At 72.9% G+C, this 44,537-nt stretch carries 43 protein-coding genes, 1 tRNA gene and 1 other RNA gene; 25 read left to right on the plus strand and 20 right to left on the minus strand.

The window, feature by feature from the left end; all coding sequences use genetic code 11:
• The first annotated feature begins 8 nt into the window (after positions 1-8).
• Positions 9-1,115: an ABC transporter permease gene (locus QUV83_RS16505; protein WP_289566061.1), complete on the plus strand. Its 1,107-nt coding sequence runs from the start codon at positions 9-11 to the stop codon at positions 1,113-1,115.
• A 53-nt stretch (positions 1,116-1,168) separates the two neighbouring features.
• On the opposite strand, the gene QUV83_RS16510 is transcribed toward QUV83_RS16505, so the two are convergent.
• The 6 genes from QUV83_RS16510 to ffs all read right to left on the minus strand — a co-directional run bounded on the left by QUV83_RS16510 (position 1,169) and on the right by ffs (position 7,325).
• Complete coding sequence (locus QUV83_RS16510; protein WP_289566020.1) at positions 1,169-1,762, minus strand: DUF5063 domain-containing protein; 594 nt, start codon at positions 1,760-1,762, stop codon at positions 1,169-1,171.
• A 51-nt stretch (positions 1,763-1,813) separates the two neighbouring features.
• Positions 1,814-2,413, minus strand: coding sequence for a recombination mediator RecR (gene recR / locus QUV83_RS16515; protein ID WP_289566021.1), 600 nt, complete (start codon positions 2,411-2,413; stop codon positions 1,814-1,816).
• A gap of 98 nt (positions 2,414-2,511) precedes the next feature.
• Complete coding sequence (locus QUV83_RS16520) at positions 2,512-4,935, minus strand: DNA polymerase III subunit gamma and tau (protein ID WP_289566022.1); 2,424 nt, start codon at positions 4,933-4,935, stop codon at positions 2,512-2,514.
• Positions 4,936-5,000: 65 nt separating this feature from the next.
• Positions 5,001-6,350 carry an FtsX-like permease family protein gene (locus tag QUV83_RS16525; protein ID WP_289566023.1) on the minus strand — a complete coding sequence of 450 codons (1,350 nt, stop codon included), beginning with the start codon at positions 6,348-6,350 and terminating at the stop codon, positions 5,001-5,003.
• Positions 6,351-6,358: 8 nt separating this feature from the next.
• Positions 6,359-7,105, minus strand: coding sequence for an ABC transporter ATP-binding protein (locus QUV83_RS16530; RefSeq protein WP_289566024.1), 747 nt, complete (start codon positions 7,103-7,105; stop codon positions 6,359-6,361).
• A gap of 123 nt (positions 7,106-7,228) precedes the next feature.
• Positions 7,229-7,325, minus strand: an RNA gene (gene ffs, locus QUV83_RS16535) — signal recognition particle sRNA small type.
• 77 nt (positions 7,326-7,402) lie between these two features.
• On the opposite strand from ffs, the gene QUV83_RS16540 reads away from it, so the two are divergent.
• The 4 genes from QUV83_RS16540 (at position 7,403) to QUV83_RS16555 (ending at position 11,795) form a co-directional block, all read left to right on the plus strand.
• The gene (locus tag QUV83_RS16540; RefSeq protein ID WP_289566025.1) at positions 7,403-8,815 is read left to right on the plus strand and encodes a ferredoxin reductase family protein; all 1,413 of its coding nucleotides are present in this window, start codon (positions 7,403-7,405) and stop codon (positions 8,813-8,815) included.
• Positions 8,816-8,846: 31 nt separating this feature from the next.
• Positions 8,847-9,299, plus strand: a complete 453-nt coding sequence (locus QUV83_RS16545; protein WP_289566026.1) for an FMN-binding protein — start codon at positions 8,847-8,849, stop codon at positions 9,297-9,299.
• A gap of 44 nt (positions 9,300-9,343) precedes the next feature.
• Positions 9,344-10,105 (plus strand): FAD:protein FMN transferase, encoded by a 762-nt coding sequence (locus tag QUV83_RS16550; RefSeq protein WP_289566027.1) that lies wholly within the window; start codon positions 9,344-9,346, stop codon positions 10,103-10,105.
• Positions 10,106-10,442: 337 nt separating this feature from the next.
• Positions 10,443-11,795, plus strand: a complete 1,353-nt coding sequence (locus QUV83_RS16555) for a hypothetical protein (protein WP_289566028.1) — start codon at positions 10,443-10,445, stop codon at positions 11,793-11,795.
• Positions 11,796-11,847: 52 nt separating this feature from the next.
• Here the strand turns inward: QUV83_RS16555 and QUV83_RS16560 are convergent, their stop codons facing one another.
• Entirely contained in the window at positions 11,848-13,359 is a 1,512-nt protein-coding gene (locus QUV83_RS16560) for a CoA-acylating methylmalonate-semialdehyde dehydrogenase (protein WP_436231938.1), read from the minus strand.
• 133 nt (positions 13,360-13,492) lie between these two features.
• Between QUV83_RS16560 and QUV83_RS16565 the strand changes: the two genes are divergently transcribed.
• Together QUV83_RS16565 and QUV83_RS16570 are read left to right on the plus strand one after the other, a co-directional pair.
• Positions 13,493-13,984, plus strand: coding sequence for an NUDIX hydrolase (locus QUV83_RS16565; protein ID WP_289566030.1), 492 nt, complete (start codon positions 13,493-13,495; stop codon positions 13,982-13,984).
• A 56-nt stretch (positions 13,985-14,040) separates the two neighbouring features.
• A tRNA-Ser gene (locus tag QUV83_RS16570) sits at positions 14,041-14,125 on the plus strand.
• Between the two features lie 141 nt (positions 14,126-14,266).
• Here the strand turns inward: QUV83_RS16570 and QUV83_RS16575 are convergent.
• Positions 14,267-15,502, minus strand: coding sequence for an NAD(P)/FAD-dependent oxidoreductase (locus QUV83_RS16575; protein ID WP_289566031.1), 1,236 nt, complete (start codon positions 15,500-15,502; stop codon positions 14,267-14,269).
• A 192-nt stretch (positions 15,503-15,694) separates the two neighbouring features.
• Here QUV83_RS16575 and QUV83_RS16580 point away from each other — a divergent pair, with 192 nt between their 5' ends.
• From QUV83_RS16580 to QUV83_RS16590, 3 genes are all read left to right on the plus strand, one after another.
• Complete coding sequence (locus QUV83_RS16580; RefSeq protein ID WP_234346541.1) at positions 15,695-16,114, plus strand: hypothetical protein; 420 nt, start codon at positions 15,695-15,697, stop codon at positions 16,112-16,114.
• A 136-nt stretch (positions 16,115-16,250) separates the two neighbouring features.
• Positions 16,251-17,060 (plus strand): ABC transporter ATP-binding protein, encoded by an 810-nt coding sequence (locus QUV83_RS16585; RefSeq protein ID WP_289566032.1) that lies wholly within the window; start codon positions 16,251-16,253, stop codon positions 17,058-17,060.
• Positions 17,057-17,785: an ABC transporter permease gene (locus QUV83_RS16590; protein ID WP_289566033.1), complete on the plus strand. Its 729-nt coding sequence runs from the start codon at positions 17,057-17,059 to the stop codon at positions 17,783-17,785. The genes QUV83_RS16585 and QUV83_RS16590 overlap by 4 nt, the downstream gene beginning before the upstream one ends.
• Positions 17,786-17,802: 17 nt before the next feature.
• Here the strand turns inward: QUV83_RS16590 and QUV83_RS16595 are convergent, their stop codons facing one another.
• Positions 17,803-19,077 carry a multidrug effflux MFS transporter gene (locus tag QUV83_RS16595; protein WP_289566034.1) on the minus strand — a complete coding sequence of 425 codons (1,275 nt, stop codon included), beginning with the start codon at positions 19,075-19,077 and terminating at the stop codon, positions 17,803-17,805.
• A gap of 73 nt (positions 19,078-19,150) precedes the next feature.
• On the opposite strand from QUV83_RS16595, the gene QUV83_RS16600 reads away from it, so the two are divergent.
• Entirely contained in the window at positions 19,151-19,663 is a 513-nt protein-coding gene (locus tag QUV83_RS16600; RefSeq protein ID WP_289566035.1) for a MarR family transcriptional regulator, read from the plus strand.
• Here the strand turns inward: QUV83_RS16600 and QUV83_RS16605 are convergent.
• A complete protein-coding gene (locus QUV83_RS16605; protein WP_289566036.1) occupies positions 19,653-20,279 on the minus strand; it encodes a TetR/AcrR family transcriptional regulator in 627 nt (208 codons plus the stop codon). The two genes, QUV83_RS16600 and QUV83_RS16605, sit on opposite strands and share 11 nt — an antisense overlap.
• Positions 20,280-20,374: 95 nt before the next feature.
• Between QUV83_RS16605 and QUV83_RS16610 the strand changes: the two genes are divergently transcribed.
• Both QUV83_RS16610 and QUV83_RS16615 read left to right on the plus strand, forming a co-directional pair.
• The gene (locus tag QUV83_RS16610) at positions 20,375-20,785 is read left to right on the plus strand and encodes a RidA family protein (protein WP_289566037.1); all 411 of its coding nucleotides are present in this window, start codon (positions 20,375-20,377) and stop codon (positions 20,783-20,785) included.
• A 142-nt stretch (positions 20,786-20,927) separates the two neighbouring features.
• Complete coding sequence (locus tag QUV83_RS16615; RefSeq protein WP_289566038.1) at positions 20,928-21,518, plus strand: NADPH-dependent FMN reductase; 591 nt, start codon at positions 20,928-20,930, stop codon at positions 21,516-21,518.
• Here the strand turns inward: QUV83_RS16615 and QUV83_RS16620 are convergent.
• Both QUV83_RS16620 and QUV83_RS16625 read right to left on the minus strand, forming a co-directional pair.
• Positions 21,515-23,803, minus strand: coding sequence for a HelD family protein (locus QUV83_RS16620; RefSeq protein WP_289566039.1), 2,289 nt, complete (start codon positions 23,801-23,803; stop codon positions 21,515-21,517). The genes QUV83_RS16615 and QUV83_RS16620 overlap by 4 nt on opposite strands.
• A gap of 159 nt (positions 23,804-23,962) precedes the next feature.
• Positions 23,963-24,817 (minus strand): alpha/beta hydrolase, encoded by an 855-nt coding sequence (locus tag QUV83_RS16625; RefSeq protein ID WP_289566040.1) that lies wholly within the window; start codon positions 24,815-24,817, stop codon positions 23,963-23,965.
• A gap of 269 nt (positions 24,818-25,086) precedes the next feature.
• Between QUV83_RS16625 and QUV83_RS16630 the strand changes: the two genes are divergently transcribed.
• The 6 genes from QUV83_RS16630 (at position 25,087) to add (ending at position 29,999) form a co-directional block, all read left to right on the plus strand.
• Complete coding sequence (locus QUV83_RS16630) at positions 25,087-25,422, plus strand: carboxymuconolactone decarboxylase family protein (protein WP_289566041.1); 336 nt, start codon at positions 25,087-25,089, stop codon at positions 25,420-25,422.
• Positions 25,419-25,754, plus strand: coding sequence for a DUF6457 domain-containing protein (locus QUV83_RS16635; RefSeq protein WP_289566042.1), 336 nt, complete (start codon positions 25,419-25,421; stop codon positions 25,752-25,754). Before QUV83_RS16630 ends, QUV83_RS16635 begins: the two co-directional genes overlap by 4 nt.
• Entirely contained in the window at positions 25,751-26,383 is a 633-nt protein-coding gene (locus QUV83_RS16640) for an SRPBCC family protein (protein ID WP_289566043.1), read from the plus strand. The genes QUV83_RS16635 and QUV83_RS16640 overlap by 4 nt, the downstream gene beginning before the upstream one ends.
• 71 nt (positions 26,384-26,454) lie before the next feature.
• Positions 26,455-27,204: an SIR2 family NAD-dependent protein deacylase gene (locus QUV83_RS16645; RefSeq protein ID WP_289566044.1), complete on the plus strand. Its 750-nt coding sequence runs from the start codon at positions 26,455-26,457 to the stop codon at positions 27,202-27,204.
• A gap of 85 nt (positions 27,205-27,289) precedes the next feature.
• Positions 27,290-28,855, plus strand: coding sequence for a SulP family inorganic anion transporter (locus tag QUV83_RS16650; RefSeq protein WP_289566045.1), 1,566 nt, complete (start codon positions 27,290-27,292; stop codon positions 28,853-28,855).
• Positions 28,856-28,967: 112 nt separating this feature from the next.
• Positions 28,968-29,999 (plus strand): adenosine deaminase, encoded by a 1,032-nt coding sequence (gene add / locus QUV83_RS16655; protein ID WP_289566046.1) that lies wholly within the window; start codon positions 28,968-28,970, stop codon positions 29,997-29,999.
• 102 nt (positions 30,000-30,101) lie between these two features.
• On the opposite strand, the gene QUV83_RS16660 is transcribed toward add, so the two are convergent.
• Both QUV83_RS16660 and QUV83_RS16665 read right to left on the minus strand, forming a co-directional pair.
• Positions 30,102-30,734 carry a nucleoside/nucleotide kinase family protein gene (locus QUV83_RS16660; protein ID WP_289566047.1) on the minus strand — a complete coding sequence of 211 codons (633 nt, stop codon included), beginning with the start codon at positions 30,732-30,734 and terminating at the stop codon, positions 30,102-30,104.
• Positions 30,731-31,531, minus strand: a complete 801-nt coding sequence (locus tag QUV83_RS16665) for an AfsR/SARP family transcriptional regulator (protein ID WP_289566048.1) — start codon at positions 31,529-31,531, stop codon at positions 30,731-30,733. The genes QUV83_RS16660 and QUV83_RS16665 overlap by 4 nt, the downstream gene beginning before the upstream one ends.
• Between QUV83_RS16665 and QUV83_RS16670 the strand changes: the two genes are divergently transcribed.
• The 3 genes from QUV83_RS16670 to QUV83_RS16680 all read left to right on the plus strand — a co-directional run bounded on the left by QUV83_RS16670 (position 31,520) and on the right by QUV83_RS16680 (position 32,867).
• A complete protein-coding gene (locus QUV83_RS16670; RefSeq protein WP_289566049.1) occupies positions 31,520-31,699 on the plus strand; it encodes a hypothetical protein in 180 nt (59 codons plus the stop codon). The two genes, QUV83_RS16665 and QUV83_RS16670, sit on opposite strands and share 12 nt — an antisense overlap.
• Positions 31,700-31,802: 103 nt before the next feature.
• Entirely contained in the window at positions 31,803-32,138 is a 336-nt protein-coding gene (locus QUV83_RS16675) for a type II toxin-antitoxin system VapB family antitoxin (protein ID WP_289566050.1), read from the plus strand.
• Positions 32,139-32,171: 33 nt separating this feature from the next.
• A complete protein-coding gene (locus tag QUV83_RS16680; protein WP_289566051.1) occupies positions 32,172-32,867 on the plus strand; it encodes a LytR C-terminal domain-containing protein in 696 nt (231 codons plus the stop codon).
• Positions 32,868-32,954: 87 nt separating this feature from the next.
• On the opposite strand, the gene QUV83_RS16685 is transcribed toward QUV83_RS16680, so the two are convergent.
• Entirely contained in the window at positions 32,955-34,337 is a 1,383-nt protein-coding gene (locus QUV83_RS16685; RefSeq protein WP_289566052.1) for a uracil-xanthine permease family protein, read from the minus strand.
• A 192-nt stretch (positions 34,338-34,529) separates the two neighbouring features.
• Here QUV83_RS16685 and QUV83_RS16690 point away from each other — a divergent pair, with 192 nt between their 5' ends.
• Positions 34,530-35,852 (plus strand): glycosyltransferase 87 family protein, encoded by a 1,323-nt coding sequence (locus QUV83_RS16690; protein WP_289566053.1) that lies wholly within the window; start codon positions 34,530-34,532, stop codon positions 35,850-35,852.
• On the opposite strand, the gene QUV83_RS16695 is transcribed toward QUV83_RS16690, so the two are convergent.
• The 4 genes from QUV83_RS16695 to QUV83_RS16710 all read right to left on the minus strand — a co-directional run bounded on the left by QUV83_RS16695 (position 35,789) and on the right by QUV83_RS16710 (position 41,688).
• Complete coding sequence (locus tag QUV83_RS16695) at positions 35,789-37,912, minus strand: glycosyl hydrolase (RefSeq protein WP_289566054.1); 2,124 nt, start codon at positions 37,910-37,912, stop codon at positions 35,789-35,791. The two genes, QUV83_RS16690 and QUV83_RS16695, sit on opposite strands and share 64 nt — an antisense overlap.
• Before the next feature lie 14 nt (positions 37,913-37,926).
• On the minus strand, positions 37,927-38,658 hold the full coding sequence (locus tag QUV83_RS16700) for an HlyD family efflux transporter periplasmic adaptor subunit (RefSeq protein ID WP_289566055.1): 732 nt from the start codon (positions 38,656-38,658) through the stop codon (positions 37,927-37,929).
• On the minus strand, positions 38,655-40,313 hold the full coding sequence (locus QUV83_RS16705) for a glycosyltransferase family 2 protein (RefSeq protein WP_289566056.1): 1,659 nt from the start codon (positions 40,311-40,313) through the stop codon (positions 38,655-38,657). Before QUV83_RS16705 ends, QUV83_RS16700 begins: the two co-directional genes overlap by 4 nt.
• Before the next feature lie 427 nt (positions 40,314-40,740).
• The gene (locus QUV83_RS16710) at positions 40,741-41,688 is read right to left on the minus strand and encodes an LLM class F420-dependent oxidoreductase (RefSeq protein WP_289566057.1); all 948 of its coding nucleotides are present in this window, start codon (positions 41,686-41,688) and stop codon (positions 40,741-40,743) included.
• Between the two features lie 81 nt (positions 41,689-41,769).
• On the opposite strand from QUV83_RS16710, the gene QUV83_RS16715 reads away from it, so the two are divergent.
• Positions 41,770-41,940, plus strand: coding sequence for a hypothetical protein (locus QUV83_RS16715; protein ID WP_289566058.1), 171 nt, complete (start codon positions 41,770-41,772; stop codon positions 41,938-41,940).
• Between the two features lie 35 nt (positions 41,941-41,975).
• Here the strand turns inward: QUV83_RS16715 and QUV83_RS16720 are convergent, their stop codons facing one another.
• Positions 41,976-43,238, minus strand: coding sequence for a Fic family protein (locus tag QUV83_RS16720; protein WP_289566059.1), 1,263 nt, complete (start codon positions 43,236-43,238; stop codon positions 41,976-41,978).
• 221 nt (positions 43,239-43,459) lie between these two features.
• On the opposite strand from QUV83_RS16720, the gene QUV83_RS16725 reads away from it, so the two are divergent.
• A complete protein-coding gene (locus QUV83_RS16725; protein WP_289566060.1) occupies positions 43,460-44,227 on the plus strand; it encodes a GTP pyrophosphokinase in 768 nt (255 codons plus the stop codon).
• The last annotated feature ends 310 nt before the right edge of the window (positions 44,228-44,537 follow it).

Here is a 44,537-nt window from a genome sequence, read left to right on the forward strand (position 1 = left end):
TTCACCCCGTGCCCCCGCCCTCCACCGGCGGCGCCTGGCACGTGACCTGGCACGGTGTGCGCACCGTCGCCGCCCTCGAACTGCGCCAGCGGGTGCGCTCCACCCGGTGGATCGTGGCCCTCGTCGTCTGGTTCGTCGTGGTCGGCGGGCTCACCCTGCTCAACTCCGGGGCGATCAACGCGCTGTCCGGCAGCGCGGGCGCCTCCGCATCCCGCGGGCCGCTGCTGTTCTCCTCCGTGCTGATGCTCGTGCTCGGCCTCGGGCTGCTGGTGACGCCCACGCTGAGCTCCACCTCGATCAACGGCGACCGCAACGCGGGCACCCTGGCCACCCTCCAGGTCACCCTGCTCAGCCCCGCGGAGATCGTGCTCGGCAAGCTGCTCGCCGCGTGGGCCGCCTCGCTGGCCTTCCTCGTCGCAAGCCTGCCCTTCCTGCTGGTCGGCGTGCTGATGGGCGGCACCCCGGTGCTGTCCTTCGTCGTCGCCGTGCTGCTCACCGCGGTGCTGCTCGCCTGCGTGTGCGCGATCGGCGTCGGCTGGTCCGCCGTCGTGGCGCGCACCGCCGGCTCCACCCTCCTGACGTTCCTCACGATCGCCGCGACCACGCTCATCGCGCCGCTCGTCTTCGTGCTGACGTTGGGCACGGGCATGGTGTCCCAGACCGCGGAAGTCCGAACGTGGTCCAACGTCCCCAGCGATGACATGACGTCCGGCGCCCCCGAGTGCGCCTGGGAGACCCGGACCACCACCCAGCTGCACACCGAGCGGACCTGGTGGCTGCTCGCCGCGAACCCGCTGGTCATCGTGGCCGACGGGGCCGGCAGCGGGCGGGACGCCGGGTGGTACACCTCGACCTTCGACCCGCTCAGTGGGATCCGGCTCGGAGTCCGCGAGCTGCGCGCGGGCCCGGCCGCCGAGGAGAACCAGTGCCACAACTACGACGATTGGACGCTCGTCACCGACTCGCCAGTCGCCGAACGCGACCCCCAGAAGTCGCCCGTGTGGCCGTGGGGGCTCGGGGTGAACCTGCTGCTCGGCGCCGCTGGCGTGGTCATGGCGGTGCGTCGCCTGCGCGTCCCGCAGCAGACGCTGGCGCGCGGCACCCGGGTCGCGTGACCGCTGTGCCGTGACCGCTGGGCCGTGACCCCGCGGGGCCGGCCAGCAGGAGGTCAGGGCTGCAGCGCGTCGTACTCCGCCTCGGCGGCCACGTCGTCGTCCACGTCCAGGCGCAGATGGCCCAGCAGCACCTGCAGCACGCGCAGCACGCTCGACGCGCGCTCGCCCCAGCTCGACAGGTAGGAGAACTGCCACCACCACAGCGCCTCGAGCTCATGCCCGGACTCGTAGTGCCGCAGCCCTTGGAGCAGCGCCCCGGCGATGGCCACGAGGTCCCCGGACACCGTGGACGCCGTGACCTCGGCGCCCAGCAGCGGGTCCACGACCTCGGCGTACTCGTCGATGCCCTGCAGGATCTCCGCCAGCGCGGAGCGCAACGGGTCCACATCCGGGTCGGGGCCCACATCCGGCTCGAACCGCTCCGGGGGCACCACGTCCACGATCGCGCCCGCACGGGCGCCCGCGGCCAGCAGGTCAGAGACGGCGAGCAGCAGCAATGGGATCGACGAGTCCGGGCCCGTCCCCGCGCCCACCTCCGTCACCGTGGTGAGGAAGCTGCGGGTCTCCTCCGCGATCGTGTGCGCGACCTCGAGCAGGTCTGCGACCTCCGCGTCTCCCCCGTCACCCGGGAAATCGAGCTCTGCCATCGCCCTCACGCTCCCTACGTCTTCCCGTTGCGGTGTGCTGTGCTCTGCCTGCTACGCGCTGATCCGGCGACGGCCCTCGAACGCCCGGCCCAGCGTCACCTCGTCGGCGTACTCCAGGTCGCCGCCCACCGGGAGGCCCGAGGCCAAGCGGCTGACGGTGAGGCCCATCGGCACGAGCATCCGGGCCAGGTACGTCGCCGTCGCCTCGCCCTCGACGTTCGGGTCCATCGCCAAGATGACCTCGGTGACGACGCCGTCCTGCAGGCGCATCAACAGCTCCTTGATGCGCAGGTCGTCCGGGCCCACCCCCGCGATCGGGTTGATGGCGCCGCCGAGCACGTGGTACCTGCCGCGGAACTCCCGGGTGCGCTCCACCGCGACGACGTCCTTCGGCTCCTCGACGACGCACAGCACGGCCGTCGAGCGGCGCGGGTCGCGGCACACGCGGCACTGCGGCTCCTGCGACACGTTCCCGCAGACCTCGCAGAACTGCACGCGCGCCTTCACCTCGGTGAGCGCGTCGACGAGTCGCCGCACGTCAGAGGGGTCAGCGGCCAACACGTGGAACGCGATGCGCTGGGCACTCTTGGGACCGACGCCGGGCAACCGCCCGAGCTCGTCGATCAGGTCCTGGACCGCGCCTTCATACACCCGGCCAGCCTACGGTGCCAGGCCTGGGAGCCGCGTCGGACGCCCCGGGCGACGCCCACGAACATCCGACGCCGGCTCCGCCTGCTCACACCGAGGCGTCAGGCCATCCCGTTGTCGATCTGCTCGTCGATGACCACGCCGCCGAGCATCTGGGCGACCAGCGGGGCGCCGTTGAGCCCCGACGATGCCAGGTCCGGGTCGTCCGGCGAGGGCGAGTCCTCTTCCATCGGGGCCCTGCGTCCGCCGAGGCTGGCGGCATGCGCCCGCGCGCCGGCCTCCCGGGCGCTGAGCGCCTGTCCCTGCGGCGCGGAACGCTGCGGCGCCGACGACTGCGGGGACGCCCACGGGTCGTCGCTGTGGCCGCCACCCTGCCCGCCGCTCTGGCCGGCGCCGCGGCTGAGGCCGGGCTCGCGGGGAGCGCCAGGCTCCCCGGGGTCGTCGTCATGCGGCTCGGGCGCGCCCGGGTCGTCCTCGTCGATCCCGTGGGACACCGCCGGGCCTGACGGGCTGGCGGCGGACGGGCCACCGGTGACGCCGTGGGCCGGCCGAGGCTCGGCCACCGGGGCGGGGATGGGCGCCGGGGTGTCCCAGGACGCCGCAGCCGCCGCGGCCACCGCCGCGCCACGCTCGCTCGCAGTCTCGGAGGGGGCTCGCCCCGCCTGCTCAGGGGTCGCTGTGGAGGCGGACGACGCGGGCGCCTGCTCGGCGAGCACCGCCTCGACGCGGGCGTCGAAGCCCAACGTCTCACGCACGGCCCGCTGCACCATCTCGGCATGCGCGCCGGAACGGAAGTACGTCGCCAGCCCGGGGGCGATGAACGAGATCTTCAGGGTCGTGGCGTCGAGCTCGGCCACCTGGGCGTTCTGGGAGACGAGCACCCAGGTCGTCTTCTTGAGCCGGCTCAGCGTGTCGAGCACCTCGGGCCAGCGGCGCCGCAGCATCTCGGTGTCCGGGCCGGTGGCCGGCGCCGCGGCAGCCGGCGCAGGAGCCGGAGCTGCCGGAGCGGGCTGGGGCGCGCTCGGACGCGGGTCCGTCACGGCAGCCGGGGAGGCTGCGGGCGGTTCAGCGACAGGCGCGGGCGCCGGCGCCGTCGGGCGCTCGGCAGGCGGGCCATCCGCGCGGATCTGGCCGTCGGCAGGGCGGTGCGCATCGACCGGCTGAGCGGTGACGGGCTGGGCCTCAGCAGCAGCCTCGGTCGGCGCAGCAGTGTCCGCGGCCTGCGCGTCGGCTGCCGGAGCGACGACCGGCGTGGGTGCGGGCGCTGCCGTCGGTGCCGGTGCGGTGACTGGCGGCGCGACCGGTGCGACCGGCGCAGGCGCCGCAGCCACGGGCGCAGCCGGAACGGAGGGAGCCCCCACACCGGCGGATCCCAGCCGTTCGAGCCGGTCGAGACGTGCCGCGACGCCCGTGGTCGTGTCGTCGGCGGCGGGCAGCAGCAGGCGGGCCATCAGCAGCTCGAGGTGCAGGCGCGGCGAGGTCGCGCCCACCATCTCGGTGAGGGCCAGGTTGACCAGGTCGGCGGAGCGGGACAGCTCGGCGGCGCCCAGGTGGGCGGCTTGCGCTCGCATGCGGGTGAGCTGGTCGCCGGGGATGTCGCCCAGCGCGGCGGCAGCGGCGTCGCCGGAGGCGGCGATGACGATGAGGTCGCGCAGCCGCTCCAGCAGGTCCTCGACGAACCGGCGCGGCTCGTGGCCCGTGGAGATGACGCGCTCGACGACGCGGAACGCGCTGGCGCCGTCATTCGCGGCGATGGCGTCCACCAGGTCGTCGAGCAGCGAGGCGTGCGTGTAGCCGAGCAGGGACACGGCGCCCTCGTAGTCCAGGCCGCCCTCACCCGATCCGGCGATGAGCTGGTCGAGCACGGACAGCGCGTCGCGCACCGAGCCCGCGCCGGCGCGGACCACCAGTGGCAGCACGCCCTGGCCGACCTGCACGCCCTCGGCGGCGCACAGCTGCGCGAGGTAGTCGGAGAGCACGTCCGGCGGCACGAGCCGGAACGGGTAGTGGTGGGTGCGGGAGCGGATCGTGCCGATGACCTTGTCGGGCTCGGTCGTCGCGAAGATGAACTTGATATGCGGCGGCGGCTCTTCAACGATCTTCAGCAGCGCGTTGAAGCCCTGCGGGGAGACCATGTGGGCCTCGTCGAGGATGAAGATCTTGTACCTGTCGCGCGCGGGGGCGAAGGTGGCGCGCTCGCGCAGCTCGCGCGCGTCGTCCACGCCACCGTGGCTGGCGGCGTCGATCTCCACCACGTCGAGGCTGCCGGGGCCGCCGCGGGCGAGCTCGACGCAGGACTCGCACACCCCGCACGGGGTGTCCGTCGGGCCCTGGGCGCAGTTGAGGCAGCGCGCCAGGATCCGCGCGGACGTCGTCTTGCCGCAGCCGCGCGGGCCGGAGAACAGGTAGGCGTGGTTGGCCTGGCCGCTGCGCAGTGCCTGCCGAAGCGGTGCGGTGACGTGGTCCTGACCGATCACCTCGGCGAAGGAGTCCGGCCGGTAACGGCGGTACAGGGCTGTGGTCACGGGAAGACCCTATGCGCCCCGCCTGACAGGGTCATCCGCCGTCCTAGCGGCGGCGTGGCGCGCCGTCAGTCTGGCCGCACGCTCGTCTCCCGGAGCACCGTCCGCAGCAGCGGGCGGCTGGCCTCGCTGGCCGCGAGCACCAGCAGGCATCCCGCCACCAGGCATCCGCCCAGCATCAGCAGCCCAGGCGTCCCGATCTGCACCCCTGGCCCGAGGAACGGCATGATGACGAGCAGTCCCATCCCGGCGGACGTGACGGACACGAAGATCAGCGGCACGAGCACCTCGCGCCGGCGCACGCCGTCCAGCAGCGAGGCCGGAGCCCCGGCGAGGGCTTGCAGCGCATAGTCGCGCCGCCGATCGAGCACTGACGCGGCCTGGATGATCCCCGCCGAGCACGCCGCGACGACGAAGGTGATGGCCAGCGTGAGCATGGCGCCCATGACCAGGTCGTCGAGGAAGAGCCGCTCGCCGGGGGCCATGCCCTGCACTTCCGAGATCATCGGGAGGACGGACAGCACTGCGGCGACGAAACTCGCCAGTCCCAGCCCGCCGACGACGCGCCACGCGGCCTTCGGGTCGTCGGCCAGGCGCCGGGCGGCGAGCAGGCCCGCGGCGGATCGGGCCGTCCCGCCGGCGATCTTCCCGAGCAGCCAGATCAACCACGGCCCCACCAGGTTGATGCTGCCGAAGACGGCCGCGAGCATCCCGAGGATGAGCACCGTGAGCGCGGCGCTGTCGAGCCCGGAGAGCGTCGTCACCACGAGGAACCCGATCACGGCCACCACCGCGACGATCAGCCGGATGACCTTGAGCCCCGCGGGCGTGGTGCGCTGGGCGACGCCGAGTGGGGACACGACGACGCGTCGGAGCGTGAATGCGGCGCTGACGGCCGCGAGCGCGGGCGCCACGAGCAGTGCCACGAGCATCAGTGGGCCCACCCACAGCTCGCCGATGGCTAGGTGGCCGCCCTGGAACGGCACGAGCGTCCACACCGGGAGCAGCAGCACGTAGCCGACCATGCCGAACGCGGCGCCGATCAGGCCTTGCCAGGCGGTCTCGGTGACGGTCAGCGCCACCACCTCCCGGGGGGTCGCGCCAAGCAGCCGCAGGGTGGCGAGGCGCGCGTCCCGTCGGGCCACCCCCAGCCGCGCCGCGGCGCCGCCCAGCGACAGCAGGGGCACCATCAGCAGGATCACCGCGACCCACGCGAGCACGATGTACAGGTCGCCCCACTCCTTCTGGAAGGGGTCGCCATTGGCGGCGCGCACCGTGAACGCGCGCTGGCCTCCGAGCACGCTCAAGGCGAGGGCTGTGGTGATGGCGAATGCCAGGACTGCCAGCGCGGTGCTGCGAGCCTGCTGGCGCACCCCACTCGCGCCACCAGCGCGCAGCAGCACCGGGGCGAGGGCCATCACCGTCCTCATCGGGCGGCGCCGACCACACGACCGTCGCGGACCTCGATGCGCCGGCCGCACCACGCGGCGACGTTCTCGTCGTGGGTGACGACGACGAGGGACGCCCCGGCGGCGCGCGTCGCCTCGACGAGGACCTTCATGACCTCGGCGCCGGTGGCCTGGTCGAGGGCGCCGGTCGGCTCGTCGGCGAACACCACGTCGGGCCGGGTGATGAGCGCGCGCGCCACCGCGACCCGCTGCGCCTGGCCGCCCGAGAGCTCGCCGGGGCGGCGCGTCTCCATCCCCGCCAGGCCCAACGATCCGAGCCACTGCCGGGCCTGCCGGGTCGCGTCCTTGCGGGAGGCGCCGAGCAGCATCGCGGGCAGGGCCACGTTCTCCTGGGCTGGGAGCTCGGCGAGGAGCTGGCCGAACTGGAAGACGAAGCCGAAGTGCTTGCGGCGCAGCAGCGATCGGCCCCGCTCGCTCAGACGGCTCACGTCCTCGCCGCGCAGCAGCACGGCGCCCTCGTCGGCGGAGGTGATGCCCGCCAGGCAGTGCAACAGAGTCGACTTGCCCGATCCGGAGGGCCCGGTGACCGCGAGCGCCTCACCGTCGGCGAGGTCGACGTCGACGCCCGCGAGCGCTGTCGTCGCGCCGAAGCGCTTGACCAGCCCGTGCCCGGCGAGTCGGATGCCCGGGCGCGGCTCCGGGGCCGCTGCGGCACGAGCGGCCGTGTGCTGGGTGGGGACTGCCGGAAACGATGGGGTCGTCATGTGATCCAGGGTCGGCGTCGTGGCGCCTGCCGCGCGTCCGCCCTCGGTCGCCTTCTCGGGCGCGGTTGTGCGCCGAAGGTCGCGCGGTGCGTCCCCCTCCGGGTGGAGGCCAGCCCGGGGCAAAATAAGGACCCCTCGCACACCCGCCAGAGCTCGCCTGCCCTTGCTGCCTTCCGGCCCTGGGGGAGTTCAGCGAGATGACGCCGCACGAGGGGTCTGAGTCAAGCCTAGCCCAGTCCGTGCGATGCCCGCCGCGCCTCATGGCGAAAACCCAGGCGGAACGGGCACTGTTACCGCATGAGCCCGCCGACGGAGAGCCCGCGCGTCGACATACCCCCGCGCCTGCGCGATCCCGTCTGGCGCACGCCGGGCGCCGGGGTGGGCGTGGCGGCCGGGATCAGCGTGCTCGTCGTGGTGGCGCTGTGGGCGTCGAACGGCAATGCAGCCGAGCTGGCGCAGGGGCCGGGCGCCGCGTTGACGTCCCTCGGGCGGCTGCTCGGCCTGGTCGCCTCCGACCTGCTGCTGCTCCAGGTGCTGGCCATGGCACGCATCCCATGGGTCGAGCGCGCACTGGGCCAGGACACCGTCGCCCGATGGCACCGGCTGCTCGGCTTCACCTCCATCACGCTCATGGGCGCGCATGCCCTGGCGGTGGCGCTCGGGTACTCGCTGATGGACGGCATCGGGTTCTGGGCCGAGGTGTGGACGCTGGTCGCCACGTTCCCAGGGGTGCTGCTCGCGACGGCCGCCACGGCGCTGTTCGTGATGATCGCGGCCACCTCGGTGCGGGCCGCGCGCCGGCGGATGCGCTACGAGTCGTGGCATCTGCTGCACCTGTACGCCTACCTGGGCGCCGGGCTCGCGTTGCCACACCAGTTGTGGACCGGCGCGGACTTCCTCGCCTCGCCGGTGGCCACGGCCTACTGGTGGACGCTGTACGGCGTGGCGCTGGCGAGCGTGCTGGTGTTCCGCGTCGGGCGGCCGCTGCTGCGCTCCCGGCGGCATCGGCTGACGGTCAGCGACGTCGTGCCCGAGGCCCCCGGGGTCGTGTCGGTGCTGCTCACCGGCCCCCGCCTGCGCGAGCTGCCGGTGGCGGCCGGGCAGTTCTTCGTCCTGAGGTTCCGCACCGGGCCCGGCTGGACGCGCGGCCACCCGTTCTCACTGTCGGCGGCGCCGCAGCCCGACGCGCTGCGGTTCACGTTCAGCGTGCGGGGCGACGACGGGGCGCGCCTCGCCGGTGTGGCGCCCGGCACTGCCGTGCTGATCGAGGGGCCGTTCGGGCGGCTCGTCCCCGCTGCGCGGACCCGCCCCGGCATCGTGGCGCTGGCGGGCGGGATGGGCATCACTCCGCTGTTGTCCGTGCTGCAGGACGCTGTGCGGGGCGACGCCACCGGGCCGCTGACGCTCGTGCGGCGCACCAGCGCGGAGGGCCCGCTGCCGCTCGACGCGGATGTCGACGCCCTGGTGCGCGACGGCGGCCTGCGGGTCGTCGACCTGGTGGGGCGGCGCAGCGTCACCGGCACCCCCTGGCTGCCCGTGCAGCTCGGGCACCTGAGCGGGTCGGACGCACTGCGCTCGATCGTGCCCGACCTCGACGCATGCGACGTGTACGTGGCCGGCCCGGCGCCCTGGGTGGACGCTGTGGTCGCGGACGCCCGGGCCGCCGGGGTCCCCCGGTCGTCGCTGCACGTCGAGCGCTTCGCCTGGTGAGACCGCTGACAACGACGAGAGGGGACTGACTGTGCGCCGCATCCTGTTCGCCGCCTGCGGCACCGCGGTGGGCCTCATCCTGCTCTTCTCCTGGCCCACGAGCTGGAACCGGCCCGTCGACGGCGCGGAAGGCCGACCCCTCGCGGACCCGTCGCCCGAGGCCGTCGACCCGGGCGGGCCCGCCGATCCGTCGGACGACGAGGGGGCGGGCGGCGTCTACACCGGCGTCGCGGTGCCCAACGGCCACGGCGACGTGCAGGTGCAGATCACCGTCGCCGACGGCGCAGTCGTCGAGGCGCAGGCCGTCCAGTACCCGACGAGCGACCCGCGCGCCCGGCAGGTGAACACGCGCGCGATCCCGATCCTCGACGAGGAAGCAGTGGGCGCGACCAGCGGCGACATCGACATGGTCTCCGGGGCGACGCTGACCAGCAACGCCTACCGGGAGTCGCTGCAGGACGCGCTGGACCAGGCAGGGCTGTGAGCGGTGGGCCGGGGCGTCGCGCCTGGGTCGAGCAGATCATGGGGATGCCGATCAGCGTCCACGTCCGCGGCGCCGTCGCAGGCGGCACTGTCGCGCACAGCACCGGCGCTGAGCACAGCGCCGCCATTGAGCACCGCGCCGACGCCGAGCACGCCGTCGCCGCGCTGTTCGCGAGCCTGCGCGACGCCGACGCGATGTTCAGCACCTACCGGCCCGACTCACAGGTGAGCCGCCTGCGGCGCGGCGAGCTCGACCTCGACGGATGCGACCCGGCCGTCCGCGAGGTGCACGACCTGTGCGTGCGGGCGCGGGAGGCCACCGACGGCTACTTCGACGCCTGGGCGCCCACGCGGGGCTTCGACCCGACGGGCCTGGTCAAGACGTGGGCCCTCGAGCGGGCGGCCCGTCCGCTCAGCGCGCTGCCCGGCCTGGGCGCCGCGGTGGGCGCCGGCGGGGACATCCTGGTGCTGCCCGACGACGACCCGAAGCCGTGGATCGTCGGCATCGAGGACCCGCGCGATCGCAGCCGCACGCTCGCCTCCCTGCCGGTGCACGACGGCGGAGTCGCGACCTCCGGCATCGCCGCCCGCGGCGCTCACATCGTCGACCCGCACACCGGCCGGGCCGTCACCGAGGTGCTGTCGGCCACCGTGAGCGGGCCCTCGCTGATGTGGGCGGACGTGTGGGCCACAGCCGCCGTGGCCCGTGGCGCCGGCGCCATCGAGTGGGTGGGCGGGCTGGCCGGCACGAGCGGGCTGCTCGTCCTGGCCGATGGGACGACGCACCGCTGGGCGAACCCCGTCTGAGGAGCCCGCGTGTGCTCGCCCACGAATGGATGACATCTCCAGGAATGGGCGGAGTTTCACCCGGTCGCATTCACTCGCGCGGCCGAACATCGCCCCCGCGGTTCGGATGAATCGGATATACAAGGGCACACGCCGCTAAATCCCCCAGGCTGTTCTTCGTCGCTGCAGACCGGAGAGCGCCAGGCCAGCGGCACAGAGCACCCGTCCTCGACGACCGTCCGGCATTCATTCCGCACCCCTGCGCCGCACGGCTCCTCGGCATGCCCACACCCACCGAGAACGCATCCAGAAATGCCCTGCCGACTGCGCGCGGGGCACGCCTCGAAGGAGCACGCACATGATTCGCCGCCTCTCCACGACGTTCGGCATCGGCGCCCTCGGCGTCACCGCCGCGCTGCTGCTCGCGCCCGCCGCCCAGGCCGCCGGCTGCCTGCCCTCCCCCGGCTCGCCCCTGATCCCCGCCACGTACGAGGACGCCCTCGTCTCGCCCGCTGTGGAGGCCACGCCGGCCGTCCCGGCCATCGACGAGGTCAGCCACACCGAGCACAAGCACTCCCGGACGGTCATCGACCAGGCCTACGTGCCGGGCGAGGACGCGGTCATCCGGGAGAAGTGGTCGATCTCCACCTTCATCAAGGGCTGGACCAAGACCGACCAGGTGCGGACGAAGGTCATCACCCCGGCGTGGGATGAGTACAAGACGCTCTACTGGCACGAGCGCCAGGTGCAGACCAGCCCCGGCCAGGAGTACATCGCCCCCACCTACAAGACGGTCGTGGACCAGCCCGCATGGACCGAGGAGATCCCCCACGAGGCCGAGTACACGACGGTGCACCACGAGGCGGTCACCGAGGTCCAGTACGAGTGGATCAACGCGTTCGCCCACTGGAAGAAGCAGTGGGCCGCGACGGACCCCGGTTTCGGGTGGGTCAAGACCGGTGAGTGCAAGACCGTCGTCCTCAAGGAGGCCTACGACGAGCAGGTGCTGGTGAAGGCCGCCTGGGTGGAGAAGGTCGAGCACCCCGCGACGTACAAGGAGGTCGTGGACAACCCCGGCCAGGAGTACATCGCGCCCACCTTCACCACCGAGCGCCGCGTCTCCGGCCACGAGGACCTCAACGGCAAGGGCGACGCCGGCCACGGCTGGACCCCCACCGGCGAGACGGTGCAGAAGTTCATCAAGCACCACCCGGCGGTGACCAAGCCCGAGTACCTGCACACGCAGGTCGTCAAGGAGGCCGTCGCCCCGATCGAGGAGGTCTCCCACGAGGAGACGACCGACTGGGTCACCGAGGCGCCGGAGGGTGAGGGCTGGGAGCTCGTCGACGAGCGCACCGTCATCGACCAGGCGTTCGTGCCCGCCGTCCCGGCCGTCGACGCCGTGGACGCCGTCTGGGAGAAGCGCCAGCTCACGGCTGAGGTCCCCGCTGTCGCGCCTGTGGTCTGCGCCGCCGACCCGGCTGCTGTGCCGGACCCGACGGTCACCTACCTCAGCGAGGTGCTGGCCGCGCCGCTGCCCGCCGCCGCCCCGGCCGCACCCGCCGCGGTGAAGAAGGCCCCCGCGGTGAAGAGCGAGGTCCTGGCCGCGACGGGCGCCCCGGCCGGCCTGTACGGCGCGGGCGCCGTGGCGCTCCTGGCGCTGGGCGGCACGCTCGTGGCCGCTCGCCGTCGGGCCGCCGAGCAGCACTGACCGTCCGCGTCGGTCCCGGCTCCCAGCGCGCCGGGACCGACGCGCGACCCGCTCAACCCGCCGTCGTGCGCCCGAAGTGGAACGACGTGGCCGCCGATCGCGGCCAGCGGCTCGTGACGACCTTGCCCCGCGTGTAGAACCGCACGGCCTCGGGGCCGTAGACGTGGCTCTCACCGAACAGCGAGTCCTTCCACCCGCCGAACGAGTGCCAGCCGACCGGCACCGGGATCGGGACGTTGATGCCGATCATGCCGACGCTCACCGACCGTTGGAACGTGCGCGCCGCGTCGCCGGAGGCGGTGAACAGCGCCGTGCCGTTGCCGTAGGGGTTCGCGTTGACGATCTCGATGGCCTCCTTGAGCCCGGCGACCCGGAGCACGACGAGCACCGGCCCGAAGACCTCCTCGGCGTAGGCCCGCATGTCGGTGGACACCCCGTCGAGCACCGTCGGCCCCACGAAGAAGCCGCCCTCATGGCCGGGCACTGTGTGCCCGCGGCCGTCGACCAGCACCCGCGCCCCGCCGTCCACGGCCTCCGTGACGATCTGCTCGATGCGCTGCTGTGCGGCGCGCGTGATGACCGGGCCCATGTCGGACGCCGGGTCGGACCCCGGCGCCACCCGCACCGCCAGGGCCGCGGCGCGCAGCCGCTCGAGCAGCGCGTCAGCCACCTCGTCGGCCACCAGGGCCACCGACACCGCCATGCACCGCTCCCCCGCCGCGCCGAACGCCGCAGCCGTCAGGTGGGTGGCCGCCAGGTCGAGGTCGGCGTCGGCCAGCACCACCGCATGGTTCTTGGCGCCGCCTAACGCCTGCACCCGCTTGCCGTGCGCGGTCGCCGTGGCGTGCACGTGCTTCGCGACGGCCGTGGAGCCGACGAAGGACACCGCCGCGACATCCGGATGTGTGAGCAGCCCGTCCACCGCCACCCGGTCGCCCTGCAGCACCGAGAAGACGCCCTCGGGCAGGCCCGCGTCCGCCCACATCTGCGCGAGCAGCAGCGACGCCGACGGGTCGCGCTCCGACGGCTTGAGGATGAACGCGTTGCCCGTGGCGATCGCCATCGGCGCCATCCACAACGGCACCATCGCCGGGAAGTTGAACGGCGTGATCCCCGCGACCACCCCCAGCGGCTCCCGGAACGAGAACACGTCCACATCCGTGGCGACCTGGTCGGAGTACTCGCCCTTGAGCAGCTGCGGGATGCCGCACGCGAACTCCACGACCTCCAGCCCCCGGCCGATCTCCCCCATGGCGTCCGAGAGCACCTTGCCGTGCTCCGCTGTGATCACCGCCGCCAACTCGGCCGTCCGGGCGATGAGCTGCTCCCGGAACGCGAACATCACCGCCGCGCGCTTGCCCAGCGGCGTCTGCGCCCACCCCTCGGCGGCGATGAGGGCCGCCGCGACCACCGCGTCGACATCCACCTGATCGGCCAACGCCACCTGTGCGGACACCTGCCCGGTCGCCGGATCGAACACGTCCTGCCGGCGCTCCCCCGAGCCCGGTGTCGGCGCGCCGCCGATGACGTGGCCGACGAGTGTGGTGACACCGGTGCTGTCGATCGAGGGCTGCGCGCTCACGGTTCTCCTCCAGGTGAGGCCGTCGGCTATGACGGATTCGCGTCACGCTAGCGCCCGGCGTCCCGGCTGAGTAGAGGGTCTGATCTGCTGAGAGAACCCATGCCAGACTCGCCGGATGCCTGAGCACTACGCGCCCGACGACCACGCCGCCGATCGGGCCCTGCTCGTCGCCGCGTCCTACGTGCTGCTGCGCCGCGACGACCAGGTGCTGCTGCAACTGCGCCGCGGCACCGGCTACATGGACGAGCACTGGGCCACGATGGCCGGGCACGTCGAGCCCGGCGAGTCCGTGCACGAGGCCGCCGTCCGCGAGCTGTGGGAGGAGGCCGGTGTGCGCGTGCGCGTCGAGGACCTCGTGCCGGTCACGATGCTGCACCGCTACGAGGTGGGCGGTCCGCAGGTCGAGCAGCGCTGCGACGTGTTCTTCGAGACCCTGGTGTGGACAGGCGAGCCGCGCATCATGGAACCCGCCAAGTGCGCCGCCATGGAGTGGTTCGCGCTCGACGCGCTGCCATCGCCTGTCGTGCCGCATGAGCTGCTCGTCCTCGAAGGGCTGCGACCGGGGGCGTCGCTGCCCGCCGTCGTGTCGTACCGCACGGGCGGCTGACCCCGATGCGGCCGTGTACCGAGGTCGCAGCGACGTCGGGTATCCTCATCCGGCCGGGAGGATTCGCCTAGTGGCCTATGGCGCACGCTTGGAAAGCGTGTTGGGTGAAAGCCCTCGGGGGTTCGAATCCCCCATCCTCCGCGCACCGAAGGGCCCGTCACCGCAGCGATGTGGTGACGGGCCCTTCGCCATGCCACGGGCTCACCTCAGGCGAGGCGAGTTCGGGCTCGCCGATCCGCTTCGTCGGCCCCGGCCATCAGCCCTTCACGTCCCGACGGACGCTCAGCCTGAGCGCGGCGCCGCGTCGCCCCGGAGCCACGACAGCGCGCCCTGGGCCGCGACCACGCCGGTGCTGAAGGAGGCCTGCAGCAGGTAGCCGCCGGTCGGAGCCTCCCAGTCGAGCATCTCGCCTGCGACGAATGTGCCGGGCAGCCGCCGCATCATCAGCGAGTCGTCGACCTCCGACCAGGCGAGGCCGCCCGCGGTGGAGATGGCCCGGTCGATCGGCATCGTCGCGGTCACCGCGACGGGGACGGCCTTGACCAGGCTCGCCATCTCGGTGGCGTCACTCGGCAGCGCGCCGCCGCTCGACTCCCGCAGCAGGGCGATGGCGACGGGGTCGAGGCCGAGGCGGCGCAGCCAGGTCGAGGCTGAGTCCTTGGGCCGGCGGTGGCGTAGCCGCTCTGCCAACTGGTCGACGCCGAGGTCGGGGCGGAGGTCGACCTGGAGGACGCACTCCCCGTCCACGTCGAGGGCGTCGCGGATCGCGGCGCCGATCGCGTAGACGGGGCCGCCTTCGACGCCGGTCTTCGTCACCATGGCGTCGCCGCGGGCCTGCTGACTGCTCCCCGGCACAGTGAGGCCGACGTTCTTCAGCGGGCTCCCCGCGAACCGGTCCGCGAACGTGTCAGTCCACGAGACCTGCACCCCGACGTTCGCGGCCCGCAGGGGTGTCACCTCGGCGCCGCGCTCGGTGAACAGCTCGACCCAACCGCCGTCGGCGCCGAGCCGTGGCCACGACGCGCCGCCGAGCGCGAAGACGGTCACATCCGGGGCGACCTCGACAGCCTCGCCGTCGGTCCGGGTGAAGCGCAGCCCATCGGTGTCGCCGGCCCATCCCATCCACCGATGGCGCGTCTCGATCCGCACCCCCAGCTCGGCCAGCCGCGCCAGCCATGCGCGCATCAAGGGGGTGGCCCGGAACGCCTGCGGGAAGACTCGCCCGCTCGACCCGACGAACGTCGGCTCGCCCAGGCTCGCGCACCAGTCGCGGAGGTCCTGCGGGCTGAACACGTCGAGCATCGGCGCCAACCGGTCGGCTGACCGGCCGTATCGGGCCAGCATCCGGTCGCGGGCCTCGGAGTGGGTGATGTTCAGCCCGCCGTGGCCTGCGAGGAGGAACCTGCGGCCAACCGAGGGCATCCGGTCGTACACGGTGACGGCCACGCCGGCCCGGGCCAGCGTCTCGGCGGCGATCAGGCCCGCGGGGCCGCCGCCGATCACACTCGCTGTGCTCATCGGCTGGATCGGCCGGGCTCGAACGTCGGTGTGACCATCAGCATCGTGTGAACGTAACCCACAGCCGACGACCTGCACGAACGCCCGCTGTCTGACGCCTGCCGTCCCGTGGGGCGTCGCGCGGGCACAGATCGCGGACCGGGCGGCGCCTGCCAAGTCGTAGGCTCTTTCACCGTGGCCACGTTTTCCTCCGTGTCGAGACAGCACATCCTGCAAGCGATCGCCGAGTACGACTCCCGCGGCGGGGAGGCCTTCCTCCAGGTCTACGGCTTCGGCCCATCGCGCGACTACACGCTCATCCACGAGGGCCGCACCTACGACTCGAAGGCGATCCTCGGGGTCGCGCACCGGTTCGCCACCGGGCGGCTCGCCACGTCGGACGAGTTCCATGGCGGTGTGCACGGCGCCGTCGCGATCCTGCGCAAGCGCGGCTTCGACGTGACCGAGCCGGCGTCGGCGTCACGCGAGGCCCCGGCCCGCCCCACGCGTGCGCCTCGTGCCGCCCGGACGCCTGTCGCGCGCCCGGCCCCCGTGCGTGAGGCCCCGACAGCGATCTGCCCGACGTGCTCGATGACCCTCCCGGCGACCGGCGTCTGCGACGACTGCGGCTGAGCCTCCGCCAGGCGCCGCGACGACCAGCAGCCCCTCGCTCACCCGAGCGGGGGGTTCGTCATGTCAGCACGCAGGGTCCCGGGTGCGGGCGGATTTCCGTCCGTAGAGTCGCCCTCGACAGCGTCGGAGGAGCGAAGTGGCTGGTCAGACGATCCATGGGCCGGGTAGGCGTCCTGGAGGCGAGCGCGCCCCGACGTCCCCGCTCGACACGGCAGGGCCCGCGATCGAGCTCGATCACCTGACGAAGTCGTACGGCAAGCGAGTCGCTGTCGACGACCTGTCGCTGACCGTGGGGCGCGGCGAGTTCTTCGGGCTGCTGGGGTCCAACGGCGCGGGCAAGAGCACCCTCGTGCGGATGCTGTGCGGCCTGACGGCGCCGGCCAGCGGCGACGCGCGCGTGCTGGGCATGTCGCTGCGGACGGACGCCACCGCGATCAGCCGTCGCGTCAACCTGTCGCCGCAGGAGACTGCCGTGGCCGCGAACCTGTCGGTCGCCGAGAACCTCGAGCTCGTCGCCCGCCTGTATGGGGCGTCGCGCGCCGAGGCGCGATCCCGGGCGCTCGACGTCATGGAGTCGTTGCGGCTCGGCGATCGGGCCCGAGATCGGGCCAAGTCGTTGTCCGGTGGCCTCGAACGGCGGCTGAGCCTGGGCATGGCGCTCATCACCAAGCCGGACGTGGTGTTCCTCGACGAGCCGACGCTCGGCCTGGACGTGCGCTCCCGTCGTGACCTGTGGGCGCTGCTCGCCGGCCTGAAGGGCACGACGACTGTGGTGCTCACAACCCACCAGCTCGAGGAGGCCGAGTCCTTGTGCGACCGGATCGCGATCATGCGCGACGGTCGCCTGCGCGGGGTCGGCGCCGTCGCGGATCATCTGGCGAGCACCGGCGCAGCCACCTTCGAGGACGCGTTCCTCGCCCTGACCGACGAGGAGGCCGGCGCATGAGCGTGCTCGCCTTCGCCGGCCGCAATCTCAAGGAGATCGCCCGGGACCCCTCGGCGCTCCTGATCCTGATGGCCCTGCCGGTGGGCCTGCTGCTGATGCTCGGCACGATCGGCCGCAACACCGGGCTCTCCGACTTCGAGATCGAGGCGCTCGCCCCCGGGCTGGCCGTCTTCAGCCTCGCGTTCGTCGCGTTGTTCGGCGGGACGCTGCTCGCGGGCGACCGGGCGTCGTCGTTCCTCAGCCGCGTGCTGGCCGCGCCGCTGAGCGCCACGGGCCTGCTCGTGGCGTACGCGCTGCCGCTCGTGGCGCTGGGGCTGGCCCAGGGCGTGGTGTGCTTCGTCGCGGCGATGTTCATGGGACTCGAGCTCACAGCGAACCTGCTGCTCGCGCTCGTCGTGCTGGCGCCGTCCGCGGTGATGTTCGTGGGCATCGGCCTGTTGCTGGGCTCGGCGCTCAGCTCGTCACAGGTGGGCGCGGCGGCCTCCGGGCTGATCACCTTCGCGACGTTCGTCGGCGGGTACTGGATGGACCTGGCAGTGCTCGGCGACGGGTTCGCAGCCGTCGCCCGCATGCTGCCCTTCGTGCATGCCGCCGACGCCGCCCGCGCGGCGGTGACCGGCGACTTCGGCAGCATCGGCGGGTCCCTGCTGTGGTGTGCGGGGTACGCGATCGCCGTCTTCGCGCTTGCCGTGGTCGCCTTCCGCCGCCGCTCGCGCGCGGGCTGAGCGGCGGCGGGTCGCCGCTAGAGCTCCAGCGCCTCCGCGACGTCTAGCCGCGTGGACGAGCCACCGCTTCGACGAGCCACCGCGAAGCAGCCCAGCGCGATGACGGCGAGGCCGGTCATGATGCCCGCGAGCGGCACTGCGGTGTCCTCCCCTCCGAGGCTGACGAGCGGCGAGACGAGCCCGGCGAGGGCGAACTGCAGCGCGCCGAGCACCGCCGACGCGAAGCCCGCGGCGTGGCGGGCGGCGGCGAGGGCCAGGGCCGTCGCGTTGCCGAACACCAGGCCGAGGCTGGCGACGGCGACGAACAGCGGCAGGGCGAGCCAGCCGGCGGGCACGGGCGCCAGCGCGATGATGAGGACCGCGACAGCCGAGAGCAGCACGAGCGTGAGACCGAGGCCGAGCAGGCCGCGCACGGAGCGGGTCGCGGCGAGCCGCGCGGAGATGCCGCTGACCACCGCGAGCGCGAGGGCGTTGGCGCCGAAGGCCACGCCGTACTGCACCTCGCTCAGCCCCATCTGGACCTGGTAGACGAACGGCGACGCCGAGATGTAAGCCATCATCACGGCGAACGCGAAGCCGAACGCGAGGGTGTTGCCGAGGTAGGCGCGGGAGCGGAGCTCGCCCTTCCCGGCGGACGTCCGAGCGCGCAGCTCCCGCATCTCGGCGCGGCGCGCGGCGGGGTGCGTCTCGCGGACCACGACGATCACGCCGATGAGCATCGCGACGGCGAGGGCCACCACGATCCACAGCAGGCCGCGCCATCCGAGGGTGCCGACGAGCAGGCTGCCGAGCAGCGGGGCGATGACCGGGGCGATGCCGCCGACGAGCATCATGAGGCTGAACGCGCGGGCGGCTGCCTTGCCGGAGGACAGGTCGCTGATGATCGCCCGGCCGATGACCATCCCGGCGGCGCCGGCGAGCCCCTGCACGAGACGCGCCGCGACGAGGATCTCGACCGTGGGGGCGGTCGCTGCGACGACGCTCGCCGCGACGCACAGCACGGCGCCGGCCAGGAGCGGCCGGACGCGGCCGACCCGGTCGGAGAGCGGCCCGAAGACGAGCTGGCCGGCTGAGATGCCGACGAGGAACGCGGTGAGGGTGAGCTGCACGCTGGTGGCGTCGGTGGCGAGCTCGGCGGCCATCGTCGGGAAGGCCGGCAGGTAGAGGTCGGTCGCGAACGGGGCGACGGCGGACAGCAGCGCCAGGACGAGCAGCAGCCCTGAGGTGATCCCCCCGCGGCTGGCTGCGGGGGTGGTGGGGATGGCGGTGTCCGCGGCTGCGGGGGTGTTCATGGGGCTGACGACTCCTGGCATAGTGATGAAAACATAACTATAGATCAGTAAGGGCCTTGGCTAGGCTGAGCCGATGCCCGCCGACGACGTCCGAGCCCCAGCCGCCGCCTCAGCCGACCGCGCGCAAGCGGCGATGGCCGAGCTGGCGGACCTCGTGCTGGTGCTGGCCCGGGACCTCGCTCAGGTCGCCTGCGACGACGTCGTCGAGCTCACGCCCACCGAGGCCGCCGTGATCCGCTGCATCGACAGGCACCCCGCCGCGACCCCCAGCGCCGTCGCCCAGGCGACCGGGCTGCATCGGAGCAACCTCAGCGTCACGCTCCGCTCGCTCGAGGCCAAGGGCATGGTGGACCGCAGCCACGACAGCCAGGACCGGCGCAGCGTGCTGCTGCGCCCCACCGCGCTGGCCCATGAGCAGGTGGCCCGCCTCCGCGCCGCGTGGGCCGCGCGCGTCGCCGAGGGGCTCGGGGACGCCTCGGGCGACAACGACACACGGCAGGCCGTCGAGGCGGCGGTGGCACTGCTGACCCGCCTCGAGGCAGGGCTCGGCCCCAGCAGCCCGGGCCGCCCTGGGCCTAGCCGCTGATCGGGACGGGCCCCCGCCCCCACCCGGCGTCGACGGACTGACGGCACCTGTCGGGCTCGTCGCCCACGCCAATGAAGACGGCTGTGAGCAGTGGGACCGCATGCCGGAGGGTGTCGGCGGGCAGCGGCCCGTTGGTGACGAGCGAGACCAGCCCGTGCCCGATGGCCCAGCACTGGGTGGCCAGGTCGAGCGGCACGATGTCGGGCTCGAACCGGCGGGCGTCACGGGCGCGCCGCGCGGCGTCGACCATGCACTCGAGGGTCGCGTCCGCGGCGGCGAGGTCCTCGAGCTCGAAGTTCGCGTCGAACATGACGCGGTAGAGATCGGGGTGCGCGAGGGCGAGCCGCACATACGACGCGACGTAGGCCGTCAGGTCGGCGACCGCGTCGGGCGTGGCGGCCACGGAGGCGAATGACGCCGCGAGCCGGGTGAACCCCTCCTGGCGCAGCGCCTTCCACATGCCGTCCATGCCACCGAAGTACGTGTAGACGGCCATGGTCGAGACGCCGGTCCCCGCCACCAGCGAGCGCAGGGTGATGGGCTCCCGGACGCGGAGCATGTGCGCCGCCCGCTCGAGGATCTGCGTCCTGATCGCCGGGTCTTTCGCGCGCGCCATGTCCCCACCGTAACATTGCATAGCGATGCTATGTTGTTTTGACGGCGCCGCCACGGGCCATCCGATCCACCCCTGCCCCATCACCAAGGAGTGCCATGCCCGTCTCGCTGATCAACCCCGCAGGGCTGCCCGAGGTCCCGCTGTACCGCCATGTCTCCGTCGCCACCGGCTCACGGCTGGTCCACCTGGCCGGCCAGGTGGCGGTCGACGCCGATGGCCAGCTCGTCGGCGACGGCGACTTCGCGGCCCAGGTCAAGCAGTGCTACCGCAACATCGCCACAGCGCTGGCCTCGGCGGGCGCCGGCTTCGACGACGTCGTCAAGCTCACCTGCTACCTCGTCGACTGGACGCCGGAGAAGCTCCCGGTGTTCATGGAGGCGATCGAGCAGGTCGCCGCGGAGCTCGGGATCGACGTGCCGAAGCCGCCGTTCACCGGGATCGGCGTGACGACGCTCGCAGGGCCCGGCCTGCTCGTCGAGATCGAGGCCGTCGCCGTCCTCGACTAGGAGTCCTCGCGGCGGCCCGGCTCCCGGCGACGCGGACCCGGGCCGCCGCGACAACACCCCATGCGCGGGGCGACGCTGGAAGGAAGTGCTCCACCGTCGGCGCGCCGGTCGCCGCGGCGCCGGCGAGGAATGAGGACTCCTCATGGCCCAGCACCAGATCGGCTACCTCGTGGGCAGCCTGTCGAGCCGTTCCATCAACCGGATCCTGTCGAAGGCGCTGGTCAGGCTCGCGCCCGACGACCTGGCCTTCACCGAGATCCCGATCAAGGACCTGCCGCTCTACAACTACGACCTCGACGCGGACTTCCCGCCCGAGGCGCGCGACTTCAAGGCGGCGATCACCGCCTCCGACGGCATCCTGTTCGTGTCACCCGAGTACAACCGGTCCATCCCCGGCGGCCTGAAGAACGCGATCGACTGGGGCTCGCGCCCCTGGGGCCAGAACGCCTTCGCGCGCAAGCCCACGGGGATCATCGGGGCCTCGGTCGGCGGGATCGGCACCGCGGTGATGCAGGCGTCGATGCGCAGCGTCCTGAGCTTCCTCGACGCCCCGCAGATGAACGCGCCCGAGGCGTACATCACCTTCCGGCCCGAGGTCTTCGCGGAGGACGGCGAGGTCAAGGACGAGTCCACGGCGACGTTCCTGCGGCACTTCGTCGAGGAGTACGCGGCGTTCGTCCAGCGCGTGCTCGCGGCCAACGCGCCCGGGCACATCGGCGACCCCGAGGGCTAGGCGTCCGACGTGAGGATGACGAGCTGCTGCGTCGCGCGGGTCATCGCGACGTAGCGGTCGACCGACCCCTCGACCCCCTCGCCGAACGCCTCAGGGTCGACGAGGACGACGAGGTCGAACTCGAGCCCCTTCGACAGCTCCGGGGTCAGCGACCGCACCCGGGGAGACCCCGCGAACGCCGGGTCGCCGATGACGCAGGCGACCCCCTCGGCGTGTGCGGCGAGCCACCCGTCGAGCACCGCGTCCAGGTCGCGCGTCGATCCATGCCTGACGGGGACCCCGGTGCGGCGGATGGAGGCCGGCACGTTGGCGTCGGGCAGCACAGACCGGATGACCGGCTCGGCCTCCGCCATCACCTCCTGCGGCGTCCGGTAGTTGACGCCCAGGGACGCGAGGCCCACCCGGTCGAGCCCGATCCGCGCGAGCCGCTCATGCCAGGACTCCGTGAAGCCGTGCCGTGCCTGGGCCCGGTCGCCGACGATGGTGAGGCTCCGCGACGGGCAGCGCTGCAGCAGCATCTGCCACTCGGCGTCGGTCAGCTCCTGCGCCTCGTCCACGACGATGTGCGCGAACGGCCCGGCGAGCGCGTCGCGGGCGGCGGCGGGCGCATCGGACGGATCGACCAGGGCGTGCTGCAGGTCGTCGCCGCGCAGCATGTGCATCACGCCCAGCGTGGAGTCGTCCGCCTCGATGAGGTCGCCGATGACGTCTGCCATCCGCGCGCGCTCGGCGGCGACGGCTGCCTCGTGGCGCTGTGCGCGCCGGGACGCGCCGGGGTCGCCGAGCCGCCGTCGGGCCGCGTCGAGGAGCGGCAAGTCCGACACCGTCCACGCCTGGGCGTCCGCACGCTGCAGCGTCCGCACCTCGTCGGCGCTCAGCCACGGAGCGCATAACCGCAGGTAGGCGGGCACCGACCACAGGTCGCCGACGAGCTCGCCCGGCTCGAGCAGCGGCCATGCGCGGTGCAGCGCCGCCCGCAGCCCGGGGTCCCGCCGCAGCGACGCTCGCACCTGGTCGGGTGTGGCCTCGGCGTCGTGCGGGCCGCCCGGGTCCCCGACGCGCAGGCCCGGGTCCCGCGCGCCATCCAGCCCGTAGGCGTCCTGGTCCCCGGCGTCCAGGCCATCCCCCACGTCGTCATACCCGTCGAGGTCGCCGGACCCCGGGTCGTGCTTGTCCATCAGGATCGCGATCAGCGCGTCCCACACCTGCTCGCGCGCCTCGTTGTGCGGGATGCCGGACTCGGGAGCCTCGAATGCCTCGGCCCAGTCGTCGGCGCTCACCCAGACGTCGGCCCAGGGCGTCGTGACGGCCATCCCCTCCGTGGGCGGCCGCTCGGAGAACCGGACCGCCGCCTCGATCGCGTCGACCATCTGGGCGGAGGACTTCAGGCGCGCCACCTCCGGATCGGCCTCGACGACCGCGGCGGCCCCCTCCGCGACGAGGTCCCGCAGCGTGCAGGTCGCCACCCCCTCCTCCCCGAGGCTGGGGAGCACATCGGCGACATAGGCCAGATACGGCTCATGGGGGCCGACGAACAGCAGGCCGCCGCGACGGTGGCCGAGCCGCGGGTCGGAGTAGAGCAGGTAGGCGGCGCGATGCAGCGCGACCACCGTCTTCCCGGTGCCCGGGCCGCCGTCGACGACGAGGGCGCCGCGTGACCCGGCGCGGATGATCGCGTCCTGGTCGGCCTGGAGGGTGCCGAGCACGTCGCGCATCCTGGCCGAGCGGTGGGCGCCGAGGCTGGCGATGAACGCGGACTGGTCGTCGAGGGCCGGGTGGTGGTCGATCCCGGCGTCGTCGGCGGCGAACACCTCGTCCCAGTAGTCGCTGACCCGCCCACCGGTCCAGCGGTACCTGCGGCGGCTCGTCAGGCCCATCGGGTGGGCGTGCGTCGCGGCGAAGAACGGCTCGGCGGCGGGTGAGCGCCAGTCGATCAGCAGCCGCCGGCCCGAGTCGTCCGCGAGGCCGAGCCGCCCGACGTACACGGGCTCGGGATCGTCCGCGCCCACCATGCGCCCCAGGCACAGGTCCGCGCCGAAGCGGCGCAGCGCGCGCAGCCGGGCGGTCAGCCGGTGGACCTCCTGGTCCCTGGCCAGCGCCTCCTGGCCACTGCCGCCCGGCGCCCTGCGCTCGACGTCGAGGCGGTGCGACAGGTCCTGGATCGACAGATCGAGGCTCTCCACGACCGCCGCGAGATGCCGCGCGTCGGCGGCGACCAGCGCGGGGTCCGCCTTGGCGGCGAGACGGTCGGGCAGGTCGAACACGCTCACAGTCACCGGGTTCACGTCATCAGCTCCACGTCTCGCCACCCGCCCCCCGCGGGCCCTGGCGTCGGGCGACGAGTCTGCGCGCCGATCCGGGGCTTGCCGCAAGCCCCCCGGCGCGCTATACGTTGGATACGGCAGGGAGGACATCCCGCTCAGTGCCGGATGCGCGTCGGCGCCTCATCGGCAACCCCGCACCCCGCCCTTCACCGCCACCGCCAGCACCGCCTCCACGAGCGCCGCGCCCTCGACGAGGACGTCGTCGTTGTGGCCCGCGCCCGGCACCTCGACCTCCACGACCTCGGCGCCCGCCGCCCGCGCGGTCTGTGCGACGTCCCGGCTCTGAGCGGCGGGCACGATCGCGTCGTCCGTGCCGTAGACCACGGCGGTGGGCACGCCGAGCCGCCCGACGTTCTCGCGCACCAGGTACCGGTCGCGCAGCAGCCAACCGACCGGCACGCGGTACAGGGAGTGGCCCACCTCGTCGAGGGACGTCAGCGGGGAACGCAGCACGAGCGCGGCCGGTGGGTGCTCGACGGCGAGCTCGGAGACCACCCCTGTGCCCAGGCTCTCGCCCAGGTAGACCAGGTCCTGCTCCTCGATGCCCGCCTCGTCGAGCAGGTAGGCGCGGGCCGCGCGGACGTCGCGCGCGAGCCCGGCCTCCGTGGGCCTCCCCGGGTTCCCCCCGTAGCCGCGGTAGTCGAACATCAGCACCCCGAACCCGTGCTCGTTGAGCGCCTGCGCCAGCCGCACCCGGCCCGCGCGGTTGCCGCCGTTGCCGTGGGCCAGGAGCACCGCGGCCCGGCACGTCCCCGAGCGCGGCAGCCACCAGGCGCCCAGCGCCAGGCCGTCCGTGGTGCGCAGCGTCACCTCCCGCGCCCCGGGGAGCCGGTCGGCCACCGGCGGCACGGGCGTCCGGTCCGGGTGGTACACGAAGGACTGCTGGCCGACCCACACCGCGCCCACGAGCATGAGCACGACAACGGGGAGCGCCACCAGCGGCGCCTTCCACCTCGCCCCCGCAGGTGTGGCCACGGTTCCAGGGTGAGGCTGAACCGGCCGGCCCGCGACCCACGCGCGATGTCGCAGGTGGCGGGCTCCCCGGATCCCGACACCCGTGCGCGCCGCATGTCCAGGCCCAATCGTCCCGGCCATCGCGCCCGCGCGGCGCCTAACGTCAGGGCAGACCCCCTCGTCGTGGCGCCTGCCCTGCGCCAGCCCTGCCTGGGCGCCACTCGCAGCCCGTGCCACGATGACGAGGACCAGTCGAGCGGCAGGCGGCGCCTGCCAGAAGGAGTGTCACCATGCCGGATCACCTCCCTGACGTGTACGTCGGATTCCGCAGCCGGTTCCCCGACGTCGCCCAGAGCCAGGACGCCCTCGCGCAGGCCGTCGACGCAGCCGGCCCCCTCGACGAGAAGACGACGCGCCTGGTGAAGCTCGGCATCGCCCTGGGCTCCCAGGCCGACGGCGCCGTGCGGTCGAACGTGCGCAAGGCGCTGGCCGCCGGCGCGACGGTGGCGGAGGTCGAGCAGGTGGTCCTGCTGGGCATCACGACCCGGGGCTTCCCCGCGACGGTCGCCGCCTGGCAGTGGATGTCCGAGGTCGTCGAGGGAAGCCAGGAGACGGATCAGGCATGAGCGGCGCGAGCACGAGTGGCGCACAGCGCGACCGGGGCGACGAGACCCAGAAGATGGCCGTGATGAACGCCTGGCTGGACCAGGTGTGCGCCGAGTTGGACGTGGACCGCGCCGTGCTCGACGCGAACACCATGCCGCTGCTGCAGCTCATCAACCATGTGGCCCACGGCCCCAGCCGCCCGGGGGCTCCGGTGACGGCGTTTCTCGTCGGGCTCGCTGGCGCGGGCGCCTCCACCGACCCGGCCGAGCAGGCCCGCGCGGTCGGCGAGCGCATCGCCGCCGTGGAGCGGCTCGTGGCGGCCTGGGACCCGAGCAGCGTCGCCGCCGAATGACCAGCCGTTCGAGGCGATGGGCCCTCGCGGGCCTGGGCGTGGCCGGAGTTGTGCTGGCCCGCCGGGCGTCGCTGCGCTGGGGCGCCACCGACAGCGAGCTGGCCACCGGCCTTCCCGGCGACGACCTGGTGCCCGACGCGCGGCTGGTGGCGACCCGCGCGATCACCGTGCGCGCCACCCCGGCGGACGTGTGGCCGTGGGTGGTGCAACTCGGCCAGGGCCGGGCGGGCTTCTACAGCTATGACGCGCTGGAGAACCTGGTGGGCTGCGACATCCACAGCTCGGACCGCATCGTGCCCGCATGGCAGGGCCTGGCCGTCGGCGACGAGGTGCGGCTGCACCCCGACGGCGGGCTGCGCGTCGAGGTCGTGGAGCCCGGGCGCGCGCTCGTGCTGCGGGCCGACGACCCCACCGGGAAGTCGCCCGTCGAGTTCAGCTGGGCCTTCGTGCTGTGCGAGGGCCCCGGCGGCACGACGCGCCTGGTGGTCCGCGAGCGCTACGGGTACGCGGCGCCGTGGTCGGCGCTGCTCGTCGAGCCCATCGAGTGGGTCAGCCTCCTGATGACGCAGCGGATGCTGCGCGGCATCAAGCAGCGCGCCGAGCGCGAGGCGGGCAGCGCCACGGCCTGAGCCCGGCGCGCGCCACCCCGACGCGGACTGCGCGCGTCGGGCGTCGAGGTCGCTGGCGTAGCGTCGGGCGCGTGGCAGACGCGCAGACACCCCTCGACCCGGCGCCCTCGGTCACGGTGCTGACCGGCGCCGGCATCTCCACCGGATCAGGCATCCCCGACTTCCGGGGCCCGAACGGCGTGTGGACCCGCGACCCGCAGGCCTCGCGCCTCCTGGAGCTCGACTGGTACCTGGCGGAGCCCGACATCCGCCGCCGGGCCTGGCAGATGTGGCGGGACCACCCGCTGTGGACGGCGCAGCCGACCCCGGGCCACCTCGCGCTGGCGGACCTGGACCGGGCGGGGGCGCTGCGGGCCGTCGCCACGCAGAACTTCGACGGCCTGCACCAGCGGGCCGGCCTGCCCGCGTCGAAGGTGCTCGAGCTGCACGGCAGCCTGACGGGGTCGCGCTGCCTGCGATGCTCGGCGCCGGAGCCGACGGCCGAGGTGATGGCGCGGCTCGACGTCGACCCGGATCCGCACTGCGCGCGCTGCGGTGGCCCGCTGGCCACCGACGTGGTGATGTTCGGCGAGCCACTGCCCTCCGACGTGCTGGACGCCGCCGTCGAGGCCGCCGCGTCCTGCGACGTGTTCGTCGCCGTCGGCTCGACGCTCACCGTGCAACCGGCCGCGAGCCTCACCTCCGTCGCGGCGGAGGCGGGCGCCCGCATCGTGATCGTGAACGCGGAGCCCACGCCGTACGATCGGCTCGCCGAGACCGTCGACCGGCGGCCCATCGAGGTGGCCCTGCCGGCGCTCGTGCGGGACCTGCTCACCACCTGAGCGGATCCCGCCCCGGACGGCGCCCACGACGACCTGACGCGCACCTCCACGGCTGCGCCTGCTTGAGGGATGGACACCGCGCCCGATGGACGCCCCACACACGGACACCGCGCTCCCCGACGCCCCGCCGACGGGCGACGCCCGGCGTGATCGCGTGTCGACCCCTGCCGTGCCCGAGGCCGATCAGGCGCACTCGGTGCTGGGCGCGCTGCGCTCCGGCAAGCGGCTGCGCACCGAGGTGCTGGGCGGCCTGGTGGTGGCGCTGGCCCTGATCCCCGAGGCGTTGTCCTTCTCGATCATCGCCGGGGTCGACCCGCGGCTCGGCATCTTCGCGTCGTTCACGATGGCCGTCTCGATCGCGTTCCTGGGCGGCCGCCCGGCGATGATCTCGGCGGCGACGGGCGCCGTGGCGCTGGTCGTGGCCCCGGTGGTGCGCGATCACGGGGTGGACTACCTGATCGCCACGGTGATCCTCGCGGGAGTGGTGCAGGTCGCGATGGGCGTGCTGGGGGTGGCCCGCCTGCTGCGGTTCATCCCGCGCTCGGTGATGATCGGGTTCGTCAACGCGCTGGCCATCCTGGTGGTGCTGTCCCAGCTCCCGTACCTCACGGGCGTCCCGTGGGCGGTGTACGCGCTGGTCGCCGCGGGGATCGCGATCACCGCGCTGCTCCCCCGCCTGACCACTGCCGTGCCGGCGGCGCTGGTGGCGATCGTGCTGCTGACGGTGGTCACCGTCGCGGCGGGGCTGGCCGTGCCGAACGTCGGCGACCAGGGCGAGCTGCCGAACGCGCTGCCCACGCTGCTGCTCCCCCAGGTCCCGCTCACCCTGGAGACGCTGGGCATCATCGCGCCGTACGCGCTGGCCATGGCGCTGGTGGGCCTGCTGGAGTCGCTGATGACCGCCAAGCTGGTCGACGACGTCACCGACACCCACTCGAACAAGAGCCGTGAGGCGTGGGGGCAGGGCGCGGCGAACATCATCACCGGGTTCTTCGGCGGCATGGGCGGCTGCGCGATGATCGGCCAGACGATGATCAACGTGAAGGTGTCCGGCGCCCGCACCCGGATCTCCACGTTTCTCGCCGGGGTGTTCCTGCTCGCCCTGGTGGTCGGCCTGGGCGACGTGGTGGGCCTGATCCCGATGGCGGCGCTCGTCGCCGTGATGGTCATGGTCTCCGTGGCGACGTTCGACTGGCACTCGATCCGCCCGTCCACGCTGCGCCGCATGCCGCTCAGCGAGACGGCCGTGATGGTGACGACCGTGGCCGTCGTGGTGGCCACCCACAACCTGGCGATCGGCGTCATCGCGGGGGTGCTGGTGGCCACGGTGCTGTTCGCGCGCCGCGTCGCGCACCTCACCCAGGTCACCCGTCGCGCCACCGACGAGGGCTGCGAGTACGTCGTCACCGGGGCGCTGTTCTTCGCATCGTCGAACGACCTCGTCTACCAGTTCGACTACGCGGGCGACCCGGAGCACGTGGTCATCGACCTGTCCGGCGCGCAGGTCTGGGACGCGTCGACCGTCGCGACGCTCGACGCCATCACCACCAAGTACGCGGCGCGCGGCAAGCAGGTGGTCATCACCGGGCTCGACGGGGCCTCCGCCGATCGGCACCGGCGCCTCACGGGGAACCTCGGCGCCGCAGGCTGACCTGGAGCCCCGAGGGCTACGCTTGACGGGCGCGTCAACAGTGACGGAAGTCACCACCGGGCGTCCTGATAACGTCCCTCACGAGTCATCCCTGAGTGAACGGACCACACGCATGCCCACCGCCCTCGCGCCCACTCCGGCCTTCATCGCCGGCCTCCCCAAGGCCGAGTTGCACCTGCACCTCGAGGGGACCCTCGAGCCCGACCTCAAGCTCGCGCTGGCCCAGCGCAACGGCATCGAGCTGGACCAGAAGACCGTCGCCGAGGTCCAGGCCACCTACGAGTTCAACGACCTGTCCAGCTTCCTCGCCGTGTACTACCCGGCGATGGAGGTGCTGCGCACCGAGCAGGACTTCTACGACCTGGCCCTCGCGTACCTGCGCCGCGCCACCGACCAGGGCGTGCGCCACGTCGAGATGTTCTTCGACCCGCAGGCCCACACCACCCGTGGCGTGCCGTTCGCCGACGTGGTCACCGGCTACCACCGGGCCACCGTCGACGCCCGCGCGGAGCTGGGCATCTCCTCGGCGCTCATCATGTGCTTCCTGCGGGACCACAGCGCCGAGTCGGCCGCGCAGACCCTCGAGGCCGCCACCCCGTACCTGGACCTCATCGTGGGCGTGGGCCTGGACTCCGACGAGCGGGACAACCCGCCGCGCAAGTTCGCCGACACGTTCGCGCGCGCCCGCGAGCTGGGCCTCAAGCTCACGATGCACTGCGACATCGACCAGGTCGGCAGCATCGAGAACATCCGCCAGGTCATCGAGGAGATCGGCGTCGACCGCATCGACCACGGCACCAACATCGTCGAGGACCCGTCCCTCGTCGCCGTGGTCCGCGAGCGCGGCATCGGCCTGACGTCCTGTCCGGTGTCGAACAGCTTCGTCACCGACGACATGAAGGCCGCTGAGATCGTCCAGCTGCTGCACGACGACGTGAAGATCATGATCAACTCCGACGACCCGGCGTACTTCGGCGCCTACGTCGCCGGCAACTACGACGCCCTCGTCGCGAAGGCCGGGCTCAGCCTGGACGACGTGGTGCGGCTCGCGAAGAACTCCTTCGAGGCGTCGTGGCTCGACGACGACGCGAAGGCCGGCTACCTCGCCGAGATCGACGCGTACGTGGCCCGCGCCACCGCCTGACACCAGGGCAGAACACAGAGCGGCCGTGCCCCGTCCGGGGCGCGGCCGCTCTGTTGTCTCACGCGGTCGTCTCGCGCGCCACACGCCCGTCGGGCGTCCTGCTCAGTCGAGCGCCACCAGCACGTCCGCCCGATCCCGCCCGAGCGCCACCAGCGCGGTGTTCCGCTCGTCCACCTGCTCGACCCACGCCCGCGCCGCAGGCTCGGACCGTCCGTGCCGGATGTGCCGGTCCACGAGCCGCGCCACGCGCACCGCGTCGTCCACGTCGAGGTACCAGCACTCGTCGAGCAGCGGGCACACCTGCTCCCAGCCGCCCGCGTCATGCAGCAGGTAGTTCCCCTCGGTGAGCACGACGCGCACGTCGGGCCCGAATGGCAGCGCGCACGCGATGGGCTCCTCGAGCGTCCGGTCGAAGGCCGGGACGTACACGGTGGCCACGGTGTCGGCACGCACCCGCGTCAGGGCGTTCACGTAGCCGTCGACGTCGAAGGTGTCCGGGGCGCCCTTGCGGTCGGCCCGGCCCAGCCGCTCCAGCTCCCGCTGCGCGAGGTGGAAGCCGTCCATCGGCAGCACCCGCGCCTCGGCGCCCAGCAGCGCGGCGAGCCGCTCGGACACAGTCGACTTGCCCGCCCCCGGCGGGCCCACGATGCCGATGACGACGCGCTGGCCAGGGCGCCCCTGGGCCAGGCGCCTCACACGGTCGGGCAGCTCGGCGACGGTCAGTCGAGGGGTCACGCCCCCATGGTGACGGATGCGCCGCGGGCCGAGCGCGCGGCGCCCGCCCGCGCGGCCACCAGGCGGCTCGTCTCCGCGGACGGCGCGACGCCGAGCCGGCGGCGGAGCACCGCCGCGCACTGCGCGTAGGCGTGCAGCGCCTCGGCCAGGTTGCCCTCCGCGAGGTGGATGCGGATGACTGTGCGGTGCGCGCTCTCCCGCAGCGGGTCGCTGCGCAGCGCGATCAGCGCCGCCTCGAGCGCCAGGCCGAACTGCCCGCACCGCGCGAGTTGCTGGGCGCGGGCCTCCAGCACGTGCAGCCGGAGCTGGCGCAGCCGCTCGCGGTCGGCCGCGAGCCACTCGTCGTCCCAGCCGGGCAGCAGGTCCCCGTCGCCGAACCGCGCGGGATCGAGGTCGCCGTCGCGCGCCTGAGCGGCACGGCGCGTGGGATCGGCGGAGGCGCGCCCGGGATCGTCGCCCTCGGGCGCCCGGCCACGCGCCGCCATGACCGCATGCGCCCCCTGGACCAGGTCGGTGATGTCCACGTCCACGTCGGGGCCGAGCACCACCGAGTCGTGGGCCGTGCCGATCAGCCCGTGCGCGAGCTGGTTGGCCCGCCAGATCGCCGTGCGCAGGCTCGCGAGCGCCCGCGCCTCCGAGGCGTCGGGCCACAAGACCGCCGCGAGCCTCCCCCGACGGCAGCGACCGCGCAGCGCGAGCACGGAGACGATCCGCTGGGTGGCGGCCGGAGCCTCCACGTCCTGCCCGTCGACCACGAGCCGGAACCCGCCCAGCAGCCTGACTTGGTGGCGCGCCACCTGTTCCACGGCACCCTCCCCCTTGGCGCCCCGCCACCCCGCGTCGCGTGGCAGGTCGAGCAGATCACAGGTCGCCCGTTGGCGCGCGCCGACCCCGCCGCAGTGGCCGACGGACTGCGGGCCCGGGACGACGGGACCGCTGGTGACGAGGCCGTGACGCGCCGGTGACGGGCCCCGCCGGCATGTGGCTTCTGCATCCTCGCGGTGTGCGCCCCGCATGGATCTGCGTGGCAGCACCGCCCCGGCAGGCCCTACGCCTAGACTCGCGCCCGTGATCTTCAAGGCGGTGGGCGAGGGCAGACCCTATCCGGACCACGGGCTCGTGACGCCCAAGCAGTGGGCCGAGGTCGCCCCGCGGCAGGTGCGGCTCGACGAGTTGGTGACCACCAAGGGCACCCTGAACCTCGACAACCTGCTGTCCGAGGACTCCACCTTCTACGGCGACCTGTTCGCGCATGTGGTGCAGTGGAGGGGTGTGATGTACCTGGAGGACGGCCTGCACCGCGCGGTGCGGGCGGCCCTGCACCAGCGTCCGATCCTGCACGCCCGTGTGCTCGTGATCGAGACCGCCGGACGAGAAGACCGCACAGGCGAGACCACCGAGTGAGCGAGACGACCGAGTGAACGAAGCAACGAGGCCATGACCACCGATCCGGATCGCGCCCGAGACCTGCGCCGACGACGCATGCACGAACGCCAGGCGGGGATCTTCGGCCTCCTCCTCGCCGGCCTCGCGGTGGCCGGCATCGGCTCCGCCGCCGTGTTCACGGGGGCCGTGGACCTGCCGTTCCTGGCACGCGACTTCAGCACCGCGACTCCCACGCCGGGTGTCGGCTCGGTCGTCCCGTGCCCCCCGGCCGGCGCGCTGCCCGTGGCGGTCGGCGAGGTCGCGGTGAACGTCTACAACGGCTCCAACGCGAGCGGCCTGGCCTCCTCGACGGGGACCTTGCTGACCGAGCGGGGTTTCGCGGTCGTCACGGTCGCGAACGCGACGCTCCGGCTCGGCGACGCCGCGCGGCTGTCCTTCGGCGCGTCTGGCGTCGCGGCGGCGTACACGCTCGCCGCGCACCTCGACGACCCGGTGATGGTGCTCGACGAGCGGCAGGACGCCACCGTCGACCTGATCGTCGGCGAGCGCTTCAACGACCTGCGCCCCGTGGAGGAGGTCGTCCTCGACCCGGCGCAGGAGCTGGTCGGCGCGGTGGGCTGCCGGCCCGTCGAGGAGGTCGTCCCCGCTCCAGCCCCGTCCGTCGCCACCTCGTCGGAGCCGGGCGCCGAGGACGTCCCCGCGGATGAGGAGCCTGTCGAGGGCGAAGTGGTGGTCGAGGGCGAGTAGCCCGCAGCCGCCATCCCCACGAGACGACAACGAGGCCGGGCCACCCGTCGGGTGGCCCGGCCTCGTTTTGTGTCGGCTGGTGCGGCGTCAGGCCTGCGGCGCCCGGCCAGCGCCCTCGAGCTCGGTGCCGTTCGGCACGGACGCCGGGCTCGCGGCCTCCTGGGAGGTGCCACGCCAGCGGGCCAGCGCGTTCATCAGGTGGTAGACGCCGATGGCCGCGGCGGAGCCGAGCGCGATGCCCTCGAAGGTGATGTCGCCCGCCACCCACGTGTAGTTGGCGATGCCCACGATGAGCGCGACGGCCGCCGTGGTCAGGTTCACCGGGTTGGAGAAGTCGACCTTGTTCTGCACCCAGATCCGGGCGCCGAGGATGCCGATCATCCCGTAGAGCACCGTCGTGGCGCCGCCGAGCACCCCCGCGGGGATCGTGGCGATGAGCGCGCCGAACTTGGGCGACAGGCTCAGCACGAGCGCAGTGGCCGCGGCCACCCAGTAGGCGGCCGTCGAGTAGATGCGGGTGGCGGCCATGACGCCGATGTTCTCGGCGTACGTGGTGGTGCCGGAGCCGCCGCCCACGCCGGCCAGGGTGGTGGCGATGCCGTCGGCGACCAGGGCGCGCCCGGTGAGCGGGTCCAGGTCCTTGCCGGTCATCGCGGACACCGACTTCACGTGGCCGACGTTCTCCGCGATGAGCACGAGCACCACGGGCACGAACAGCCCGAGCACGGCCAGGTCGAACGTGGGCGTGATGAAGGTGGGCAGGCCGAACCAGGACGCCTTCTCCACGGAGGTGAAGTCGACCTCGCCGCGGATCGCCGCGACGACGTAGCCGATGAGCACGCCCACCAGGATCGCGAGCCGACCGAGGATGCCGCGGAACAGCACGGTGGTGAGGATGATCGCGAACAGCGTCACCAGGGCGGTGATGGGCGCCGCGCGGAAGCCCGAGGTGCACGACTCGACGATCTCGCCGCCGACCACGGACTCGCTGCAGGTGCCCCAGGCGACGGGCGCGAGGTTGAGCCCGATGAGAGCGACGATCGAGCCGGTGACCACCGGCGGCATGACCTTCTCGATCCAGTGCGCCCCCGCGACGTGCACCACCAGGCCGATGGCGGTGAGCAGCAGGCCGGTGACGACCACGCCGCCCAGGGCCACGGACTCGCCGCCGGAGGCGGTGGCCGCCGTGATGGGCGCGATGAACGCGAAGCTCGACCCGAGGTAGCTGGGGAGCTTGTTCCCGGTGATGACCAGGAACAGGACGGTGCCGACAGCCGAGAAGAACAGGGTCGTCGCGGGCGACAGGCCGGTGATGATGGGCACCAGGAACGTCGAGCCGAACATGGCCACGACGTGCTGCATGCCGATGCCGATGGTGCGCGGCCAGCTCAGCCGCTCATCGGGGGCGACCACTGCGCCCGTCCGGACCGTGCGCCCGTCTCCGTGCACGCGCCATCCGATACTGCTCACGTAGGGGACTCCTTCAATGTGGTGAGTGGCCGGGTCCGCCCCGTCGGCCTCTGGCCGCGACCCGTGCAGAGAGTAGCGACCTGAGGTGGGCGTGCCCGACGCCCGTCCATTCGCTGCCCCGCCGGGAATGGCCGCCGGATAGCATGGGCGGACGCCTGCCGGGCGCGACGACTTCTCGTCGCGCCCCTCCTGTTGAGCCGTCCGGAGGTTCCCCTGAGCACCGGCCGCCTGCTGCGCTCGCGCGCGGCCCTGTGGACGGCGTTCGTGGTGGCCCACCTGTGGGTCGCGTTCGCCGGGACGGTGCTCCAGGGCCGGTCCTTCTTCAACGACGTCGAGCTGTACCGGGAGTGGATGCGGCTCGGCGTCCAGCAGGGCGCCTGGCCCGTGCTGTCCGGCGAGTGGGTGTACCCCGCCGGCGCCATCGTGCCCATGGCGCTCGCCGGGCTGATCACCACCACGAGCACGTGGGGCTACCAGGTCGCCTGGGTGATGTTGGTGGCGACGCTCAACGGGCTCGCCATCGTCGCGCTGCTGCGGGCCCGCACCGCCGACGGCGCCGCGCCCTCGGTGGAGCCGGCGCGCGGCGCCTGGTGGTGGCTGGCGTTCATCGCCGGGCTGGGCCCCGTCGCGGTGGGGCGGCTCGACGCGATCGTGGCGCCGGTGGTGATCGTGGCGCTGCTGGTCGCCGCCCGCAGGCCCTGGGTCGCGTCGGCCCTGCTGACCGCCGGGGCGTGGATCAAGGTGGCGCCGGGGGCGATCCTGCTGCCGCTGGTGCTCGCGGTGCGGCGGCCGTGGCGTGACGTGGTGCTGCCCGCGGCGCTGGTGTGCGCGGCGGTGGCGGGCGCCGTGGCGGCGGGCGGCGGGCTGCCGAACCTCACGAGCTTCCTCACCCAGCAGGGCTCCCGGGGCCTGCAGATCGAGTCGGTGGGCGCCACCGGGTGGGTGCTGTTCGGGATGTTCTCCCCCGTCGTGGACCGCTACCTCAACGTCGAGCTGATCACCTGGGAGGTCGGCGCGCCGGGCACGGCGGTCGCCGCCGACGCGCTCGGCGCGCTGCTGCCGCTCGGGCTGGCCGCCGCTGCGGCGCTGCTGTGGTGGGCCCGCCACCGCGGCCACCCGGAGCGCCGCTGGGCGACGTCCGAGGAGTTCGTGGTGCGCGGCGCCCTCCTCGTCGCCACCGTGCTGATCGTGTTCAACAAGGTGGGCTCACCCCAGTTCATCGGGTGGCTGGCGCCGCCCGTGGCGGTGGCCCTGGCCTTGGGCCTGCCGCGCTGGCGGCGGACGGCGTGGTGGGTGCTGGGGCTGGCGGTGCTGACGCAGGTCGTCTACCCGCTGCGCTACAACGACGTGCTGTTGGGCGACGCCCCGGGCACGCTCGCGCTGGTGCTGCGCAACGCGCTGCTGGTGGTGCTCCTCGTCGGCACCGCCCACGGCATCTGGCGGGCGGCGCGTCAGCCTCCCGACGATCCGGGACCGCTCCCCGACGCCACCGACGCGACGAACGCGAGCAGGTAGGCGCGCGAGCTGCCGTCGTCGATCGAGGTGTCCGACAGCCCTGGCGCCGCCTCCCACGCCCGCCCGGCCTCATCCGGGCCGGCCATCGCGAGGTACATCAGCAGGTAGTCGCCGAACTTCACGTCGAAGCCGCCCGGCGTCGCCTCCTCGACCTGCGCGATGATCCGGGCCGCCCGGGCGTCCTCGTCGGCGTCGCCCTGCACCAGGTACCCCGCGACAGGGCTCATCGGGATGAGCTGGATCGCGAGCATGGCGGCCGGGTCCGGGCTGAACCAGGTGGCGTAGTCCCGCTTGCCGCCCCAGTTGAGCGCCATGACGTGGTGCCCGAACCCGTCGTACACCGGATCGGCCAGATCAGGCGACGTCCAGTAGGCGCGGGTCGAGGCCGCCTCGGTGGAGGCCAGCCACGCGGCCTGCACCCCGAGCGCGTCCTGCCCCGACGCGGCCGCCCACAGCCCCAGCCCGTTCCAGGCGGTCACCGCCTCCGAGCTGGACTCCTGGTTGTTGCCATCCGCGAACGGCGCGGGGCCCGACGCCCACGCGTGGCCGGCGTACACGTCGAAGGCCCGCAACTGCGGGAACCACTCGGAGCCCTCGGCGGCCGCGACGTCCTGCGCCAGCAGGTCCAGCACGGGCGCCAGCTCGGCGGCGAGGGCCGGATCGTCGGCGGCCAGCAGGCCCGCCGTGGCCAGGAAGTAGCCGTAGTGGAAGTGGTGGTCGTTGAACTCCTCGGAGCCGAAGGAGGGGGTGAGCCCCACGACGCCCCGCGCGTTCTCGTCGTACACGAAGCACCGGGCGTCGCGACGCGCGCAGCCGTCCGGCTCGGTCCACTCGCGGAGTGCCGCCAGGGTCTGCGCGCGCAGCGGCGCCACCACGTCGTCGGCGCCGAGCTGGCGGCCCAGGGTCACCAGCGTCGCGGCGCGGTACAACGACTTCCCGCCGAAGTACGTGTCCGACGGGAACGGCGGCGTCGCGGCGACGTCGGCCGCGAGCTGCGCGACGATCGCGGCACGGCGGTCGTCGGGCACGGAGGCCAAGTCGAGCTCCCCTGCCGCCTCCACCACGGGCGCCCAGGACGTGAGCTGCGAGCCCAGGCACAGCTCGAGGGAGCCGTAGACGCTCGGGTAGGAGCCCAGGTTGCAGCGCTCCCGGCTCGGCTGCTCGCCCTGGCGGTGATGCGGCATGGTCGCGTGCACCGTCTGCGAGCCTGCCGCGGTGCGGTAGGCGATCGTGGTGCGCGCGATCCCGTCGCCCACGCCGTAGGCCACCTCGGAGCCGACCACGGGGTCCACGGCCGCGAGCGCCAGCGCCTCCAGCCCGCCGGAGGGCAGATCGGCGGGAACAGGGAACCAGGTCGTGCTCTGCCCCGCGAGGAGCCGCACGCTCGTGTCCGCGAGGGCGCCACGCGGCGCGCTGAGCATCCACTCGACGCCCCGCACGGTGCTCGAGGCCAGGCCGTCGGTGGCCGGCGCGAACGCCGCGCCGAGCGTCAGCGTGGTGTCGACGGCGGCGGTGAAGCTGACGTATGGGGAGCCCTGTGCGAGGACCACCCGGCCCAGGGGCTGGCCTGCCGCGTCGAGCAGCTCGACGGTGACGGTGGCGGCGTCGTAGGCGCTGACCTGCGCGCGCGCGGCGGCCGCGTCGACGGTCACGGCCGGCACGTGCCCGCCGATGATGAGCTTCTCGCTGGTCTCGGGCTGCGGCAGGCCGATCTCGAAGCCCGAGCCGGTGAGCGCGAACGACGTGGGCAGGGCGAAGACGGGTTGCGGCTGCTCGCCGAACACGAGGCCGCTGAACCAGCGGTTGGTGGGCGGCGTCAGCCCGTCTGCGAGCCGGACCGGGTCGAGCTTCGCGGCGTCCGCGTGCTCGACGCCAGCCACCAGTGCAGCCGGGTCCGCCTGCGGCAGCTCCGCGTCAGGCGGCCCTGCGGGGTTGTCGCCGCCGTCCACGTGCACGGCGCCGTCGAGGGCGTCGACGTCCCGTGGCCCCGCGCCGCCCAGCACCATGGCGGTGGCGACCACCAGGACGCCGGCCACGAGCACGCCGAGCGCGATCAGCACGCTGCGCCGCCCCGTCACAGGCCTGCCTCGCGCAAGTAGCCCCGGACGGCTTCCACGGCCCGGGTCACGACCCCGTCGTTGCGCAACGCCAGCTCGGCGGTCACGGGCGTGCCCGCGGCGACCAGCCCGTTGGCGTCGCCCTTGACCAGGTCGTCGGAGCGCACCTTCACCACGGCCTGCGCGGCGCTGGCCACCGTCTGCACGGAGACCTCCTCGACATGCCCGGCCAGGCGCTGCTGGTTGGGCAGCACGATGGTCACGTGCGCCGCGTCCTCGACCCGCGCGTAGTCCTTGGCGCTGAGCGTGTACTCGGCCTGCACGTACAGGCTGTCGGCCTTCTCCACGACGGCCAGGTCGCCGACCGCCTCGACGAACGTGCCGCGCTCCGCCTTGAGGGTGACGATCGTGCCGGGGCCGGTGGCCTTGACCACGAGCCGTCCCTCGGCGTCGACGGCGCTCGCGGCGGTCTCCACCGGGGCGAAGCCGATCTCGCGGTCGTGGCGGAGCGCCGCGCTGTCGATGACGAACAGCGCGTCGCCCTCCTCGACGACGTCGCCGGGCTCCACGAGCTGGTCGACGACCAGCCCCGCGTATGGGGATCCCACGTGGTACGTCAGCGCGGCGATCTGCGCGGAGGAGCTGCCGGCGCGGCCCTCCCGCTCGTTCAGGTGGTAGGTGAGCAGGAGGGTCACGGCGAGCACGGTCAGCAGCCCGAACGTCAGGCGAAGGCGGTTGCTCCAGGTCATGCGGCACCTCCGGAGGTCAGGGCGGCGGCCCGCCGCGATGTGCGCGCCTCACGCGCGGCGGTCACGACGAAGGCGCCGAGGATCAGGGTGTTGGTGGTGTTCCAGGCCAGGGCCAGCGAGAGGGACCCGTTGCCCAGGTCCTTCCAGGCGCCCACCACCGAGGTCAGCAGCAGGAAGACGAAGAACAGCACCTGCGGCATCATGAAGTTGAACGGGGAGGCGGCGCGGCCCAGGCTGCCGGTCACGTGCCACTGCTGCTCGCGGCGGAAGAACGCGTTGACGAGCGCGCGGGTGTAGATCGGGAACGACACGGTGGCGAGCATCAACGTCTCCCACCGGAACGACCCGAGGGTGTAGAACGCCACGACGATCTGCATCACGTAGAAGCCCGCGTAGGCCAGCGCCCAGGTGAGCGGCGACATATGGAGCTGCATGGGCGTCAGGCCGAAGTACACCTGCAGCGGCGGCACGAGGAGCAGCAGCAGGGGCGCGATGCCCGTGAGGTAGTGCGTGGACGTGACCCAGTACTGCAGCCGCTGGTCGAGCGTCAGGTTGCGCTTCTTGGACAGCGGGTTGTGGGTGAACATGATCTCGAAGCCGCCGGTCGCCCAGCGGAGCTGCTGCTTGGTGTACGCCTCGACCGTCTCGGGGGTGTCCCCCACGGCGAGCGACATCGGTATGTAGATGGAGCGCCAGCCCGCCTCGTGCAGCCGCAGCGACGTCCACACGTCCTCGGACTTCGAGTCGGCGTACATGCCGCCGACGTCCTGGATCGCCCGCCGCCGGAAGATCACGTTGGTGCCGACGCAGAACGCCGAGTTGAACTTGTTCCGGCCCGGCTGGATGTACCGGTAGAACACGGCCTGCATGTACCCCGCGCCCCGCGAGATGAGGTTGTGCAGGTTGCCGTAGGTCTGCGGAGTCTGCACGAACGCCACATCCGACGTCGCGAAGAACGGCACCGTCTCGTGCAGGAACTCGGGCTCGGGCACGAAGTCGGCGTCGAAGATGACGAACAGCTCGCCCCGCGTGATGGTCAGCGCGTGGTTGATGTTCCCGGCCTTGGCGCCGTTCTTGCTGAGCCGGCGCACGTACCGGGCGCCGAGCTCGGCGGCGAGGTCGCGCACCTCGTCCGAGCGGCCGTCGTCGAGCACCCACGTCATGTGCTCGCCCTGCATCGCGAGGGCGGCGGTGACGGTGCGGCGGATGGTGGCGAGGTCCTCGCCGTAGGTCGTGATGAACACGTCGATGCCCACCGGGCTGCCGTGCAGGCGCATCGGCCAGTGGCGCGGGTTGTCCGCCGTGCCGTCGCGCAGGATCTCGTCCATGTCGTACAGGGCGTCCTGGGCGTGGTGGAACGCGAAGCCGCGCGGGTTGTGCCCGCTGGAGAGCATCGTCCACAACGACAGCAGCGCGTGGACGATGAGCACGGCCTCGGCGGTGATGACCATGGACCAGGGCAGCCAGTCGCCGCGGTTGCCGGGGTTCAGCAGGAAGACCGCGTACAGCAGCACCCCGGCGCAGGCCAGCGCGACGAGCAGCATGAACGACGGCGAGTGCGCCGCCTCGTTCTCCGGGGTGCGGGTGGGGCGGCCGTGCGGGACGTCGGTGGTGCGCGGCTCGGAGACGAGCCGGTCGAACGCGGTTGCTGTCATCTGGTTCTCCAACGTCGGGCCGGTGCGGAGGCGGCGGGTCAGCTGACCCGTCACCTAGGGCGGCGGCGGCGTTGGCGTCTAGTGCACCGGGGCCTGCGATGCGGCATCGGAGATGTGGAGAAAAGCCGCATCTCCCCCGGTGGGTACGCACAGAACGTAACAGCGATGGGCGACTTGTCTAGGCCTGTCCGCTCTGCATGGGGCCGTCGGCGGCGGCCTGACGACGCCCCGGCGCGGGTGAACCTGCGGGCGTTCCCGCAGGTCAGCGGGCTGCCGTGTGCCGCACAAGAGGCCCGATCGGGTCATCCCATGAGAATCTCGACATACGAGACCTACCACCTGGTCGCTGTCTGCCGCGGGCACGGCCGGCAGCACAGACGACAGCAGCCCCTCCCGGGACCCGGGAGGGGCTGCGACACACGTCAGATCAGCCGAGCTGCGGCAGGACCTCCTGCGCGACCAGCTCGAGGTGGTCCAGGTCATGCAGGTCCAGGACCTGCAGGTACACCCGCGAGACGCCCAGCTCGGCCAGGGCCCCGATCCGGTCCACCACAGCCGACGGCGTGCCCGCGAAGCCCACCGAGCGCACCTCGATCGGGTCCCGGCCGATCGCCGCCGCGCGGCGGTCCACCTCGGCGTCGTCCCGCCCGACGCACGCCACCAGCGCCACCGACATCACCAGCGACTCCGGGTCGCGCCCGATGTCGCGGCACGCCGCGCGCACCCGCTCGAGCTTGGGCGCGACGTCCGCCAGCTCGGGGAAGCCCAGGTTGAACTCGGACGCGTACTTGGCGGCCAGCGCCGGGGTCCGCTTGGGGCCGTGACCGCCGACGATGATCGGCACCCCCGCCCGGGACGGGTCCAGCGGCGAGGCCTGCACCGGCTTCGGCAGCGCCGGGGAGTCCGTGAGCGTGTAGTGCTCGCCGGCGTGCGAGTAGCGCTCCCCCACGGGCGTGCTCCACAACCCGGTGACGACCTCGAGCTGCTCCTCGAGCCGCCCGATCCGCTTGTCCGGGTACGGGATGCCGTACGCGGTGTGCTCGGCCTCGAACCAGCCGGCGCCGAGGCCCAGCTCGACCCGCCCGCCGGACATCTCGTCGACCTGGGCGACCTGGATCGCGAGGATCCCCGGCGGCCGGAACGTGATCGGCGAGACGAGCGTGCCGAGGCGCACCCGCTGGGTGTCACGCGCCAACCCCGCCAGCGTGGTCCACGCGTCGGACGGGCCGGGCAGGCCGTCGCCCTCGCCCATCCGCAGGTAGTGGTCGGAGCGGAAGAAGCCGTCGAAGCCGAGCTCCTCGGTGGCGGTGGCGACGGCGAGCAGGTCCGCGTACGAGGCGCCCTGCTGGGGTTCGGTGAAAATCCTGACGTCCATCCTCGTACCCTGCCATCTCCCCGCGGCCAAACCCGACCAGGCACATGGCTTTGGCGATCCGCGGCGGGTAGCGTGCGACCCGTGAGGTCGATCCGATGGGCGAGCGTGGCGACGGTGGGCGGCTGTGCGCTCGTGCTGCTGATCTGCGCGATCGCGGCCCTGCGCGGTCGCCCCTGGGCCTGGGCGCCCGGGCTCGTCGCCGCCGCCGTGGGCCTGCGCGAGCTGCGCGCCCTGCAACGCGGCCTGCGCTGAACAGCGCCCACCTTGCAGTGGGCGCCCGCCGACCGTCAGGGAAAGCGGAGCCGGTCGACCATCAGATCGGCCTCGTCCAGGACCTCGCCGGCGGCCCAGGCCATGTCGCGCCTGGACTGGGTGATCGGGCGCAGCACATCTGCCTCGACCAGCCGCTCGACCGTCGCGTAGGCCCGGGCCTGCGACGCACCTGTCAGGCGGGCCACGTCACCGGCATCGACGATCGGGTGGCGGGGCAGCAGCGGCAGCAGCGCAGCCGCCGCCGACCCCGCCCGGGGCCGGATGCGCTCGGCCCACTGGTGCGGCAGCGCGATCAGCCGCTCAGCCGAGACCGTGGCCTCCGCCGTCGCCCGAGAGGCCGCGTCCGCCAGGAAGCCCGCGAACGGCTCGACCTCGCCCTGACGGTAGTCGTTGACCAGCTGGAAGTAGAAGTCGCGGTCGGCCACGATGGCAGAGGCAACCGGCACCGCCATCTCCCGGGTCACGCCGCGGTAGCGCCACAGGGCGTTGATGAGCGACCGGCCGACGCGGCCGTTGCCGTCGGTGAACGGGTGGATGGACTCGAACTGGGCGTGCGCGACAGCTGCCTGCACCACCGGGTCGATGTCCGTGCGCCGCATGAACGCGATCAGGTCGGCCATGAGCTCGGGCACGCGCTCGGGGGCCGGGGGGACGTGAACGGCGCCCCGGGGCGAGCGGTTGGACCCTCCAATCCAGTTCTGCACCGAGCGCAGTTTGCCCGCGTCCCACCGCTCTTCTGGGTCGTCGGCCATGAGCGGGACGTGGGCGGCGAGGATGTCCTGGAGGTCCACGCCGTCGGCGGCGCGGTGCACGAGCAGGTTGAGCCCGTCTATCGCGCCCTTGACGGTTCGAGCGGTCTTCGGAGCTCGGATGCCGTACTGGGCACGGGCCAACTGGTCGACGGTGGTCAGCTCCTCCTCGATGCGCGAGGAGGCGATCGCCTCGGTGCGCAGCAAGAAGGGCTCCAAGGTGGCGACCTGGCCGGCGTAGGTGCGCTCGAGCACGCCGATCTCGACCTCTGCCTGGCGGGCGAGTTCGAGGGTCTCGGCCGACGAGGGCAGGCGCAGGTCGGCGATCAGCGGGGGGATCGAGGCGCTGTACTCGCCGATCTCTGCGCGGCGCCCGCTGCTGGACACCCACGGCAGGGACTCACTGCCATGGGCGGGGATGCCTGCCGGAGTGGCGACTCCCCGGTCCACGCCGGACTCGCCGCGCGCGTGGGAGCGGGACTCACCACCTGTGTGGACGCCAGCGGGCTGGCGAGGCTGAGCGGACATGCGGGGCCTCCAGTAACCGAGAAGATCGCTTCCACTATTCTCGCTTAAAGACATATCCGAGAACAAGGTCCGGGCCGCTCTCGCTTCCAGCAGCCGTGGCCGACAGGCCGGAGAAGTCCGACCTGTGAGGCTGCGTGAGCGCTAGTCGACGGCGTGCCGGAACCACCCGTTGCGAACCGGGTCCCAGACCCCTCCCAGCCTCCCCGACTACGATCGAGCCCATGCCAGAGCATCGCCGGGACATGACCTCGATCTTGCAACTCAGGGATGATTTCACCAGGTTCATGCTCGCGTACCGGTTCGGTCTTGATGAAGTCATGACCAAACTGACGATCCTGCGCGATGAGTTCAACTACGCGCACAGCTACAACCCCATCGAGCACGTCGGCTCGCGGCTCAAGTCCCCGGACAGCATCCTGCAGAAGGCGCACCGCAAGGGGATCCCGTTCACCCTCGAGGACATCAAGTCCCAGATGTTCGACATCGCCGGCGTCCGGGTGACCTGCGCGTTCCAGTCGGACATCTACCGCGTCCGCGACCTGCTCATCGGCCAGCAGGACCTCACGCTGCTCGCCGAGCGCGACTACATCGCCGAGCCCAAGCCCAACGGCTACAAGAGCCTGCACCTGATCGTCCAGGTGCCGGTGTTCATGTCGGACCGGGTCGAGCCGGTGACCGTGGAGATCCAGATCCGGACCATCGCGATGGACTTCTGGGCGAGCCTCGAGCACAAGATCTACTACAAGTACGACAAGGAGATCCCGGCCGAGCTGCTCGCCGAGCTCAAGGACGCCGCCGACGTCGCGAACGCCCTCGACATCAAGATGGAGCACCTGCACAACACAGTGCTCACCATCAAGGGCGCCACCACCGGCGATTCCTCGGCGGACATGCAGGGGCTCGTCCCCTCGCAGCAACTCCTGGAGGCGTTCCTGCGCGAGTCCACCCCCGCGCCGCAGGCGACCGACGACGAGCCCGACACGCACTGACCCGGCCGCTGACCTGGCCGCGGAGCGGGTGCGCCGCCGGCCCCGCAGCGAGTTGTCCACATCCCTCCCGGTCGGTCCCCGAACGTCACCGCGAACTCCTCAGCAGGTCCCCTGACACGCCCAGCCGCCCCCCAGCCGAACCCCTGGGCGCATGGCATGGTGGCCAGATGCCGGACGCCCGAGGCTCAGCCGCCGACGTGCTCGCGGTCAACGACTGGCGTCGCCGCATCGCCGAGCTCTACGCCGATGTCCGCCGCGTCGCCGCTGGTGCCCAGGTCGGCGCCCTTGATGGTGTCGAGGACGTACCGCC

This window comes from Cellulomonas cellasea (genome assembly GCF_030372105.1).
GTDB lineage: Bacteria > Actinomycetota > Actinomycetes > Actinomycetales > Cellulomonadaceae > Cellulomonas_A > Cellulomonas_A cellasea_A.

Coding starts and splice junctions, on each gene's coding strand:
- QUV83_RS16640 (WP_289566043.1), top strand. CDS start 25,751: ATGACCAGCCGTTCGAGGCGATGGGCCCTCGCGGGCCTGGGCGTGGCC.
- QUV83_RS16590 (WP_289566033.1), top strand. CDS start 17,057: ATGAGCGTGCTCGCCTTCGCCGGCCGCAATCTCAAGGAGATCGCCCGG.
- QUV83_RS16650 (WP_289566045.1), top strand. CDS start 27,290: ATGGACGCCCCACACACGGACACCGCGCTCCCCGACGCCCCGCCGACG.
- QUV83_RS16575 (WP_289566031.1), bottom strand. CDS start 15,502: ATGAGCACAGCGAGTGTGATCGGCGGCGGCCCCGCGGGCCTGATCGCC.
- QUV83_RS16530 (WP_289566024.1), bottom strand. CDS start 7,105: ATGACGACCCCATCGTTTCCGGCAGTCCCCACCCAGCACACGGCCGCT.
- QUV83_RS16630 (WP_289566041.1), top strand. CDS start 25,087: ATGCCGGATCACCTCCCTGACGTGTACGTCGGATTCCGCAGCCGGTTC.
- QUV83_RS16700 (WP_289566055.1), bottom strand. CDS start 38,658: ATGACCTGGAGCAACCGCCTTCGCCTGACGTTCGGGCTGCTGACCGTG.
- QUV83_RS16565 (WP_289566030.1), top strand. CDS start 13,493: ATGCCTGAGCACTACGCGCCCGACGACCACGCCGCCGATCGGGCCCTG.
- QUV83_RS16540 (WP_289566025.1), top strand. CDS start 7,403: ATGAGCCCGCCGACGGAGAGCCCGCGCGTCGACATACCCCCGCGCCTG.
- QUV83_RS16550 (WP_289566027.1), top strand. CDS start 9,344: ATGCCGATCAGCGTCCACGTCCGCGGCGCCGTCGCAGGCGGCACTGTC.
- QUV83_RS16555 (WP_289566028.1), top strand. CDS start 10,443: ATGATTCGCCGCCTCTCCACGACGTTCGGCATCGGCGCCCTCGGCGTC.
- QUV83_RS16605 (WP_289566036.1), bottom strand. CDS start 20,279: ATGGCGCGCGCGAAAGACCCGGCGATCAGGACGCAGATCCTCGAGCGG.
- QUV83_RS16595 (WP_289566034.1), bottom strand. CDS start 19,077: ATGAACACCCCCGCAGCCGCGGACACCGCCATCCCCACCACCCCCGCA.
- QUV83_RS16680 (WP_289566051.1), top strand. CDS start 32,172: ATGACCACCGATCCGGATCGCGCCCGAGACCTGCGCCGACGACGCATG.
- QUV83_RS16720 (WP_289566059.1), bottom strand. CDS start 43,238: ATGTCCGCTCAGCCTCGCCAGCCCGCTGGCGTCCACACAGGTGGTGAG.
- add (WP_289566046.1), top strand. CDS start 28,968: ATGCCCACCGCCCTCGCGCCCACTCCGGCCTTCATCGCCGGCCTCCCC.
- QUV83_RS16725 (WP_289566060.1), top strand. CDS start 43,460: ATGCCAGAGCATCGCCGGGACATGACCTCGATCTTGCAACTCAGGGAT.
- QUV83_RS16710 (WP_289566057.1), bottom strand. CDS start 41,688: ATGGACGTCAGGATTTTCACCGAACCCCAGCAGGGCGCCTCGTACGCG.
- QUV83_RS16600 (WP_289566035.1), top strand. CDS start 19,151: ATGCCCGCCGACGACGTCCGAGCCCCAGCCGCCGCCTCAGCCGACCGC.
- QUV83_RS16705 (WP_289566056.1), bottom strand. CDS start 40,313: ATGACAGCAACCGCGTTCGACCGGCTCGTCTCCGAGCCGCGCACCACC.
- QUV83_RS16525 (WP_289566023.1), bottom strand. CDS start 6,350: ATGGCCCTCGCCCCGGTGCTGCTGCGCGCTGGTGGCGCGAGTGGGGTG.
- QUV83_RS16615 (WP_289566038.1), top strand. CDS start 20,928: ATGGCCCAGCACCAGATCGGCTACCTCGTGGGCAGCCTGTCGAGCCGT.
- QUV83_RS16635 (WP_289566042.1), top strand. CDS start 25,419: ATGAGCGGCGCGAGCACGAGTGGCGCACAGCGCGACCGGGGCGACGAG.
- QUV83_RS16510 (WP_289566020.1), bottom strand. CDS start 1,762: ATGGCAGAGCTCGATTTCCCGGGTGACGGGGGAGACGCGGAGGTCGCA.
- QUV83_RS16610 (WP_289566037.1), top strand. CDS start 20,375: ATGCCCGTCTCGCTGATCAACCCCGCAGGGCTGCCCGAGGTCCCGCTG.